Source organism: Bacteroidota bacterium (assembly GCA_013360915.1).
GTDB lineage: Bacteria > Bacteroidota > JABWAT01 > JABWAT01 > JABWAT01 > JABWAT01.
In genome coordinates, this window is sequence record JABWAT010000001.1 from 692,056 (window position 1) to 749,726 (window position 57,671).

The window sequence follows — 57,671 nt, forward strand, 5'->3', positions numbered from 1 at the left end:
CAGACCCAATTGACTCAATTCCGGTGTTTGTTTCATCAGCGTCAGCGCCAATGGTTTTTTCAGAGCCTGCCATGGTTTCAGACAAACCGCCAGCCAGGCCGGATTATCGGAACCAGGGTCGGGAAACGATTCTTTGCTGACAACCGCAATTCCGACCACTTCCATTCCGTTGTTACTGTGATAAAACAAAACCTGGTCACCCTTTCTCATATCCCGCAGGTTGTTGCGTGCCTGATAGTTCCTTACCCCATCCCATACGGTCTCTCCTTCCCTGACCAACCGATCCCACGAATAGACATCGGGTTCTGACTTCACGAGCCAATATCGCATGATACCTCCGACAGGTAAAAATAGTGTGTCCCGGTAAAAAGGCGAAGGACCACCTGATAATTCCGATTCCGGGAGGTGCACCTGATACAGTGAACCACAAATTCGGGTGCCGGTTGTATCTTTACCAAATGATCTGGATTGCCTTACTGCCCGTTTATCTGATTGCGTATCGTTTGCTGCGGTATCTGACCACACCCCTGTTCAGACGCCTGGGATTTTACAGGTATTATTCACCCATGTTGTTTACCGTCCGGTTCAATCAGCGGCTTTACGAAATCCATCTTGGTACTCCATGGGATTTCTTTCTGAAGCGCAACCGGGCCAAACCCAGCCGGATCCTCGGTTTCCTGGCGGCGGGCCTCCATCAGCTTTGCCTGGCCATTGAACGCGGAGAACTGAAGGCTGACTGCGAATTCAGAGGAATGGTCCACTACCTGAACCGGGAATCCATGTCCCGATTCGGATTCCATCTCAGGCGTCCAAACAGATTGGAATATGTCCTGTTCTCGCTGGGCTACCTGGAACTGTGCCTGCTCACGACCATCGCCCACCGGAAACTCACGCTGATCCGGCTTTCGGACCTTTGGGTGATCAACTTCTCAGCTGCTGAACTGATGGTTCACAAAGACCACTATGAACAGTTAAGCCGCAAACTCGTTCCTGACTTCTATTCAGACTCCGGGACCCCTCTGCCCCACCTTCAGAAATCGGCCTGAGGAAGGATGATTTCATTTCTCATGATTTCACGCAAGTAAATTAGAGACATTATTGACCTTTTTTCATATAAGATAAATTCCATTAACCTTTAATTAGACTTCCCGGAAGCGTTTTCATTTGTTCTGTGATTTGCCAAAATTGCGGATATAAAGAGAAAATAGTTTGTTTATTAAGTCAAAAACGGAGAACGACAATGTCTGCTGAAAACCGGAAATACGTCTACTACTTTGGTCATGGAACATCCGATGGCCGTGCCGATATGAAAAACCTTCTGGGAGGTAAAGGGGCAAACCTTTGCGAAATGACCAACATGGGACTTCCGGTTCCCGCCGGTCTGGTAATCACCACCGAAGTGTGTGTTGAATACTATCAGAACAACTGGAATTATCCTCACGGACTTGAGAAACAAGTTGAAGAGGCCTTGTCAAAAATTGAATCGGACATGGGCAAAAAGTTCGGCGACACCAAAAATCCCCTGCTGGTATCAGTCCGGTCGGGTGCACGTGTGTCGATGCCGGGAATGATGGATACCATTCTGAATCTTGGATTGAATGATGAAACGGTTAAAGGGCTGATTGCCTCGACCGGCAATGAGCGTTTCGCCTATGACTCGTACCGGCGGTTTATCATGATGTACTCCGATGTGGTTCTCGGGGTCGGCAAGAAAGGTGAATCGAACTATTTTGACGAAGTGATCGAAAAGCGCAAACATGCCAAGGGGATTACTGATGACACCCATCTGGATGCAAAGGACCTGAAGGATTTTGTAAAGGAATTCAAAGCGCTGGTTAAAAAACTTTCCGGAAAACCCTTCCCCGAAGATCCGAAAGAGCAATTATGGGGTGCCATTGCAGCCGTTTTCCGGTCATGGATGAATCCGAGAGCCATTGAATACCGCAAAATTTACCAGATTCCTGAAAGCTGGGGAACCGCCGTCAATGTCATGGCCATGGTCTATGGCAACATGGGTGATGACTCGGGAACGGGAGTCGCATTTACCAGAAATCCGGCCACCGGCGAAAATAAAATTTATGGTGAGTATCTCATCAATGCACAGGGCGAAGATGTGGTTGCCGGGATCCGCACACCCAAACCTATCGCAGAACTGGATGCAGAAGCACCTGCCATTTACAAACAACTGCTCGATACGGCCCATACCCTCGAAAAGCATTACCGTGACATGCAGGATCTCGAATTCACGGTTGAACGCGGACGGCTGTTCATGCTTCAATGCCGGAATGGAAAACGGACAGGTATGTCTGCACTGCGGATTGCGGTTGACCTTGTTGAGGAAGGGTTAATTACCAAATCGGAAGCCTTGGGACGGATTGAACCCAATCAGTTAAACCAGTTGCTGCGCCCCACCTTTGATGCTGATGAGAAAAAGGCAGCCATTAAAGCTGGAAAATTACTGGGTAAGGGACTTCCTGCCGGCCCCGGAGCAGCATCGGGCCGCGTGGTTTTCCGGTCAGAAGACGTGGAAGACATGCTCAAGAAATACAATGAACCCGTTCTGCTGGTTCGTGTTGAAACCTCACCAGAAGACATCAGAGGAATGCGACTTTCTGAAGGTATTCTGACTGCACGTGGCGGGATGACCTCACATGCGGCTCTGGTAGCCCGTCAGATGGGTAAAGTCTGTATCGTGGGATGCGAGTCGATTTCCATCGATTATCATGATTTTACCATGACCATCAACGGTCAGACCTATGATCAGGGCACGTGGATTTCCATCGATGGAAATACCGGGGAAGTTATTTCGGGCCACCTGAAAACCAAACCTTCCGACGTGGTTCGCAAGTACGTTCTGAACGAAAACGTTACCGGTTCAGCCGACCTTCATTACTATGAAAAAATCATGGAATGGGCCGACGAGGTACGTTCTATGAAAATTTACGGAAATGCCGACCAGCCCGATCAGTGTGAAACCGCCATGGCCTTTGGTGCTCAGGGTATCGGTCTCTGCCGTACTGAACACATGTTCTTCGGTGAAGACCGGATTATGCTGGTTCGGGAAATGCTGTTGTCGGATACCGAGAAAGAGCGCCGGAAATATCTGGCCGGTCTGCTGAAACTTCAGCGGCAGGATTTTGAGGGAATTTTTGAAGTGATGAAGGGATACCCGGTAATTATCCGGACACTCGACCCGCCTCTTCATGAATTTCTGCCAAAGGACAAGGACACCCTCCGCGATGTAGCCATGGCCATGAAGGTTCAACCAGCCAGACTGCGTCGCAAGGTTGAGGAACTGCACGAGGAAAACCCCATGCTGGGAACCCGTGGTTGCCGGCTGGGAATCATCTTCCCTGAAATTATTGAAATGCAGGCACAGGCCATTCTTGAGGCTGCCATCAATGTGAAAGGAAAAGGCATTCCGGTCGATGTGGAAATCATGATTCCGCTGGTTAATACCCTGACCGAAATCAATCATCAGAAGGCGGTCGTTGATCGTGTGGCCCGGAAAGTCTTTGCGGACCGTCAAATCGAGATTCCGTATAAAGTCGGAACCATGATTGAAATTCCGCGTGCGGCTCTTACTGCCGATGAAATTGCAAAAACAGCCGAGTTTTTCTCCTTCGGTACCAATGACCTTACCCAGACCACCATGGGGATTTCACGGGATGACGCAGGAAAATTCCTTCCGTTCTACATCGAAAACAACATCTTCCCCGTCGATCCGTTTGTCACCATCGATCAGGCCGGGGTTGGTAAACTTATGCAATTTGCGGTACAGGGCGGCCGGATGACCCGGCCAGATATCGAAATCGGTATCTGCGGTGAGCATGGCGGAGAACCACAGAGTATCATGTTTGGTGCTTCCATCGGACTGAACTATGTGAGCTGTTCACCCTTCCGGATTCCGATTGCACGTCTGGCTGCAGCACAGGCTGCCCTTCAGGCGAAAAAGTAAGCAGTTCTTCAACCGACCCGGCAGCCCGATCCCGGACTGCCGGGTTTTCTTTTTCCCCCCGTTTGGCAATTCAATCTGTGTTACAGAAATTTGCCGTTTTTGCAATTTCCCGACAAGGTTTAGGTTGTTTTTATGCTCAGAACTCTGTTAATCATTCCCTTTACTCTGATAGTTTCCATCGGCTCATACACCGCCGGAAGAACCCAGGAGCCGGCCACAGAAGCGGAACAATGGAGGAAGGCAGCCAACCTTTCATATTACCCCGACCTTGCCTCTGTCATCACTGCCGTCAGAAATGAAACCGGCAAGGAAAAGGATCCCTTCTCCATCAACCGGAAACTTTTCAGATTCCTGCATAAAAATTACTTTACCCGGTATGATGAAAATGCCAAGCTGGGTGCCCTTTTCAGCCACAAGACCTACAATTGTGTGACGGCTGTGTACCTGTATGCCACGGTGCTTGACTCACTGAAACTTCCCTACCGTTTGTGGATGACTCCCATTCACATTTATCTGACCTTTCCTCACCGGGACCGTGAAGTAACTGTTGAATTAACCAATCCTGAAGACGGATTTGATCTGCGATTAAATGAATCGAATGTGGTCGATATCCTCGAGAAGTCAAAGATGATCACTGCCTCGGAACGGGAATCGAAAGGAGACCGTGAAATCATCAGAGAATTTCTGGAACAATCCAAAGAAATCAGCATGGCCGATGTTCCCTCCATTCTGCTGTACAATCAATTTGTCGAATTTGCAGAAGTTGAAGATTCTGAACGGGCTTTTTATGCCCTTTCATCCTCTTACAAACAATCACGTGTAATCAAGGACATACAAAAAACGCTGGTTGCGGTCTCAGAAAACTATGGATATGAACTCGTAAGGACCGGAAACACGGATAAGCTGGATTTGTTTTTAACGGAAGTGGAAGGGATTAAAAACTTTCCCATCAAGGGTTATGATGAAATTCTGCAGATATTCTCTGCCTACAGTGACAAAAAGATCAGAAGCAACCAGTTGACATCCACTGAGAAATGGGTTCAACGGCTCAGGGAATGGTTTCCGAAGGAACCACTCTATACCAATCAACTTGACGATATCGAGTTTGAAATTGCCATTGCCCGATACAACCTGCAGTTATCGGCCAGGCGTTACAGTGCCCTGTTTAAGCTCAGCCTCGAGACCTATTCCCGCTTTCCCCAGAAACCCCAATCGAAAATCATGCTGGACAATTCGTCCATGCTTTTCCTTAACAACCTTGCCATTGACGGCAACATGGATGAGGCCATTGAATTTGCAGATTCGCTTTACAGACACAATGCGGACCATCCGCAGTTCAGAGAATCCTATCTGTACGTTCTGGCCAAAAAATATGATTGGGTTCATCGAAAAAATCCCGTAAAACTTCAGGAACTGGAAAAATTGGCTTCCAAAGCCTCCGCTGTTGATCCCAATCATCCAATGGTTAAACAAATGATAGCCAACAATTACTTTCTGGCTGCCCAACCACTCATGAAAAAGGAAAAGTATAAAGAAGCCAAAGTTAAGATTCTTGCAGGTCTGGATGCTGATCCCGGGCATATCGGGTTGCTGGATGCCCTGCGAATGGTGAATGAAGTTCTCGAACTAAAAAACCGGGCTGCCAAACGAAAATAAATCCATTCTGTCACACGATACTACAGGTCAAATGATTATGAAATACAAGTCAGGTATTTTATGGGTGAGTCTGATCCTCCTGTTGGTATTGGGAAGCAGTTGTGGTACTTCCCGCAAGGTCCCCACATGGATACCCATCCGCGATGTACCAATGAAAAACTTTGGCTACAACCAAAAGCGTGAAGTGGGTGTCTACGTTGAATCGGGTAAGGACTCGGTTCTGGACATGGTTCTTACCAATGTTATTGAACTGGAACTGATGGCCAGTGGTTACAAACCGGTTAATTTATTCAAGCTGATTCATCCCTCTGTCAAATCTTCAAGGGAAAAGGCCCGTTTATCGGTTGATTCGGTCAGAACCATTGCAAAAACAAACAACCTCGGGTGGTTTGTTCACGCCGAATCGGAATGGAGCATTCTATCAAGAAAGTTGTTCGATGGTGTAACCCGGCGTTTCTCTTATACCTACTATAGCAATGTTGCTGAATTGCATTCCCGATTAATTGGCTACAGCACCCTAACAGCAGATACGCTTTTTGCCTTTGATCAGACCACGGCCGGCAACATTTATCAAGGTGGAGATACCAATTGGAAACTTAAACAGGATCCTACCTATGCAGTTGCAGCCCTTCAGGTTGGAAAAGCGCTTGGTAATCTGCCTATGGCAAATGAAGTTGCAGATTCACCCGGAACCCGGTATCTGCCGGTGCGGCTGGTTGCCGATGTTTCCTACCGCAACCGGTTTCCTGACTGGAGAAGCCGGCTTCAATTAAGGTTGATTCTTGCCAATGACATTTTAGAGCCCCAATTCGGTATCAAATTAAAACCAGTGGAAATTTTGGAATGGAAGCATATTGCAAGTGATAGCTTTGAACTTTCCTATCACCAACTGATCAAAGATTTTAAATCGGATAAATCAATTTACACGCTTGGTTTTATCCATACACTGAACATGGAACGCAGCTGGGAGAAAATGAGTGAACTTGGAATGGGGAGTATCGGTGGGCAACACAGTGTCATCCGTGCACAGCCAAGCATGCCCTCCATTGGCCGATGGAATCCGGTTGAAGAAGCACTTACGATTGTACATGAGTTGGGACACAACTGGGGTGGTGTACACACCTTCCGGGTTGAATCAATTCAGTATCCAAGCGGTGAATTTCTCTCCTATCAGTTCGATCCGATAAATAGGGAAATTATTCGTTCCTTTTCTGACAGCGCAGCCAGTTTGAATGCCAGATCACGAATCAGAAAACTGGCTGAGTTATATAGTGCTGAAAAGAAAAAAGCGGGAAAATCCTTTTACTTTTTCGGTATGACACTCGGGGCTTCAGTATATACCTATACAGGAACGGGAGAAATTGACAGTCTGATGCTGAAAGATCCCTTTGATATCCGGGATTTCTTCAGGGAGATGGTTCCCGATACAGCGCTGCAGGCATCGGCCATGGCAGCCTATCTGAACGAAAAGAAAAATTATACATTCGCTGAATCGGTATTGGATGAAGCCATCAAACAATACCCTGACGATGCCGAATTGTATTTACTTTTATCGTTCACCTACCTTGATCTTGATCGTGAAAAGGAAGCCTGGGAAGCCTACCATAAATGGGAAAAGCTGACAGATAATGAGTAATTGCTTTTCGCTCAGAACCTGCCAACCACAACCGTTTTGTTGTAAATTTCCAGAAATGAATCGCCCGAGTTGGCCACTTCACCCAACGTGAGGGCGCCCATGAGCTGACCCGAGGGTCCGATTCGTGACAATTCCTGATCAAAGTCCGACTGAAGGTACAGCACCCGGCTGATGCAATCGATGCATAAAACCGGCCTGGAGTTCTGGCTGGCAGAGGATAGAATTCCGGCTTTCTGGCTGGCTGCTGAGGCCCCGGCAAGCAAGGTTTGCTTGTTTCCATGCAGAATCTGAATGTATTCTCCTTCGAGAATATCATCGAGAATCGAAATCGATGAACCATCGGTTGCAAAGGGATCTCTCACAATCATTTCACTGTCCAGTTTGGCAATTCCTAGCGGATAGGACTTTGCGATGTTGAAAAAATCCTCTGGTGTGATTTCCTGTCCGGAATGCGTTCTGATCACCGACTGATACTCCTCGAAAGCCGGCTTCCGGTTAATCTGGTGGACCACATTCCCGCTGGCCTTGGTCACTTTCATCGGGTCAGAAACCGGTTCCCATCCGTGAGCCACTCCGATGCTCAATCGTTGGTCTGCCAGACCGATGACCGCTGCATCACTCATCATTCCGGCCGGACTGATGATGCACTGAATAGAAGTAAACGACAGAGAACCGGCGCCCCCTCCGAAATAGGTGCATCCATTCCCGAAATAGTTATAAAGCGACTCGATCAGATCGGTTTTCTGCTTCCCCATGCTGTCATAAAAAATAAACACAGACTTTTGGGTGATGATGGTATCGGCAAAGACACCATCGAGTTGACCGAGAAGATCTCCCATGGACGTATTCATGGGTAAAACAGTCACCTGAACCGGAAAAGGCAGCCCGAGCAGCAGAACCCCGGTTTCTTTCCGGTGCCCATCCGAAATAATTTCAGGAAACACCCCGCCGAGCAGAGGTTTACCCGCCTTTTTGAAAATGGCATTCAGTTCGCGATCGGAAGGCCGGTCCTTTTCTGCCATCAGAATCAGAACCGATTGCACTTCAGGATCAGCCTCCCAACGAGCCAATTGTCCGGCAAGGCCTTCTGTCAGGTTTTTCTCAAAAAACTGGCTTTTCATTTGGGCCTCCATCGAAGAAAAAAGTGATCAGGTCCAGTGTTCACGCGTCAGGTTTACAGGTCCGGAAGCTGTCATCAGCACATTGTCTTCTATCCGGATTCCTCCATATTTTCTGAAGGAATTTACCCGGTCCCAGCGAATAAAACGGCCTTCCGGTTTCGATTTAAGATCGCTCAGCAGCGGATCAATAAAATACAGACCAGGTTCAATGGTAAAAACAAACCCGGCTTCAATGGGTCGTGTTAACCGCAGAAAAGGGTGACCTTCCGGTCGCGGGTACAAATCTCCGGTCTGATTAATGGCATGACCGGCAATGTCATGGACCTGCAAACCAAGCAAGTGACCGATTCCATGCGGGAAAAAGGTGCTGGTTACTCCGGTTTCGACCAGAGTGTCTGCCGATTCATCAGAGAACCTGAATTGGTTCAGCAACCGGCCAACTGCTGCATGTGCCCTGAACTGGGAATCGGAGTAGGATTCTCCCACTTTCAGTTGGGCGATCAGCGCCAGTTGTTCTTTATCCATGGCCGCAACCAGGTCTGCAAACTCATCCTTCCGGTAACTGTAAGTCCGGGTAATATCCGCAGCATATCCGAAAAACGAGGCGCCCGCATCCAGCAGGAAGGAATGACGGTCCGATTCGGGTTTTGGCTTCTTGTCTGTCAGCGGGTAATGCAGGGTGGCTGCATGCTCATTGATGGCCACAATATTCCCGTAAGGCAGATCCATTTCCATTTGCTGAGAAGCTTTCAGATAGGCCAGGTGACAGTCAAACTCCGATCCGCCTCTGAAAAATTCATCCCGGGCCGCCTGGTGACCGGCAATGGCCGACCGGGTGGCTTCCTTCATGCAGGCCACTTCAAATCCGGTCTTGACCGCACGCGGGTAATGCAGGCGGTTCAGCAGATGCGCTGGGTTTAACTGTTTGATTCCCATTTCCTTGAACCGGACTCCGGCCGGTCCCACATAGACGGCGGAGGACCGGTTTTCAGGCAGGTGCTTTCTGATGGCTTCGGGACCACTGATCACTTCGATTTCAAACGAATCGGACCAGAATCCAACCGGCTCCTCGGGAACCGGATACCAGAAGTCGGTCACCTGACAGTACAGTAAAAGTGCCTTTTTCCCCGGCCGGATGATGAGATAACTGTCGGGAAGCTGATGCAATGGAACCCAATAATTGAAATGAGGATTTACCCGGAATGGTTGGTGAAGATCATCCAGAAACCGTACATCGGTCGTCCCGCTGTCGATGAGCATCCAGTCATAGCCCAGACTGGTCATGGCAGATTCATACAGGGTTTTTACGCGCTGGTGATGGTCCTGATAGAGTGATTTCCAGTTGGTCATGGTCGGGTCCTTTTCAGTCCTTTGGCTTCAGATTCTATATTTTAACAATGAAAGTACGTGGGTCCGGTCATGTCTGGCCATCATGGTGACCATCCGGTACAAATCGACCGGACCTTCATCGGGGTGCCGGCTTTTCCAATCCCAGGCTTCATCTTCCGTTTGCCCCAGTTCATTGATGGTCTGATTGCGGGCCTTTTCCAGTTGCCGCGTCAGTTGTCTGATATTGCCGGTAAAGGCGGTCACCGAAGCCGGATTCACCTGATCCGATCCGGATGGAACTAGGGTTTTCAATTTTTTTATAATCGCTCCGAACCGATGTTCCCGGCACCAGTTTTCCCAGAAAATCAGATGGGAAAGGGTTTGAATTCCATTCCATTTTCCATCGGGCACCTGCAGGGATTCCAGCCAGGAGGCATTCGATACAAACCAATCACCCATCTGCCTGGAGTGTGATAAAAAGGCACCGACCACTTCAATGGGTTCACCGGAAAGTAGCGATTGCTCGTCAACTTCAGGAAACATGATCCATGGCTCCTTCCGGCGATGAAAACAAATAGAACCGACCAACTGCCACATTCTTTTTCTGAGGGAACCGGTCACACAGCCGGTAATCCCAGACCGCAGTCAGGGTTTTACCGGGCGAGACTTCAATCTCAGCCAGCCAGTACGGTTCACCTGTCAGCGAATTCACCCGTCGCTCGCAGGAGGCAATCAATCCGGAAACCACCACATCGGCCGACCAATCACTGGTCTCTCCGTTTTCCCAAGACAATCCGGATACCGATAGCAATTGCATTTTAAATGGGCTTCCGATGGTGAATTCATATTGGTCAGGAGAGTCGTACAAGGTCAATTCCTTTCCGAAGGCCGCCAGACACCACCGGGTAGTTTCGGTCTGAACCGGGGGAATCCGCTCGGCCACCAGGTGACCTGCCGGTTCTGAAGTCAGCATATCATGCCATTCATCAGGCCCGGGCGTATGCGAGGCCACCACCTCTGCCTTGACTGACCCGGACCTGAAAAACGGGGCCATGGTGATCAGGGAATCTCCATCCAGTCTGATCCACAATTCGGGTCCGCTGCCTTCTCGGATAACCCGGCAGTCACCCAGTCTGGTTCCTTCCATGCGCACCTTTTCTTCCCAACGTTTCCAGACGGTTTCATCAAAAAAACCGGGGAACCCGATGCTTGAAAAATGGGAAATTTCCTGCTTTTCATAATGGGAGATGGTCCGTTTCCGGTAAAGAATGTAGGAAACAAGGCCCCCTGCAAGCAACACAAGGATAATAAATAGAGTCAAACCCGATCCGATCTGTTGGCTGTTAAAAATTCACCGGATAAAATAGGAAAATCCGGCATCAGATGCTGAACCAAATGCCGGGATTGATCGGCTGAACGGTGGTTCCCGGTTTACCGGCGCGTCATGGATCGGCTGGCGGATTCTGGAAAACCGCCGATCGGGTGGTTTTCATGGCACTCCAGTCTTCATCCGTCACCAGTGATAATAACCGGGCTGCCAGCAGAGCCAGCACGGGAAGAAGAATCAGGTTCAGCATCCAGGGAAAATCAGACAATACATAACCGCAACCCATCACAAACAGAATGAGCAGTAACCAGGAAGGGACCCAATCCGTTTTCCAGGCCGACTTCATTTGTTTATTGACCAGCAGCAGCAATACAATCATCAGACCCGATTCGGAAAGCAAGGTTGAAAAGGCGGCACCGGTCACTCCATAAACCGGAATGAGAAGATAATTTCCGGTTACGTTGATGATCACAGAGCAGGCCGTTGCAAACAAACTGGCCAGTGTGGTTCCCTCTATCAGCAACCGGTGAAGCAGCACCAGATTAACGGCCATGGGAATCAGACCCCATAACAGAACCTGTGCCATCGGACCAGATTGCCGGAAATCCTCACCAAACAGACCGGAAAATGTTGAGTCTGCCATAAAAAACAGGATGGAGGGAATCAGGGAGGCAAACACCACCAGCAACCGTAACGACCGGTTTAACCAATCACCAAACCGTTCATCCTGACCTGCATACCAACGATTCAGAGAAGGAACGAGCGTACTGAAGGCCAGAACCGACATGGTATGACTGAAATCGTGAATACGGGCCACGGCCTGATACTGTCCAATCAGGTCGGCACTGATACCAGCCGCCTTCATCATGACCATGTCGATGCGCAGATAGATCAGGGTCAGAAAAGCCGACAACCCCAGTGGAAGCGCCATTCGGACCATGACCGCAAACTGAAAATCAGGCAGACCTTCCAACAGATGGCGGTATTTCCTGATTTTTACAAAAAACCAGCCTATACCAACCAAAAGGAGAATGGTCTGTACCAGCACACCGGCCCAGACTGCCTGTGCGAGAGAACCGGTAATGAGAAGGATGGAAATTCCGGCAGCCGCTGTTCCGGTCCGTTGGGCGATTTTCAGAACCGATTCTTCGAGTTGCCAGTCGAAGGACTGAAACAGATGAAACAAGCCATCTGCCAGACTGCCGATGGCAAGAAAACCGATAATGGCCGGTATCAGGATTTCTTCGGCAGGTGTCCAGGTCCAGAGCCGGGTTGCCAGATAACCCATGATCACAAACAGAGCAGTCAGACCAATCCGCAGGGGGACCACCACACGCAGTACCGCCGAAAGATTGGCAGGATTCCGGCTGATTTCTCTGAGTGAAGTTAGGTTCAGTCCCAAATCACTGATTACCATAAAAATGGCCAGAAAACTGAAAACCGCTGCATAGTAACCGATTTCCTGCGGACCCAATACACGGGCCATCACCAGGAAAAATCCGAACATGCTCAACCGGGCAATTCCTTCAGCAACCACGCGGGCACCGGCACGAAAAGCCAGAGAAGTCACCATCAGTCCGGATCCCCGCCCATCCAGGCATGTCCCGAATGGCAGATTTGCAATACCTTCAGATAGGTTTCTGACCATCCGCTGTCAAATTGCGGGTGAAAGCCATTGTGAAATAGCACGGAAACATCTCCCTGCCACTGACGAACGGTTTTCAGAAGGGCCTCCAGGCGGACCCTCGCACCATCGGGAGTCATGGAACGATAATCACTGGCCGTGGCATCCATAAAAATCAACGGGATATACCAGACGGAAGTGACACTCCAGGTATCGAACCGGAAACCCGGAAAGGGATGCACGGTTGCCCGCCGGAATCCCTCGTGATCATGAAATCCAAGTGTAAAATCACGCACTATTCCGGCCGATTCATGTACCGCTGGTGTCCGGTCCGGATCAAACATGAGAAAATGCTGCCGGACATAAAGTTTTGAGCCGGGAATCGCCTCCTTAAGCACATTCCAGTCTCGGTAGAACTGTTCATCATCACTGGCCGACTTCAGTGTGGGATGCAATCCGATATCCACCTTCCCCTCAGCGGATAGTTGTTCCAGCCGGTGAACGGCCGGATGACGGAAACTGATTTTACTGTCCCGGCGGGTTCCCTTCCCTGCCCGAAGAAACACCACCGGGCGAGCATTCACCCGCTCTGCCTGTGCCAGTAACCAGACGAGCGATTCCGGGTAGGGATCCGGTTGGGTGCGCCACTGCCTGATTTCGGAAAGAAGGTCCTGGGTTGCGTCTGCGGAAGGTGATGTCAGCATTCGCAGGCCTTTCCTGATAAAAAAACCCGCGGTCCACCGTTTCAGGTGGTCAATATCATGGGTCAGTCTTATCCGCCAGGAATGACGGTTATGAAAACGGAAGGAATCTGGTACCGACAAGGCATGCAACCCCTGCAGCAGGGCCGAAACGGTTTCTTCTGCTAATGGGCGTTCTGTCAGGTTCAGGCGTTCAATCAGACTTCCCCTGTGAGTAACCCTGCCCAGTGAATCTTTTGGTGAAAATCGCTCATCCCACCCCGACAAAAGCAAAAACAGCTGAGAGATGAGATCGGCTTCGTAGGTGATGACTTCATTATCAAAACGGATCAGTTGTGCAGACTGGCGGTTAACGGGAAAAAGAGCCGGAAATTCCTCTTCCCTGAGCCGGTAATTCTGAACCAATGTTGCGGGAAAAGCTCTCCCGGAAAAAAACAGGTTGGCTGCATCGGGACTGTAGGGTAAAAAAATCCTTCTGGGCAATTTCTGATAGGACGATTCCCTTTCCGGGTGGTCCCAGATCAGCACCGGGTCCTCACCAGCTGTCAGAACCGGCTGGATGTCGAACTTTTCGTGCGACAGAAGACTGTTCACATACCGGAGCACCAACTCCAGCATTGCAAGTGGTTTCCCATTCAGAGGGGTAAAAACGGCAATCATACCAACCTGGCCAGAACATCCGGCAAACCGTCGAGTGCGCCGATGGAGGCAATGGCTTTTTCGGGTTTGATCCCTGCACCGGAATAATCAAAGAAAACCGGCAACCACCCCGCCTCGGAGGCCCCGTTTACATCCGATTCCACTGAATCCCCGACATAGATAATCCGTTCAGGAGGAAACCCGCAGGCCTGTTCGGCAATCCGGAACAACCGGCGATCGGGTTTATGAAAACCGGCTTCCTCACTATAAATGACCGGGTCGAACCGGTCCTCCCACCCGAGGGTCTTTAGTTTCTCGCGTTGAATATCGGCAAAACCGTTGCTCAACAGTCCAACCCGTCCGGTCACAGGTCTGAGTGAATCGAGTAACCGGGCAGCACCGGGGACTTCATGCCAGTTCTGCTGGTAACGCAGGTAGTAGTGCCGGGTAAAGTCCGATTCGAGATGGGACAGACCGAAACGGGCAAGGGTTTCAGAAAACCGCCGGTGACGGACCTCATCCTGTGTGATCCGGTAGGCGGCATAATCCTTCCAGAGCTGAGTATTAACCCGGTGATAGTCGGCCAGAATAAGGTCGAACTGCGCATCCGAACCCATCACTGTCATCAGGGTTTCGCGGAAAGCCTGGCGTTCCGCCCGGGAATGATCAATCAGTGTGTTATCCAGATCGAGGTAAAGGAAAAAGCGGTCTGTCATTTTCCATCCAGCCGTTTTCGTTCAGTATCAATTTCGCGGTGAAGCGAATTGACAAATAAATGATCTTCCATCTCATCAGCCTTTGCATACCAGGCCAGCGCTGAGGCTTTCCTTCCTGCATCTGCCTCCATTTTTCCCAGATGAAACAGGGACTGTGCCCTGATCCATTCATGGTCTGGCGGACAGAGTTTAATAGCCAACTGATACTCTCTGACAGCCTGGTCAGTTTGTTTCTGGTGATCGGCCAGTCGTCCCAATCTGAAGTGGGTTTCGGCAATCAGGCGGGTATCCTTTCCTGCCAGTTCCATGGCAAGCCGGTACTGTTCTGCTGCTTCCTTAAAAAATCCGGCATCGAAATAATTCCGCCCCAGCCAGGCCTTTTTTTCGGCATCCGACATGGGGGTTTGTGCCCAACGTTCAGACTCTGAAACCATGTACAGATCAAAATCATTGTTTTCATTCGGTTCAATTTTCCTGTACTGGGCCAACGCCTCTTTCCTGCGGCCAGTCAGTTCATAACTGAGACCAAGCCTGAAATGGCCCAGACGGCGCAGCGAATTTCCTTTAAACTTTGCCAGAATATCCTCGAAAAGGGGAATGGCTTTGTCGAACCGGTTCATAAAGTAGTAACCTTCCGCGATCCTGAACCGGATAACGTCGGAAAAAGCAGGCATGGTATCGCGGAACCGGGTGTATTCCTTCTCCATCAGCGCAACAGCGGCCGGAACCTGCTTATCGCGCTGCAGGGCCACCGCTTTCATGAGGACAAACACTCCATTTCCCGGGTATTGTGTCAGCAAGGTATCCAGATGGGCAATGGATTTTTCAGGATTCCGGTTGGTAAACAGTTCAATCGCCGACAGAAAAAACCGGGATTCGGCAGAAGATACCGTGCCGAACCGGGCAGACCATTCCAGATCCCGGATTCCTTCAGCCATGGAACCATTCAGACCAAAAATCGAGGCCAGCCAGGTCAGACGTGAGGGAATGGCTCCCGCCACATACTTCATGGTGCCGGTTCCTTTGCGGATATCGGGATTTTTCGGATCCAGTTCAGCAGCTTCCTTGTAATGATTCATTGCAGACCGCCCGCTCCAGGCTGCCGACACATACTCTTCGCTGCGCATTCTGACGATGGCCTTCCACATTTGAAGGTCGCCCAGCAGGTAAGCACGTTCTGCGGTTTCCGGTTGCGATTCAATCAGATCCATGGCCGATTCCAAACGGGTATCAAAAACGGGAATCCGCTCATTTTGTTCGGTGATCAGGTATTGCCAGGCCGTGATCTGAACCTGATAAAAGGCATTCAGGTAGGGAACCGGTGCCTTTTTGATTAGCTGTTCTGCTTCGGTAAACCTGAAATTCAGGATGGCCGACCGGATTCCGGTGTAGGGCTCACTGCCGGTTTCGGAAAATCCGGTGTTTCCATCAGCGTAACCTGCACCAAAAAATGTGAGAAACAGAAACAGATTAAGCATTCTTTGAAGAACCGTTTTCTGTTTGATCAAGAAGGTTTTCGGTCGAGGCCACCACCGAGGCAACCACGCCATCTCCTGTCACATTCACCGTGGTCCGCATCATATCAAGAATACGGTCAATTCCGAAAATCAGGGCAATTCCTTCTGGCGGAACGTGAACCGACTGCAGGACAATGATCAGCATGATCATACCAACCCCCGGGACTGCCGCTGTTCCGATCGAGGCAAGGGTTGCTGTCAGAATGATCACCATTTGCTCGCTGAGTCCCAGATCAATTCCATATACCTGAGCAATAAACAAGGCGGCCACTCCCTGATACAGGGCCGTTCCATCCATGTTTATGGTGGCACCAAGCGGAAGAACAAAACTGGTGACTTCCTTTTTAACTCCGAGTTCCTTTTCGCACACTTCCATGTTTACCGGAAGCGCTGCGGCTGAGCTGGAGGAACTGAATGCCACCAATTGAACTTTAACAAACTTCCTGATGAAGAAAAACAGGGGAATTTTGGAAAACAGCACCAGAATCGGAAGGTAAACCAGCAAAACATGCAGGCCCAGACCGGTTGTTACGGTCACGAAATAGACGCCCAATGGTTTAAGAATATCGAACCCAAAATCGGCAATGACAGCTGCGATTAGGGCGAAGACACCAATGGGAGCCACTTTCATAATCATATCGATGACTCTGATGAGAGCATGCGTCAGTCCGTCAAAGAATCGGATGACCGGTTCTGCCAGCCGATCATCGATCCGGTTAAGAGCCAGGCCGAGAATCAGGGCAAAAAAGACCACCTGAAGCATTTCGCCCCGCTCGGTAGCCAGCGAGTAAAACGGATTCAGCGGAACAATCTCAACCAGCATGTCGGTAAAATTCAGAGAGGTCCCTTTCATTTTTTCCGATACCACCGAAGAGTACTGACTGTTCAGCCGCTCTTTCATTGATTCATCAAGACCCGATCCGGGCTGCAGAATATTTCCCACCATCAGTCCAATGGAAACCGCCAGGGCAGTGGTGGTGGTGTAGAGTAAAAACGTTTTGGTTCCGATCCGTCTCAGTTTACTCAGGTCCCTGAGGGAAGCAACCCCTACAATCAGCGATGCCAGCACCAGTGGAACGGCCACCATGGTGATCAGACGGATAAAAATCGTTCCGATGGGCTTGATCCATGGAATAACCGACCCGGACCAGCCGGCCTCATTAATGATAAAACCAACCAGAATGCCGAAGCCCATTCCGATAAAAATCTGCCAGTGCAGGGCAAGGGACCATGTTTGTTTTTTCAAAGCAAAATCTCCGGAAATGGTTCGCGCAGGTTGCAGCGGCAGGGTGCCGGGCAGTTTAACTGGAAAAACTAAAAATAACCGATTCGGGCCACTTTACGCAACCATCTCATCCATCCTGGCCCGGGCACCTTTCTTTTGCCGGCGGATGACAGTTTATTGTCGGTGGCGTATACTTGCAGATATGAACCACCCACAAACCCTTCGTGCCTGGGCCAAAATCAACCTGGGCCTGAGAATTCTTAATAAACGTCCGGATGGCTATCATAATATCGAATCCATCTTCCACTATATTGATTGGTATGATAGCCTGCAATTCACCGCTGCCTCAGGTTTTTCTTTCAGTTGTTCAGACACCCGTCTGCCGGTTGATGATCAGAATCTGGTGGTCCGGGCGGTCAGACGGGTGGAATCCATTTTGGGATTCACCTTCCCTTTTCATATCCACCTGATCAAATCCATTCCTTTTGGTGCCGGACTGGGCGGAGGTTCATCAGATGCAGCCACGGTTCTGCGTTTTGCGCAACGGCAGTGGCCCGGAAAGCTGAGTGATGATACCCTTGGACACATTGCTGCCTTTCTGGGCTCTGATGTCAATTTTTTCCTCAGTCCGGTGACTCAGATCGCCTCAGACCGGGGCATTCATCTTAAACCGCTGAATTTTACCATTCCCGGTTGGATTTTAACCGCCTTTCCGCCCACCGAGGTCCCAACCGGATGGGCCTATCAGCAGGTCAGGCCGTTTGACCGGTATGAACGTTCCCTGACTGACATCGCAAATGACCATCCACCGATCGATAACTATACCGGTTTGTTCGTGAATGATTTTGACGAACCGATTGCCAGACTGAAGCCGGAAATTGCTCAGCTCAAATCTAAATTACAGTCCACGGGCGCTCTATATGTGTCACTTTCTGGAAGCGGAAGTGCCTGTTTTGCCGTTTACAACGACAAAAGCCGGGCAGAGCTGGCGGCCGGTCTTCTGTCTGCAGAGGTCCCGGTCTCGCTGACTCCACCCGGCTTTTTACCGGATAGTCAATACTTCTGACTTTATTTCAGCCGATCCACCCATGCATCGGGAATGTCGGCTTTCAGTTCTTCAAGACCTGCCAGCGCCTTCGCCCTCGAGGTGAACTGACCTAACCGGACACGGAACACCTGTTTTCCGTTCACGTCAGCCGCCTGAACAATGCCCTCATATCCTTTAGCCTTCCATTGACCCAGTAATTTATCGGCAGCTGCCTGGGTTGGGAACGATCCGATGTTAATCGAAAAACCTCCCTTTGCCGGATCGATTGGTGATTGGAAACCCGCGTGTGTGGCTGTTGTTCCGGCAGGTTCTGCAGCGGGTTTTTTCGGAGCAGGTTTCTCAGCAGGGGCCTGAGCCGTCTTGGTGGCTGGTGCAGGTTCCTTTGGTTTTGTCTCCTTAACCGGCTGGCTTGAAGGCTTTTTCGTTTCCTGCGCAGGAGCCGGCTTGGTTGTTACGGGTTCTGCCGGTGTTTTTGCAGCTGGTTTTACAGGTTCAGTTTTTGTTGTCTGATCCTTGACATGCGCTGTATTTACAGGAGCCGTTGCCAGGTCCTGAGAGGTAACAGGAGGGGTGACCTTGGCCGGTTGAGTGGCAGTAACCGAATCACTGGCTGATTTCAGATATTCTTCTTTCTTGGCGGTATCACCACTCATGAAATACCAGATGGCGGCCACCAATATGAGAATCCCAAGTGCGATGAGCCCCCAAAGCTTTTTATGATCCATTTCGCTTCCGAGCTCGGTCGGACTCAGAACATACTCGGTTGGATCAATTTTTTTGTTGCCTTCTGCAGTTGCTGCAGGAGGAGCCTGGAAGGCCTTTGGTGCCGCAGGCTCAGGTGTTGAAACCGGTTCCGAAGCCTGGAATCCCGGAGGACGAATCGGACCTCCGGTATCGGCTGCCGGTATGGAAGCCGGTGCAGGAACTTCCTGATGCACCAGAGACGGAGCCGGGGGCTCGGGCAAAGATGCAGGCTCTGGTTCCTGAGCCATGAACGGTTCAGGTGACAGAGAAGGCTCCGGTTCTGGAATAACAGCAGAGGGCAGCGGTTCAGCAAGGTCGCTTTCCTGAACGGCTGGTTCATCCCACGTAACCGGTTCCGGTTCTGAAAGTTCAGGTACCGATTCCTCTGCAAACCCGATGGTTTCGGGTTCTTCGGCAACAGGTAGCGGTACTGGCTCTGAAACAGGTTCAGCAACCGGTTCCGCCATGGGTTCCTCTGCAGGCACTTCAGTAAACGGGCTCTCAGAATCATCAAAAGAGATTTCTTCGGAAACCTCAGCAGCACTTTCGGCTGAATCGGCTGTTACAGCATAGGTTTCCAGACTTTCATCGATGGGAACCGGCTGTATGGTTTCGTATTTATAGTTAACCAGGCGGGCAAAGTCTGAATTCACTTCAAAAGAGAGTTTGCCATATTCCGACTGTACAAACGTTCCGAGTTCACCAAAATCAACCGGTGTTCCGGCCTGTACCTTTTCCAGGATCAGGGTGATCAGGGAATCAAGAACAACGGCGATGTCATTCGGATTTTTTTTGGTGTCAACCTGGAGTTGTTCAAAAAGTTTCTGGGCGTCCATCCGTGGTTATCCTTTCATCCTGCGGGAGTGAATTCAAGTGTATCCTTGGGTGGAAACATGACCAGCTTTCCGGTCTCGGGATCCAATTCCTTCAGACTGGCCAGGTGATGGACATGAAACGTACCCAAACCAGGCAGTTCGACAGGTTCACGATTGAGAATGGCCGTTTTTATTATCGCACTGAATGCGTTCAGGATGGGTTCAATTTCGGTATCGGACAGGTTGGTCCGTATCGAAATTTCCTGAACCAGAGTTTTCTGAAACATGGGTGGTTCCTTAAAATTGATACCGGAATCCGGCTGTAATCTGAAAAGGCTCCAAACTTAAACCGGGGACTGATTTTTCGTCTTCAGCTATTATAATCCTAAATTCTGCAAATAAATTCAATGGTTTCAGCCGTAAATCATTGGTTTTTAAGGAAATTTCGGTCAGGTCACCTGTTTTTTTCCGGTTTCGGGTATCCGTGGCCCGTGCAGTGTGATATCGGGCACTCAGACCGACTCGGGTTTCACCATCCGCTGAAAGCCAGGTGCCCGCCAGCAAGAGCTGTCTCATGCCTTCCCATGGTACCGACCGGACCGGACCAATGGGAGCCAGCAGGGTAAGGCCAGGAGTGATGCGGATCTGTCCGGAATACTGATACAACCATTCCAACGTCCCCGAATAACTCTTCAAGGGAAGAACCTGAAGAGTCAGTTGATCCGACACAAATACCTGTGGTCTTTCAGATCCTGTACCAATCAGGCGCAACAGGGACCGGGGGCCCGTGATCCACTCTGCCGTGAATCGTATCTGATTTCTGATCAGGGATGAACCGGTTGAATCCGGACCGGGCAGATACCACCACCGGCTTTGATGGATCAGACGGGAGGGATCCGATACTGACTGTGACTGCCAGAACAGGGTGGTATGCCATTGCCGTCCATGCCAGCCAGCCTCGGCACGGCTGATCCAGCCAGCCTCACGGTCCTTATTCCAGACCACTCCGCCACTAAGCCCCAGATTCGTTTGTTCCCCTCTCCACTCCGGTCCGGTGAGAACGGAAAAAACAGAACCTGTTTTACCTCGCGGATGGTCAACCACCAGGTCGGCCGTGGAATTCCACCAGCCAATAGACAGATCTTTTTTCCATTCAGCCAGACTTCTGATCTGACCCGGAACCTGAAAGTTGCCTGTTGTGGATAACTGAGAAAGCCCCAACATGAGCTGAATCCGGTCCCCGGCGGAACGCGGATCTGAAAATACCGAAACCTGGGCCTCTGTCCATTCGGACTGGTTGGGTGACAATCCGGATTTCCCAGGCTTGATTTCACGGTTGGACCAGCCGGCGGTTCCTACCCAGAACCAATCGGAAGACCGGCTCATCAGTCCGGTTTGCGAGTTCCCGACTACCAGCGACCCCTGCTGCCCGTGAAAGGTTGTTTCCTTTTCTGTTTCAACGCCCGCCCCGGCATGAATATCCAGATGAATATCTCCATAAGGCATGGAAATCCCCGCCAGTGTCCTCCATCCTCCCTGAAAGGACCCGGCCACCCCTGCATAAGCCTCACCGGGTGGAGCAAAAGGAGCAAACAGGGCAGGAACCTGATCGGAAGGACCGTAGACTTCCATGGCCGGACTGAAAAAACCCTCCGGCTGAAAATTCATGGTAAATGCCTGGTGCTCGCGCAGTTTAAGCGTGGGACTGGGAATCTCGGGCGCCTTGAACAGCCGGACACTGTCAGCAGGTGACTGTGCCAGAATCGGTGTGGCTGCCACAAGCAGCAACAATACAACAAGCAGATTACCTGACAAGTTTACGTGCCTCCCTGACGGCTTCTGAACCCGGATGATCCCGGCTGTATGATTGGATGTAACGGGTCGCCGCTCTCTTCTTTTTCTCCCTTACCATGGCTTTTACCGTTTCCAGAAAAACCAGATCCACCAGAGGCTGATCGCGTGGCCAGGCTTCCAGCAGACGCTTCCCTTCCGTTTCGACGCCGGCCAGTTTCAGGGTGGCAGCCCGGCGTTTGAACAATTCACTGTCCAGTTCTCTGGTAACCGATCCCGGAAGCTGATCCCTCACCTGATCATAGAAGTGTTCGAACGTGGCTGGTTCCTTCCGGTCGAAATAATGACGCGCCAGGTCGGCCAGCAGGTTTTCTTTCTGATTCGCAATGGCCGGCCAGGAAGCCGACTCGGTCTGCCAGAATTCCCAGAAGGACCAATCCCCTTTCAGTCTGGCTGCGGCAGCCAGACGCTGATAAAAATCAAATCGTTCAGACTCATGCCTGAATGGTTCGGAAAGCAGCCATCTCAGACCGGTGGTATCCAATCCTGCCAGCGAGGCAGGATCGATCACCTGTCTGATCTGAATCAGATCGGAGGGAAAGACCATACGGTTGTCGGCTGCGTAGGACCACACAGGCCAGTTGCCAATCATGAATAACCTGAAAACCACCGGAAAACGCAGGTCAGATTGATCATTATTCAGTCCGAGTTGTTCCCATAATGTCACGTCAAATCCATACTGTGTACGCATCTGATCGAGCAGTATACGCCAGTTTTCCGCCTGGTCAGCACCAATCCAGACTTGATTATCACCCGCCGATCCGGGCGGGATTTCGTTAAAAAAGGTCATCCAGGCTGTCATCTGGGGACCAAACATCCGGAAGAGATAGCCGGCCTGAGGGGACCGGAGCACTGCACTGATTGAATCGGCAGGCCAATGGGATCGGGCTGTGGCCAGTGAATAGGCCACAGAAGGCCAGCTGGTCAGCCTGATCAGGCTGGTGGTAAACCGATTCACTGTCAATTCTCCCCTGAGCGCCGAAATCCGGGTTTCCATCGGGACCAGCCAGTTATCACCCCGCATACCGAAACGTGCCCGGTAATCCCTGATCTGCTCAGGAATAAAGGCCATCGACCGGCTTTGCCAGGAAGCCTGAATCTGCAGCAAGGCTACCAGGTCGGGGAAGTAATCTGGCGCGAAGCGTTCAAGAACCCGAAGGGAACCGAGTGCGAGGTCGGGCCGGTTTGCTTTCAGGGTAATCATGGCAGACCGGAACAGAATACGGTTTCTGACCGAATCGGATCGGGAATACCGCAGCTTTTTCTGCATCAATTCCAAGCCGTCGGTTTCCCTGCCCAGTTGAAACAGGTTTTCCACGCGGATCAGATCAATATCATCATAATAATCGGGATACCGGTCCCTCAGACGCAGAATCCGCTGTTCAACAGTATCCGGATCGTTTGTTTCTATCCGGCAAAAAAGTGAGTAAAGAAAGGCATCCTTTTCGAGGTGGTGTCCTCTGAATCGCAGAACAAAGTCGGTGAACCAGGCATCAGCGGTATAAAAATCACGATGGGCCCAGGAAGCAAAAGCCGCATTGAACAATAATTCGGGCCACCCTTTCCGTTGCAGGGAAACCGACAGGTCGGCTGCCTGCTGATAGGCCACCGATGCTTTTTCATATTCGCCCGTTTCCATGTACACCTGACCAAGCAAGGCATAGAGTGAATCGACCGGCAGGTTCAGAGAAGGTTCCTGCGTTACCAGAGCCAGATCCTTGCCGAAGGCAGGCCAGTTTCCCTGTTTCATCGACGCCCATAAGCGGTTGCTCAGGTTGTATCTCGACACATCGGGCAGATACCGGATGAGCGGTAACCTGGCCGAACTGATCTGACCAATCTGACCTGCCGATTTCCAGACTTCAACTTCCAGAACACGGCGGTATGGGTACAACCACGATTTTGTTCCGATCTCGGATGCTTTTCTCAATGCCTGTGGTTTCTGATTATCCATCCAAAGGCACCATGCAAGCCGGTAACGGATGTAGTCAATCTGCCAGTTCTGAGGATAGGCGTTTTCAAACTGACCAAAGGCAATAATTGCCTCTTTCCAGTTCTCCATTCGGGCATAGGATTCCGCAATCAGTAAGCGGGATTTTTCCAGGTATCCGGGTTCACTGATCACCGGAAGAATCAGTTGCAGCAGATCCACGGTCTTTTCATACTGTCCGGTCTGGAAATAGCAATCGGCAGTGGCAGCAAGGGAATAGGTGTAATACTCCGATTGCGGATACTTTTCTGAAAAGGCCGTAAAGTTTTTTCCAGCTTCTACCCAATTACCCAACCGGGTCAGTAGCCAGGCGTGAAGGAGTTCACCATGTATTTGTTCCGGAAAAGCGGTGGCACTTTTCAGACTGATCGTCAGACATTCCAGTGCTTTAGCCGGATCGTCATAATCTGCATACAATCTGGCCAGCCAATAAAAACTTCTGGACCGGATGGGTTCATTTGCCAGGGTGGTCAGTTCGGTGAGTAACGGTTCTGCTTCCTTTAACCGGTTTTGCTGCAAACGCAGGCCGGCCAGTGTCCATAGCCATTCAGACCGGTCGGGATGAACCGGATAGGTTTGCAGTTGAATACGCAGTGCTTCTTCCGATTCCACCCACCTTCCGTTGGATTGGAGCACCGGCAGGGGTACACCGGAAGGTTGAGAAAAAACCGGGGACCAGCACGCGATGATCAGGCCGATCATCTGCAGGAACCGGCCCGTTTTCACCATGGTCGGATAAACAGGTTATAAGCCAGGATAGCCAGAACTGAAACAATGGACACGCTCAGAAGATTCACATGGTCGTTGTTCAGCCAATGAATCCCCCGGGTCACCCGTGATGGGGCATTGCAGTGTTGATCTGCTTCGGTTTCTGATCCGCAAATGGTGCAGGAAAAGACAGCCTGATACCGGGATCCCAGAATGCTGTCGACGAGTGTGCCTGAAAAACCAGTGATCAGAATCAGAAAAAACAGCATCACCGGTGTTTCAAAGTAAAAATCGGTTTGCCAGAAAATCAGTCCGGCAATAACAGCCGATCCTGCTGCTCCTCCGGCAAGTCCGGCCAGGGTCACGCCGCCGCTCTGACCGGCGGGCACCGGCTGACGGGTCAGAATATCCAGAGGCCGGTTCCGGGAAAACCATCGGCCGGTTTCGGTGCTCCAGGTATCGGCCGTTGCTGCTGCAATGGCTGCCAGATACACCACATAAATCCAGGGCCACAGGTTATAATTGGCAAGGAAAAACAGAAGAAGCGGTATACCGCCGTTGGCCCAGACCTGAAACTGATCACGGGCACCCGATTTGACCGAAGGATCATTCTGATCTTCCTGTCTGAACCGGTGCGAGGCCAGGCTGAGAAGACTTGATAAAAGGAAAAAGACCAGCATGGGCAATACCCATCCCCATCCGCCAATTCCAAGCAGGAAAAATCCCATCAGAATCATGGCCACTGCGCCATCGGCCGTCAGGAACCGGAGCAGAACGGACAGCACACCGGCCACCACCATCAGTCCGAGGACCATCCACAGCCAGATCACCAGTTGCGGTTCCTGCATCAGGGTATCCAGCAGAAACGCCGTTCCGAGCGGAACAAAAATATTATCCAGACCCTGAGACAGTATCATTTCTGCCAGAGAGGCAATAAAGGCGACGAGAAGCGCGATCGGAAACAAATCAAAATAGGTCAATCCGGGAAACAATCCGGCAAAGCCGCAAAGCAGTAAAGCCAGATATCCCATGACCATCATGGTGATCATGCCTTCCAGGGTCTTGTTCCGGTTCAGAGTAAACCAGGATCTGATTTTTCCCATGGACTGACCTACCAGGGTAGCCAGTGGATCCGAGGCAGTAAATGCAAGAATCGCTGCCTGAAACACAGCCGGATTGGAATTGAAGTAAAACCAGATCAGGAACCCCGAAATGACAGGCAGATAGACCGGACCAAGTCCGCGTCGTCCATCAAACCAATCAGATCGCCGGAACCATTTCAGTCCGGCCAGATTGATCAGAGCAATAACCAGACAAAGTATCACCACCGGAATGCGGTGGGTAAAAAAGATGGGAACAAAAAAGACGAAGACACCGGCCAGGAAGTAGTTAAAAGCTCCGGCAAATACCGGATTGAACCGGAAGAACCGGTTTAGCAGTATTTCCAATCCGGTCAGAATCAGATAGACAGCCAGGGCTATACCAGCCCACAGCCAGTCAGAGGTCAGAATCACAGAGTTGTCAGAAAGAATAAGTGAGTGTCAGAGCCGGCACCCGGGTATCGGGTGTAACCGGAACCGACCTCAAAGATAGCCCATAAACACGGTTATGTAAACGGGACTGAATGGCGGCGTTCACCGCAGATACCGCATGATTGGCCAGGGTAAGAATAATAAATCCGTTGGCAAGGTTGTGAAGGTCATTGGCTTTCCCGCGCAAATCGGCATAGCGCTGGAAGGAAGGGGTGGTGCTTCCCAGGTTTCTGAACAGGCTGATATCCTGAGGTGCATTCCAGTTTCCCGGCGTCTGATTGCCAAAATCCCACCAGCCGGGAGTAAACTGATCGTATTTTCCAATCAGTTCGTAATATTGTTGTGAACCATAGGACGGAAGGCTGTGAGAAAAACTGGCACCGGCACCGTGTTCAAATTTCATCTTTTCTTCAAGCCGGTTAAGCTCTCCCCACCATTCACGGTTTCCGGGCAACTGATTGTCATTGGGATTTAATCTGCTCTTTAATGAAGCCGCCTGCGTGCGAGCCAGTTCATCCTGTGCAGAGGATACTTCGGCCACATAGATCAGATAGTCAGCATACTTTCTGGCACTCCAGCCTGTCGATGGATCATCGGCAATTTTCTGGTAGGCCTTTGTTTCAGAAACAGCTTCAGACTCATAGTACCAGGCTGCAACCACAAAAACCACCTCGGCAGCAAAAAATCCGATGGCCGACTTATACGCCTCGGCATACCATTCACCCGAACCGGGAACCACTGCAGACATCAGCGCAGCCTTCCAGGGTTTCTTTGTTTCATCATAAAGAAAATCGGGTACTTGTAACCGGGTCTCCAGGGCCGGTTCAGAGTCAAGCAAAAGGTCCCCGTTCAGAGCGACCTGATCCGACCGGAGAGGTTGCGCCGTCAGGCTGGAAACCAAACTCATTAAAAGCAGAAATAAAACTGGAAATTTCATCGTTTTTCGAGTCCAAGATCAAAATTGAATAGCATCCCAAAATAGTATAACCACTCACGACCAAACCGGACGGAGTCCCGTCCATCAACGGTCCGGAAACCATCTTTTAACTGAATATTGATTGGTTGAAAGCCATAGGCCCCGCTCAGGAATAACCGGATGGGCATCAGGTAAAATGCGGATGATTCCAGCCGGAGTTCCCAGCCGGCATCGGTCAGAATTCCGGCCCGGCCAGGGTAATCCCCGGTCCAGGCTTGCCCGGCATTGGAAAAAACACCTGCAAACAGACGGTCGAAATACCAGAATCCGACATATTTATCGATGGATGGAACCAACGGAAACCGCCAGGCCACCTGCGCCTGATAAAACTGATAGCCACCGATCGAATAGAACGGATAGCCCCGCATGCCGGTCAGTCCGCCGCCGTAGTTATAGAAGAACCCTTCGTCACCCCGGGCCCATGTGGCTGCTCCACGGATCCACAGATTCAGAGTCTGGGATTTAAAGGGAAGTTCCAGATACTCCTTGTAGCCGAAAGTAAGCCGTTTCAGCGGATACCGGTCATAAACCGGCAGCAACACCCCGCCTTCCACCCGGAAATCATCGAGCAGATCATTTTGCTCGATGGCCGCGGTGATGCTGAATTCCCTTCCAACCGGATTGATCTCCCGTTCTCTGGTTGGTTTAATAAAACTGGCCTGCCAATTCAGACTCACCGACTTACCCTTGAAATAATACTGAGAGGATCCCGGAATGCGGGCGCCAACCGGCTGCCAGAAAAAGCCATCGATTTTGCTGCTGTAATAAGACAACCCATATTTCAGGGTAACCGATTGAACCGGGGAAATTTGGAATTGCCCGTAGAAATCAATCAGGCTCAGGTTATAAATGGCATCGGTTATGGCACTATCCAATCCTTCCCGGATGGTAACGGCATCATCCGCCACCCGCGACAGATTGTATATATCGACACCCCACCGGATTGGAGTGAGGTTTTTCAGAAACGGATCCGATACCGACAGCCCTAAATATAAATCCCGGTCCAATTCAGTATAAGATGCCTTTCCGGTTCCGGGAGCAACCAATGCTGCGCCGGTCAGTTGGATCCAGTCCAGCCGGTCAGCCGAGAAAAAGTAGGTTCCGATCTTCGTATCTCTGGAAAGGTTTTCTCCGATTCCCTTCAGGTCGGACCTGCTGAACAGATCGCTGTATTCTCCTGCTGGCTGTGCATAAGAGTCCAGCCTGAGTACCGGATAAAAGGCAAAAGGGGCCTTATCGATCGCAGGCCGGTAATCCTTCTGTGCGGAAACCGCAGGTTTTGATCCCTCAACCAGATTTATTTCTGCAGGAAAAACCGGTTTTACGGCTGATTCGGGATGGTTGCTGAACGGAAACTCCCGGTGAGGCACCGCTTTGGGGTACCCGGGTCTGAAACGATGCACTTTATATCCCGTGCCGGTAAACAGACTGGCAGCCCAGGTGGAATCGTTCAACGGAAGTCCCTGAAAAACACCTCCCATCACCTGAGTCCTCTGAACGCGGTTTCCGGTGCTGAGGGTGTGCTCGTATAAGTTAAATATTCCGGTCTGATCACTGGTCAGCAACAAACGGTCCTGATCCAGCCAGCGGGGTTCACGGTCATCACCGCCTGGCCGGTTTACAAACGTCATTGTCCGATTCACAGGATTCAATACATAGACTTCTCTGCCATGAAGCCTGGTGATATCACCAGTCAGCAATCCGTTTTGCTGGTTGTAATCAAGCGTGTGAAAATCATAATCATCGGCGTTTTCAATCAGGGTGATCAGCGAGTCATTGGAAAGGCACTCCCCGGTAAGTAGATCGGGCAACTCAACGCGGATGATCGATTTTTTCGCATGGGCATTCCGGATCGCATAGACCACACCATTGCCATCATACACCGGAGAAAACAACCGGGCACCTGTGGTCAGACGGATTACCTCTTTCTTCCCTGCATCGTACCAATACAAGTCGGACCATTTGGATTGAAAACGGTCGGGCGGTGAGATCATCGTAAACAGAATACCCCGGTTTCCCTTATGTGTCACCCAGCGCATGCGGCTGTTGGCCTTTACCGCAGGTATTTCTTCCTGAACCACGCCAGCCTGATCGGTCACCAGCGCAGAAACGGTGCTGAGATAGTCGGTGCCGCGGTTGCTCCTGATCAGCCACAAACCGGTTTCCGGGTCCAGATCATCTGCCCAATTGGAAAATCCGTCACCAACCACCGGCTGACCATGATCGATTTCATCCTTTATCGGCTGAATCTGGCGTTCATAATGCCTTCTTAAATCGGAAACCCATTCTGCGTACAATTCCTCGCCGGGTTTACCATACGCTTTTTCCATGGCAGAACCGATGGACCAGGCGGTCATAGACTCGAGTTCCTCATTCAGCTTTTTCATGGCTCCCGAACCGTACCGGGTGGCAAGCCAGGAGGTCAGATGAAACCCCTGGTTGTAAACCGTTTCCCCATCCAGACTGGTTTTATTAAAGCTCATCATTCCGGACCATGTCAGCAGGGTGCTGTCAATTGTTCGTGCCCGCAGAATCATATCGCGGTGTGAGTCCCAGAAATCATAATACATCCCGGGTACGTTGAACTGGGCTGTTCCCTCAGCCAACCAGGCAGGAACCATGATGTTCAGTATCGGGACCGATACCAACTGATTCGGATAACCGTATAAAATGTCGGGGCGTCTGACATTTTCATATCCAAAAATCTGAAGATACCAGGCTGGAAATTTCTTCGACCATTTCATGCTGGCCTGTATCTGCACAATGTGGGTCAGTTCATGAGAAATCACATCTTCCAGCCAACGATGATTTCCCCGGAAAGGAAAATCGAGTGAAGTGGCCCATATTTCGATTTTGTCATCGTAGAAATAGGCAGCCCCGTTCGAATAATCATCCGTATCACGAAGAATCACCGTCTGCCTGGACGGATAGTAACCATACAATTTACAAATGGCCAGATAAACCGAATCATAAACGGCTGCCATTTGCCGGGCTTTGGCACTCAACGGTTCATGATATAAAATGGTGGCATGAGCAGACTCGAACTGCTTCCATTCAAGATGCCGGTAAGTCAGCGGAAAGTATCCCTGTGTCTTCGCCACAACCGGGACAAGGAACAAAAGACTGAGAAGAAACAATTTTTTCATCAGCGGCTCAGAACCACTTTAATGATCCGGGTGTGCGACTTTCCGCCACCGCTGGCATGAAACCGGGCCAGGTACAATCCCGGTTGTGAATCGGCACAATTCCAGACCACTTCAGATTCCACAAAGGCCGATGATTCAAAGGATAATTTCTTCACAAGGTCACCCGTCAGATCGGTTATCGTGACCGTTCCCGATCCCGTAAACGGTAGCTGGTAACGGAATCTGACTTCTGAACCGGTCGACGGATTGGGCCAGGCGTAGGATTCTGCCTGTTCACTGTTAGTGGTTGCCTGCTGGGCCCTGTTGAAGGAAATCACGCCTGCCTGTTGGCTGCGTGGATCACCCGAAGCAACCACACGGCCGGTCCAGCGCTGAAATTCCACACTTTGTTCTCCGATCAGACGAACAGGAAACACTTCATTTCCGGCTGAGGATGTCGTTTTCGGATCCAGATACGTGTATCTGAACTGTCCCGGTGAATTAAACGGAATCCTGACCACCGACCCACCGGCACGAACCAGCAGGAAGGGATCATTTACACTGTCTGCAACCAGGACCTGGTCAATGGAATCCCGAAGTACCACCGGGAACCCGGGGAGCAGTATTTCATTGTACCAGACTGATAGGGCAGTTCCTTCATGCGAAACTGAATACCAGCCATCCGGGGCAGAAAACAGCAGATCAGGATCGGTTGTCTGAATCTGACCCACTAGCAAAAAGTCTCCGTCGGTCAGGCTGCTGATTCCTCCGGAAAAAAGCCTTCCCCCGGTATCCTGCCCAATAAGCAAGGTCCGGTCCCCGCTGATCCGGATGGATGTAAACCGGGTATTCACAGGAGTCCGACCGGTGGAAAGTGGCATCCAGCTTTCTCCGTTAGCTCCCTTCCAGAAAAGGACGGGGATCCAGGTACTTCCTGATTGCAGCCAGAAACTCCGGCGAACTGCCGACGGTTCCGAAGCAAGATTCATGGTGGAAGTGACTGCTGGTTGCCCGGTTCGCTGATCGATACGAACGCCCAGGTACTCCGTCCCTGACCGGTAAATCAGACCCCAGCCGGCACCTGCCTCATCAATTTCCGGCTCTGATTTGAAAGCAGGTGATACCAGCGTGGAAAGATCGATGGAACTGGAAACCAGACCGCCGGCAGTTAACTGCCATTGTTTAAAAAGCCGGTCCCCTGTACTGAACATTACCAGCAGGGTATCGGTTTTAATAGCTGTTTTGAACAGGGCTGGTGAGCCGGTCAACCGTTCCTGACTGACCAATGACCGGTTCCTGAAAACAAAGACTGAGTCTGCAGAGCGGAATGCAAAAAGGGAATCCGCTCCTGAAACCATCCATAAAGACTGTACCGGTGAAAACGAAAAGGACCGGGTGAAGCGGGATCCGGTTGGTATCATTCCGGCCGGATCTTCCCATGCGGTCTGAACCTGGAAATTCCGACCTTCCCTCCTGAACCCGGATAGGGTCAGTCCCGTTGGGTCTCTGAAATCCCAATCCGATGAAGGGGTCGAGCGTTCAGACCACTCACCGGTGAAAAGAGGTGCGATATTGGTTTCATACCAGTAGTCGAAAACAGTGCCGGTTTCAGAACCTGAACCTGCCGAAAAATCACCAAAGGAGGCCCCGATATCCGCACTGCCATCCGCTTCGATCAGAGTTAAAACGGGCTTTGATCCGGTGTTTAACTCCGACTCCTTTCCCGAAGCAAGCAATTCCCTGAGCCGGGAATCATCGAGCCTCCAGATAAGCAAACCACCATCGATGGTATCATTAACCCCATTCCTGAGCGTGTATCCCGAAGGAATTACCCATTCAGGATTGTCTATGTCGGTAAGAACCCCTTTCAGATCGGTTTGGTTGTACGGATAAAACCGGCTTGCATCGAATGTATAGGTCTTTTGATTCACCGTTCCCTGATCGGTGGTGGTTACTGTCACCTGCCGCTGTGAACCCGCTGAATACCGAAGTCGCCGTTCCACCAGAAAATACCGTCCGTTTCCGGCATGAATAAAAACCGGCTGGGGTTCACTATCCGAAAAGTTGAGTTGGGCAGGCAGATTCCAGACATCAAAAACCCGGGGGGTCACCCAACCCAGCTGATACAGCTCCCAGGCCGATGGTGGGGTGGGTAAAAAGCCATTGTAATTAAAAAAGCCGTATCCATCCATCAGACCAAACCGACCTGCACGGCTGCGGCCGGTTTTGGAATCATACAGGTCGGGCAATCCGAGAAAATTTCCGGTATTGGCGACCATCAATCCGTTAATTCCAAAATTGATGAGAACCGTTTGTCCGAAAGAAGTCACTGTTCGTGAGAGGGTTTCCGGAAGTACACTGAGGTTATCAAGCGGTAAGCCTGATTTAATCTCAGGAACCGTTCCGTAAACGCGGTCAAACCACTTTTTCCCCAGGAAAATCGAAGAGAGATCAGCCGGCGTGGGATCCCCGCCCAGAATCTGGATCCAGTTGATATCACGACCGAGTCCGGCATGAAACAGAATGAAATGGGTTGGAATGGAACTGACTGGCAATGCAGCAACGGAGGGATGTGCAGCGGCAGCCCTCGAAAAATCCCTTATCAGCCTGGCATACCCGGTATCAGCCGGTTGTCCGACCGACGAATAAGTTGCCATGGGATTGGGTAATCGGATGGTTCCTGAAACCAGAAGCGGCTGGATGGAAAGCCGGTTTTGAGAGACCCGTTCCCACCAGTTTTTCAGGAAAACCAGATGATTGGCAAAGAAACTGGAATCATGCGGCCAGGAGCCCAGAAAGCCGCTATCTCTGGCTGCCAGATTAAAGGTACCGTCACCAAAGGTTAACGGATTGCTGTCCGGCTGAAATTCCACCATAAAGGCCACCACCCTGATCGCGTTGGGAGTGTCCGTCTGAATCCGGGTGGGTAATTGGGCAGAAAGTTGGGAGAACCCAGCCGCTGTTGCCAGCAGCAGGGTCAATAATAGTCGGGTCACGTTGCTGAGTCTCTCCGGTTCCTGATCAGAGCCTGTCTACATTCAAGCCAAGTGAAACCCGTACCGTCCCTTCGAGCGGATGTGCTTCTTCAAACGCCGAAATATAACTGAAATCAAAATTGAGGAAAGAATAAACCAATCCCACCCCATAGGTCATGAATTTGCGGTTACCATATTTTTCATCTTCGTGAAAATAACCCATGCGCAGAAATACAAACTTATCATAAACAAATTCACCACCAATGGTGTAATTCGCCTTCTTCAATTCTTCACCAACACCATCCTTGTACCAGGCCTTGTAAACCGCCTGATAAACCGGGTAACTGGTTACCGAATCTTTCTTGGCCACCATCAGTTTCGAAAATTCAGCAAAGGTTTCAAGTGAATAATACTCATCATCAAACCACCGGTAGGCAACTCCTGCCCTGAAATTGGTAGGAAGCGGATCGGCCTGATCTTCATCGATATAGGTCATTTTAGGCCCGATGTTACTCAGAGAAACTCCCAGTCTTACTTTGTTGGAAAAATCCATTCCGATGGCATCGATCATCAGATTCTTTGGATGCCACTCAGTTGCCAGATCGACTCCAAATCCCGAAGCAATCCCCTCTCCGCGCTCACCTGCTGTAGGGACAGGCGACAGGCGCGAATAAATAAACCGAGCCCCGGTTCCGAAACTCCAATCCTCATTAATCGGAAAGCCATAGGAAATACCAACGGCACCTTCCCAGGAGAAAAATCGTCCCAGTTCCTGATTGGTCTCGCTGGTCCGTACGTTTTCACCGAGATTCAGATAAGTCACGTGCATTCCGAGGGTTCCGAGGTCTTCCCCGAGCGGATAGGTGACCGCCAGATAATCGTAAAACAAATCACCGGTCAGCTGCGGAAGCCAGTTGGCATGGGTGATGGCAACCATGATTTCTTCCACCCGGTATAAGGCAGCCGGATTCCAGAAAATGGTGTTCGGATCCCGACCCGACATGGCCACTCCCCCTTCACCAAATCCACTTGAACGGCTGTCTGGTGCAATCTGCAGGAAAGGAACGGCCGTAACTCCGGCCTGTCCGAAGGATTGAAAACTGAAAGCCGTCATCAGGCTGAAAAACACAGCCACTTTTTTCAACATGGGTATCTCCGTTTATTTATTTTTTAAAATTTTCAGAACCGATTGCCGTGAAACCCCACCGGTCAGATCGGTTACCTGCAGACGTACCATATAAAGGCCGTTCGCCACTTCATCGGTGTCTGAATCCCGACCATCCCATACGAGAAACGCCGATGCAGAGGAACCTGCAAAGGTCTGATCCAGTGTACGGACAAGCAATCCGTTCAGGGTATAAATTTTTGCTGTCATGCGCAGGGACACATCGCTCAGGTTGTGTGGCACATAAAACCTGACTTCGCTGCTGAACGGATTCGGATACGGCATAACCTCTCCCAGTTCAAGACTGGTCTGCCCGGTTATGGTAAACCTGGTGGATGACCGGGAAAAGTTATTGAAAGAATCCCACACCGTTACTTCGATGGAATGCGGCCCGGCGGGCAGACTTTCCAGCGGGAAACGAATAGAACCCGAGGTGTAATCATCTTCTGCAGACCGGTAATAGGGCCCCAGATCAATCGGATTTCCCTGATCTCCATTTAAAACACCCGTCAGCTGATGCCCGATTCCCAATCCGGTCATGTTAATTCCCGATTCATCAGTGACATCCGCAATCAGAAACCCGGTCGGGGCCACTGGCTGACCTGGTTGGTAGGTCGGATCGTTCACGTACAACCGGATGGTTGGACCGGTGGAGTCAGCTATTCCGTGACCGGTACCAGATATGAAGTACAAGGCTGGTGATTTGAGAACTCCGGTCTGATTCCCGCTGTACAGATACCCGCTTATCCGGCCCGGCAGCAGATTATTGGGCAACACGTCTCTTGGAACCATAAACGTGACCGAAAAATCACCTCCGGTAATCGTTGAGGTTCCTCTGAACAAATCAGGACCATCAATCTGATAGGATTTTATTGCACCCGGAATCGCCTGCCAGTCTGTGATATTGACACGCACCGGTTCACTTTTTATCCGGACATCCAGTTTACCGGTAAACCCGGAATCTCTGGTTCCATCCACCGCAGCCACATATCCATTCAGAGTGAACTGGTTTCCGGTTTCCACCACCATCGGATCAATTTCCCGGAGAACACTGCCATTTTTCGTAATCAGTCCATTACGTTCCGGCAAAATCAGTTGCATGGCCGGGTCGGCCAGAAGACTGAACTTTTTCACGTTTGGTGAAAAGATATATGGCGAGGAAGAGGAACTGCGTTGTGCGAAGATGTTTTTTGTTTCTGTGTAGATCTCTCCCAGACTCGGATTTCTGCCATCCGGTTTCCGTTTGTACATGGTTCTGAACAAATGGTAGTTCAGAGCCAGATTGTTCGATCCGCCGATAACCTTGTTGGTAAAGACCACCCGGGTGGTCGTGAACAATCCCACCGCACCAGATGGGGTCCAGGTCACCAGCTGCTCGGCTGCGCTCTGCAGGTCAGGATCATCAAATTTTCCAAAATCGCAAGTGGCAGTGATTACAAACGGCAACCGGTTCTGGTTCGTCAGCTGAGGTAAAAATTCCGCAATTTCCAGAACACGTTCATGGGTCCAGACCCTGGTATTCCCGTGACCCGAATAATTCACCACCGCCGACCCTGAATTGAACAGACGGACCAATGCAGAAGCCGCTTCCGGTTTACGACGCCCCTGACTGGTAACAATGGTCGGAAAGTTCACAATGTACAGTTTGTTTCGCGTCAGGTAACCAGGAATCTGGGCCGCTACTGTTTCTGCATTTGAAACATGCAGGTCCTCATCATCCGTCGAGGTGGTGAGGCCATCATCGGCAACCAGACTGACCAGAGAACGCCAGTCACCCGGTTCTGATTCTGTATCGTATCGGATCAGTTTAGAAACAATGATGTCGGCTTCTTTAACCGTCCGGACGGGCAAACGGCCGATTCCGATCTTGTGCAGTCCGTCTGATAAAAGGTAGGAATACTCATCATCGGTGGCATAACTCTCTTCCTCACTGAACGACTCCGGACTCTGGAAGGTCGGTAGATGATTGTAAGTGGTCTCCTTTTTCATCCGGTTTTTGAAGTCAAAGGAGGTATCTCCAAACAGCAACACGTTTTTCAGACCGCCGCCAGAGGCTGTGTAACAATCGGCCAGAAACTGCCTGATCGCATACAGGTTTGGCTTTCCGCCCGAGTAATAAGAATAGATGTCCCCGGCAAGAACCACCGCTCCGTTCCATCCCTGCGACTTCCGGTGATTCAGCAAACGGGTGGCTTCGGCCTTGAAAGCCGGAATGGTAATGATAAGATAATCGGGATTCTGGTCGATGATTGGCGAAAGAGAGATGGGAGAAAACACCTCTGTTTTATCGATTGCCCTGAAACCCTCTCTGGTGTTGAATGCCCAGAAGCGGTTTGGAGCCGAAGGAGTCACCAGCCAGTTAAAACTGAATTCACCCCCATTAACCACCGCCGGACTGACCCGGACCGGATTGAGGGGATCATCGATTGAAAGGACTTCAATATTTGAATTGGGAAATCCGGACAGAGAAACCGTCCAGGTTTCCTGATTAGCGGGTCTCAGGTAAAAATCGGTCTGAACCTTGTTCTGGCTTAATGACTTCTGATAGTCAATGGTCAGCCAGTCAACCCATGCCGAGGCCGACCCTGTGGCGGTAAATTGATAGTCCAGCATCACCCGGTCATCCTGTAACAAGGCCGGAATGGTGGCAGGGGAGGTTTTCGAAGTGGCGATAACCCCGTAACCGGTAAATGAGATAACCGATCCGGTGGTCAGATTGGTAATCACCGGTCTTCCCGACTCCATTACTGTGATTTTCCCGTCCTGTTCTTTCTTATACTGTGAAACAACCGAGGTTTGAAAATTCAGCGTGGTGCCCGTCTTGTATTCGGGCAGACGAAGGGTGTAGGCCTGTGTTGAGTTCGACACCAGCCGGCTTCCCATCCAGATCTGCCCCGTGTTGAGAAGGTTTTCAGAATCCGGATTGATAAAAACGGTTTTCCAACCTTCCCTTACTTCACGCGCCGGTTGAGTGCCGGGTACAGTACCCGTTTGCATCCGGCGACCGGGTGTGGTTCCGATGGTGATAAACACCTGGTGAAGACTGGTTAACTGATCATCATAAAAGGTCATCCGTCCCTGTGAGGTATTCCATACGGTTCCGGAAGCGGAGGTGGTGTAAAAGAAGTACTCCGAGCTTTCCTGAAAACCTTCAGGCTCGGTTCCTCGTAGCAGCAAGGGAATTTCTTCAAGTCCTTGCTTTTCGGGCTGATAACCAGACACGGTGAACACTTTCAGGTTTCTCAGGTCGGAATCGGTTGGAAATCCCCATTTTTTCAGGTCACTGCCGGTAATCCGGTACACCCCTTCTTCGGTTATTCTGGCCGTGACCCACCGCCCCGACTCCAGAACCGGGTTATAACTGACGTTCTGCTGACGCTTCAGTAAGCCCGATGTCTGCAAGTCCTGCCGGATTCCGGTCTGGCAGGATGTGGCCAGATAAAAATCTTTTCCGTCGAAAAATCCGATAGCACCGGGGTCAGTGATCCCGGGACCTCCGCCCAGGCGGCTGATGGCCAGATTGCGTGAATCTGATTCACCGCCAATCCGGATCCAGCCGGACTGAGTGCCAGGTTGAATCTGGTGGGATTCATGGATATATAAAAGATCACCCGAAGGGGTCTGGTGAAGGAAAGGGGAGGCAACAACCGCCACGAACTTTTGCCCGGCACGGATTGTCTTAAAAAGGGAGTCAGGGCTGAAATAAAGACTGGTTTGTGCACTACCCAGCGCAGGGATCAATAGCAGCAGCCAGATCAGGTGATTCATAATCGTTCTCAGGCAATAAATAATGACTAGGATAACGTTTTCAGATGCCCGCTAACAACAAACCGATATGGAATCTCTCCTGATTGATTGAAACGAAAGTAGGGTCCGGCGGGGAAAATTACAACGGTTCAGCCCGGAGGCCATAAAAATTTGCGCTTTCCCATCAGGTGGGCGTGCAGATGAAACACCGACTGTCCGCCATCTTCGTTTGTATTGATGGCCACCCTGTACCCCGGACCCGCAATCTGGAGCTCTTCGGCCAGGCTGGCGGCCTTCCTTAACAGCTTTCCAAGAAGGACGGTATCGGCATCGGTCGATTCATTCAATGAACGGATGTGCACCTTGGGAATGATCAGAACATGGACCGGTGCTTTCGGTCCGATATCATGAAAAGCCAGTAATTCATCATCCTCGTAAACCTTTTTGGCAGGTATCTCACCCGCCACGATCCGGCAGAACAGACAATCCACAGTCATCACCTGTTTTTCACAAATCTTAATCATAGTGACTTTATTTGTAAAAAGAAATAGGTTTCCGTACCTTTGCGAATATTTTTTTCGTTCCGGTAAACCACAGTATTCTAGACAGACGGATGTTCAATGGCTAAGCCTGTAAGTGTTCTTTATGTTTCCACAGAGGTGAGCCCGTTTGCCAAAACGGGAAGTCTCGCCGATGTTGCAAATGCCCTTCCCATGTCCTTATTCAACATCGGGACCGAGATTCGGGTGGTCATGCCCAAGTATGGATTTATCAGCGAACGCAGAAGCCGCCTGCATGAAGTGATCCGTCTGAAGGACATCAGCGTGACCCTGAACGGGACCGAGCGGAAGATCAACGTGCGGGTCGGAGTCCTTCCTGATACCCGGGTACAGGTCTACTTCATTGACAATGAAGAATTCTTCAAACGAGATTCTCTGTACACCAACCCGAAAACCCAATCGGATTACGAAGACAACCACGTCCGTTTTGCCTTTTTTGCAAAGAGCATCTTCGAAATGCTCAAACGTCTGGGCTGGCAACCCACCATCATTCACTGCAATGACTGGCACACCGGCCTGATCCCCTACTATCTGAAACAGTATTACCGTCAGGATGAGTTCTTCTCATCCATGAAAACCTTGTTTACGGTTCATACCACTGCCTACCAGGGTATTTTTGCTTCACAGGGTGCATCAGAGATTGATATTGCTCCCGACCACCAGAACGAAGATGTCATTCTTCAGAATGGAAGCCTGAATTTTCTGAAATGCGGCATTACCCAGGCCGATTTCGTTTCAACCATCAGTGAACGGTATGCACGGGATACAGCCGAAACCCCCGAGGTTTCCAATGGTCTTCATCCCTACTTTAAAAAACTGAGCAACCACTATACCGGCATTTCCAACGGTCTGGATTACAAAGTATGGGATCCTGAGAAGGACAAGCTGATCCCTGCCAATTACTCTGCTGATCACCTGTCGGGAAAACTGGAATGCAAAAAGGCCATCGTTGAGAAATTGGGACTTCCCTTTAACGAGTCCACTCCGGTGGTCGGAATCGTCACCAGAATGGTCGATAACAAGAGCATTGATCTGATGATCGACGTAATTCCCGACCTTCTGGCTAAGGACATTCAACTGGTTTTCATGGGACAGGGGGAAGAAAAGTACCAAAAGGTACTCGAATCCCTGAAAAACCGCTATCCCGGACGCATGGGCGTGACGTTTACTCATGACCATCAGGTGTCTCACATGATTTTTGCAGGCGCCGATATCTATCTCATGCCTTCCAAATTCGAGAACAGTGCAGCCAGTCATTTATCATCCCTGCGCTACGGAACCATTCCTGTGGTATTTCCGACCGGTAATCTCGATGATTGCATTGTGGATCTGAAACAATCTTCGGTCAAAACGGCTACCGGTTTCAAAATGGCTGCCCTGACCCGGGAAAGCCTCATTGAAACGGTTTCTCTTGCACTCGAAACCTATGGCAACCGTGATAAATGGAACCACCTGGTCCGTAATGCCATGGCAGCCGATTTCTCCTGGGAAAAAACGGCAGCCGACTATCTGGCATTGTATAAAAAATTGTTGAAGGAAAAGTGAAACCGGCCATTTTTCTGGACCGGGATGGCACCTTGATTGAAGAAGTGAATTTCCTTCACAAACCCGAGCAGGTCAGACTGACACCGGGTGTGGTTGAATCGATTCGTAAGGCCAATCAACTTTCTGTACCGGTTATTGTTGTATCGAATCAATCGGGAGTGGCCCGGGGACTCTTTTCCGAAGCGGATGTTCACAAAGTCCATCAGCATATCGATTCCCTGCTCGGAAAGGAAGGCGCACGCATCGATTCGTGGTTTTTCTGCCCCCACTATCCCCTCAAAGACGGATCTGCCTATGACCGCTCCTGCCGTTGCAGAAAACCAGGCACCGGCATGTTCGAAGAAGCCGCTGGCCGCTTTCCCATTCATTTCGGAACGAGTCTGATGGTCGGTGACAAAGAAATGGATATTCTGGCGGGAAGATCCATGGGAATGCGTTGTGCCCTGGTTGAAACTGGTTACGGACGTTCCCTGTCCACCCGAATTGAACTAACTCCCTCCGACTACGTCTTTGTCAATGCCGGACAGGCAATAAGATGGTTTACCGACAAATTAGAGGCTTATGAAAATTAGCATTTTCCCCATTCTCTCCCTGGCGACCCTGGTATTTACGGCCTGTTCAGATGACAACCCAACTCTGGGTTCCGATCTGATTTCTGCCGACGAACAGGTGAAACTGGAATCCATTTCGACCGACACGCTCAGCGGATTCAGGTTCTCTGTTTCCTATGAAGACTACAATCCGGTAACCGCCAATGCATCATATCTGACCATTGGCGAAACCAATAATCCACGCGCCGGAAATCTGACCACTCAGGCTGCCATCCGGCTGATTCAGGGAAGTCAGAACGGTTTTGTCCCCGATTCACTTGTTTCCGTACTGGAGGCAAAACTGTTCCTCACCCCCTCTGCTATCAATCTGGGAGACACGACCCGTCCGTTTACACTCCGGATCCAGGAATTACAGAACCTGCCGGTTTTTTCATCCATGAAACTGAAAGACCAGCTTTCTGCAGGCCCGGTGGTGGCCGATACCACATTTGCCGGTATTCTCCGCTCCCGGTTTTCGGTCACGGTCTCTAACCGTTCCTGGGTGGAGAACATGCTGAAACTATTCGGGAACACCTCAGACACCCTTTTACTGAATCAATATTCCAAGGGATTACTGCTGAGCAGCCCGGCTTCAAACGGCCGTTCCATTGGCTTATTCGGGTTTGCAAGCAACCTGTCCTTTTTTGGTTACCTCGATGACCCAGAAGTCCGAGTCCGCACTGTTATCCGTACCGGCAACCAGCAAACCGACACGGTCACAGTCACCTTTACGCTGGGATCGGCCAATCAATTATCATCCTTTACCCCGGGTCCGGTTTTCTCTGATCCCAATTCACTTGGAATTTATGCCCTGTCTGGTAAACGTGCCAAGCTGACTTTCGATACCTCGGTTATTCCCACAAAGTCCACGGTCTTTTCCGGCAAACTTGTCTTTTCTGATATCACAACCGATACCACTCAATACCGGTCTTCGATTCTGGTGTCTCTCACAAGTATTAATCCGACCGATCAGTCAGCCACCAGTCCTCTCAATTCCACCAGACTTGCTTCCAACCGGAAACTGTCCTTCAACATTGCCACCATCATGCAATACTGGAGCCTGCGCGGCGCTGGTCCCGGGTTGTATCTGATTCCCGGTTCAGAAGCCTCTGCAACCGATTACATGGAGTTTTCACTTGACCCTGCTGTGACATCCTCCCGTCCCGTACTTTCACTCGTTTTCTCACGGCGGTAATATGAACGTAATGAAAACCCTCTTCATCTTCGCCTGTTTGTTATTGGTTCCATCCCTGTATGCCTCAGGCCCCCTGAGCGGAAAATCCGGACTGGGAACACTCAGTCATCCGGTGTTGAATAATCTTTCCGGATTGGCCGGAGCAGGATTGGCAGTCCGTGATCCTGAATTGTTTCATCCGCTGAATCCTTCACAATGGGTATTCAGCAGAAAGACTCATATCATCTCCTCTTTCAACTGGGAGGGGTTTTCTCAGTCAGGAACCTCAGGAGAAGCCTTTTACAGCGGATTCGGATACCAGGGAACCATGCTCGTGTTTCCGGTCAAAGCCGACTGGTCTGTCGGATTTTCGCTGCTTCCTTATTCACGCTCCGATTATGAAATCAATCAGACACTGAATGCACCCGATGGGTCCGTCATCAGCACCTATTATGGTTCTGGCGGACTTTCCGCACTTCGGGCAGGAGCCGGCTACCGGTTATCTGCGACCTGGTCGGTCGGTGCCTCGGCTGACTACTATTTTGGTGTCATCAGCAAAAACCGCACAGTGGCGTATTCGACCGGAACGAATTCCTACCTGTCCGATGCATACAAAGTGTACGGCTATGGTATCACTCTGTCTGCCACAACTTTTCTGCGCCCGGAGTGGATTGGTGAAAAGGAACAACTGACCGGTGCCATCAGCATTCAGATTCCCTTTGGTCTGAGTGGTACCCGCACTCAATATGAATATTCCGATCTGATTGGTGACACCACCCAAACTGTTACCGATATCACCGGAGCTCTTCCATTTACTCTGCTGGTTGGAATGGCCTATTCCAGAGATGACCGGTTAACCATCGCTGGCGATCTTGTTTTCAGTTCTTCCTCCTCCATTGACATTCCTGCCAACGAGGCCAACCCCTCAAAGGATGTTTTGACATTAAGAACAGGGTTTTCCTATATTCCTGACAACAGCCCGGGAGCCAGATTCACCAACCGGATCCGCTACAAAGCCGGATTTTCGGGTGGATTAAGCCATGTGGTCTACTCTGGTATCCAACAGGATGAATGGGGGATTTCATCCGGTTTTGGGCTCCCCCTGCCCGGCCTTGGAAGTGTATTGGATGTGGGTGGCGACATTATCTGGAGAGGATATCTCGCAGGGACTCACTATAAAGACCAGGTGTACCGCCTGAATGTCGGTATCAACCTGACAGAACTTTGGTTTCAAAAACGTATGATCGATTAATCGAAAGGATTCGGCCATGAAACAATTTACAATGGCAACCCTTGCTCTGATGGTTTTTACTGTCTCTGCATATTCGCAGGAAACACCCCCTCCCGCTGCTGAGAACCCTGCCGCCCAGCAACAAATTAACCGGAACTGGAGTCTTTTTTCAGAATATCATAAGAACAAAGACTACATCTCCTCCATCAAATACGGAATGTGGTTGGCCAAAAATGCACCCGAGGCCAAAAGAACCCTGTGGCAACGTCTTCAGGAATCCTTTGTGAATGTTTACCTCGACTCCACACTGGCCCCTGAAGCAAGAGCGCCCTATCTCGATTCATCCATGATCGTTCTGGATCTTGGCCGTTTCTATACCCCCGATAAAGCACAGAGTTTCTGGCTTAGAAAGGGCTTCAACTTCGAAACCTATTACAAAAATGCGGATAGCGCCATAGCCAACTATCAGTCTGGTATTGCCATGAATCCGGCCGAAGTGGATGTTGCGTATGCAGTCATGTGCGGCCGTCTTATGATCCAGAAGGAAATGGTTCAGGAGACCATTGACCTTTACTCTTCCCTGATTGATGCCTATGAAGCTGCAGGAAAGCCTGAGCCAGCACAAACCCTCCGCTATGAACTGAGTGCCATTGCCAATCCTGAGCAATTGATTGAGGTTTATAAAAAGGCCCTTGAAGGTGAAAAGGATCCCGAAAAACGCAAAAAATTGTTCCTCTCCCTTTATAAGCTGTATGCCGATTCCATGAAGGAAGATGAAAAAGCAATTGAGTACATCAACCAGCTGATTGCTGTTGACCCTTCCGCAACCAATTACCGTCTGCAGGGAAAAACCCTTTACAGTCTTGGTAAATACAACGAGGCCATCGGTTCCTATCAGAAAGCTCTGAAAGCGGAAGAAACCAAGGAAGACCTCCTGAACATTGCTCAGGCTTACGTAAACCTTGAAAAAGGGTCGCAGGCACGTGACTATGCACGCCGGGCTCTAAAAATTGATAAAAATCTCGGACGTGCCTACATCCTGATTGGTCAAGCCTATGAAGCGGCTGTTGCTGATTGTGTTGGAAAAAAGGGTGGCTGGACGAAAATTGAGTTTTCTGACAAGGTGGTTTATCTGGCCATTGAAGAAGCCTATCTGAATGCAGCCCGGGTAGATGAATCGGTAGCAGGAGAGGCTAAAAACCGGATCCAAGCCAATAAACGCAGCAATCTTTACCCGACCAAGGAAGACTATTTCCTTCGCCAGCAAAAAGCGGGCGACGTCATCAACATCAATTCAGGTTGCTATGCATGGATTGGTGAAACGGTCACCGTTCCAAAATTATGATCGGAATTGCCTCGGATCATGCCGGGGTTGACCTGAAATCTTTCCTGATAGCCGACCTTTCCCGGACCGGGCAACCGATCCGGGATTTTGGTCCATCAGGAACCGAGTCGGTTGATTATCCCGATTTTGCGCAATCACTCTGCCGTGAATTGCAATCTGGCCAAGTTTCACGCGGTATTCTGATTTGCGGAAGCGGCATCGGAATGAGTATTGCCGCCAACCGGTTCAGAGGAGTCCGCGCTGCGCTGGTATGGAATCGTGAAACTGCTGCTCTTTCACGTCAGCATAACAATTCAAATATTCTGGTTCTTCCCGCCCGCTTTCTGGATAAACCAACAGCACTCGACATTGTTAATATCTGGTTGTCCACCGATTTCGAAGGTGGACGTCATACCCGCCGGGTCGAAAAAATCGAACTTCCCGGTTAAAAATTTCCCTTCCATTCCCATTCAAACAGAGGACCCATGAGCACACTGATGAGTTTTGATCCGGAATTATATAAGGCCATACAGGGCGAAATCACCCGTCAGACCGAAAAAATCGAACTGATTGCCTCAGAGAATTTTGTTTCCAGACAGGTGCTGGAAGTGGCCGGAAGCGAGCTCACCAATAAGTATGCAGAGGGTTATCCTGGTAAACGGTACTATGGAGGCTGTGAGTGGGTAGATGTGGCCGAAGATCTGGCCCGTGAGCGTTTAAAAAAGCTGTTTGGTGCAGCCTATGTGAATGTTCAGCCCCATTCGGGAAGCCAGGCCAACATGGCCGTGTATTTTTCACTGCTTCAGCCAGGCGATACCGTGTTGGGCCTCGACCTGAATCATGGCGGCCATCTCACACACGGATCCGCCGTGAATTTTTCCGGACAGCTCTATAAAGTCGTCTCCTACGGTGTAGAAGAAACCACTGGCCGGATCAATATGGAGTCGGTGCGGGATCAGGCAATCAAACATCGCCCCAAAATGATCATTGTTGGGGCCAGCGCCTACTCCCGCGATTATGATTATGAGACCTTCAGGAAAATTGCCGACGAAGTGGGCGCCTTCCTCTGGGCCGATATTGCTCACCCCGCTGGTCTTATTGCAACCGGACGTCTTAAAAATCCGCTTCCCCATTGTCACATCGTGACCAGTACCACGCATAAGACTCTGAGAGGTCCACGTGGCGGAATCATCATGATGGGCTCCGATTTCGAGAATCCGTTTGGAATCACCATGCCCAAGAGTGGTCGTCTTAAAATGATGAGCGAAATTCTTGATTCGAAAGTAATGCCCGGAATTCAGGGCGGACCTCTGATGCATATCATTGCTGCAAAGGCAGCTGCCTTCCACGAGGCCCTTCAACCCGGATTCAAAACCTATACAGGTGCCCTTCAGGCCAATGCCGCAACATTGGCTGGTGCCATGGTTGAGAAGGGATATAAAATCATCTCGGGCGGAACCGATAACCACCTGATGCTGATCGATCTGCGGAATAAAAATATCACCGGCAAGGATGCCGAAATAGCCTTGGGAAAAGCAGGAATCACCGTTAACAAAAACATGGTTCCCTTCGATACTCAATCACCGTTTATTACCAGTGGTATCCGGCTTGGTACTCCTGCCATGACCTCCCGCGGTTTTCGTCAGGATCATTTTAAGCAGGTGGCTAACTGGATTGATCGGGCCATTCTTTCCTGGCAGGAAGATGCCACCCTTTCAAAAATCAAGGGTGAAGTGGCCGACCTCTGCCGCACTTTCCCGATTCATCCGGAGATCGGTTAATCCCGGATGAGCCAGCCACAGGATCAGGAACAGGAATCGGGAGAACAGACCGGTTCCTTCCTCACTCATCTCGAGGCCCTGAGATGGACTCTTGTACGATCCTTTATTGCCCTTCTGGTAACCTCTGGGGTCTGTTTCTATTTTTCCGATTTTATTGTCAATGACATACTGCTAAGGCCACTGCATCAGCTTTCAACCCCTGTAATGCTGCAGAACCTGAAGCCTTTCGGGCAGATTATGCTTTACCTTCAGGTGTCATTTTTCTCTGGCCTTGTGCTGGGTATCCCCTATGTGCTCTATGAAATCTGGCGGTTTGTGTATCCTGCCCTGCGCCAGAAGGAAATTAAGTACATCCGGTCAATTGTTGCCTTCTCCAGTTTTTGTTTCCTGGCAGGGGTCGCTTTTGCATACTTCCTGATCATTCCCTACTCTGTCCAGTTTTTCATGTCCTTTGGTTCTCCCTCCATTGTAAACAATCTGGCAGCCGATGAGTACATGTCCTTTATTGTTCAGATTATGTTGGCCAGCGGATTGTTGTTCGAACTCCCGATGGTTTCCTATTTCCTCAGTCATCTGGGTCTGCTCACTCCCAACTTTATGAAACATTACCGGCGGTATGCCTACTTCATCGTGGTGGTACTGGCAGGAATATTCACCCCCCCAGATGTAATCTCACAGATTTTCCTGGTTGTGCCAATGATGATTCTTTACGAAATTTCGATTGTGATATCTGCTGCCATACAAAAACGGAAGCAGGCTGGTTTGCGGAGTACAACCTGATATGAGTTCTGTTTCGGAAATATTACGACCTATCGAACCCGAACTGCAGGAATTTCATACCCGGTTCAGTTCCTATCTTGAGAGCAAATCTTCCCTGCTCGAAGAAATTATCCGGTACATCCTTCAGCAAAAGGGTAAGCGGATTCGTCCTGCACTGGTTCTCCTATCGGCAAAATTGACCGGAGGCGTGAATGACCGGTCTTACCGCGGTGCCATCCTGGTCGAGCTCCTTCATACTGCCACTCTTGTTCATGATGATGTGGTGGATGATGCCGATATGCGGCGCGCAGTCCCCAGTATCAACGCCCTATGGAAAAACAAAGTCGCCGTTCTGATCGGGGACTACCTGCTTTCCCGCGGATTGCTTCTTTCCCTTGACAACGGTGACTATGACCAGTTAACCATTCTAAGCCGGGCCGTCAGGGACATGTCTGAAGGTGAATTGGTTCAGATTGAAAAAAGCCGGATGCTGAACACAACCGAAGAAGTCTATTTTAAAATCATTCAGGGAAAAACCGGAAGCCTGATTTCCAGCGGATGTGAAATCGGGGCCCTCAGTAACACCACCTCACCCGAGATTCTGGAAAGACTGCGAACCATTGGAAGTTACCTGGGTATTGCGTTTCAGATACGCGATGACCTGCTCGATTTTACCGAAGGGGGAACCGGTAAGCCGGCCGGACTCGATCTGAAAGAAAAGAAAATGACCCTGCCACTCATTTATGCCCTGGCAAGTTCCCCTGCCGATGAGCAGAACCGGATCCGGCGAAAAATCCGGCTGGCAAAAAAGGTGGCCGATTTTGAAGAAATCCGTCAGTTTATCATCGATAAGAACGGAATCGGGTATGCACATGAGGTTGCAGGCAGGTATGCACAGCAGGCGACCGATGAACTGATGAAATTTCCGGACAGCGAGGCACGTTCTGCCTTCACAAACCTGATCCGGTTCATTGTAAACCGGTCCTACTGAAAACGATCAGAACGAGTGACCGATGCCGATATAAAACGACATCTGGTCAAAAAAGCCACCGGGATCATTCAGACGGTAGGTGGAAGGTAACCACCGCTGACCGGCAGGTGCCGATGGATTCCAGGCTTTCCAGGCAAAATCGAGTCTGGCGGGCCCGATAGGCAGAAAATACCGGATTCCCACACCGTAATTCACTGCAATTTCCCGGTAGAGGTTCTTAAAAGTGAACGAACCCGGTTTTCCTTCCCGATTCCACAGGTTACCGTAATCCACAAACAAGGCATATCCCCAGTCTGAATTCCACTTTTTACGATATTCGACCGATCCCTCGAGTTTGATATCAAAATACCCCCGGGAGGTGCTGTCGGCTGCTGATCTTGGTAGACTTCCCGGTCCAAGTTCGGTGGGAAGCCAGCCCCTCAGACTGGTGATTCCTCCACCAAAGAACCGGTTGATTTCGGGGGTATCTTTCGAAATACCATAAGGTGTGATATAACCCAATACGAGCTTAAACGCATAGTTATCTGTGGTGGTGACTGGGATGTACCAACGCAGATCGGTCTGTAACTTCAGGTACTGATAATAGTTGACACCAAAAATCCGGCCGGTCTGACCATCTTCCGATGTCTGCACATCCGACTTATCAACCGTGGTACTCAAAAGTCTGGGAATCAAGCCGGATTCTTCAAGAGAGATTTCCTGGCTGCCGCCATAATTTCTTTCGATGATGTTTGTATTCAGCCATTGGGTGGTCCAGCGGAACACGCTGTTCACGTAAGGTTCCCGCAAACGCCGGTCATCGGTCAGGGTGGTGAAATAAGACTTACCTGCCTTTACCCAGTTCACTTCAAGGATATCGATGTAGGAGCGGGTGTATTCCGCATGCCGCCACTGAACGCGAAGACCGGTGGTGATGATGGTCAGGTCATAGGGTTCGCGTTTGTTGGTTGCACGCTGCAGGGCCGTTTTCGACGCTTGCTGCCATCTTGCAGAAATCTGAGAGCGATTGGAGGTTCCCATGAAATAGGGAAAATTAAGATCGATACCGCCATTCACACTCCACTCACTGTATTCAGTTTTATTCCCGGTGAGTGAGGCTGGAATCTGAACACTCCCCCCCACACTGATGCGAAGGTTTTCGGCAGCATTGAATATATTTTTATTGGTATAGATCAGATCCGAACCGAAAGAACCGTCGCTTTTATCATCTAACCGAATCTGCGGGCGGATTTCATGTTTGGGGGCCATTTGCATGGTGTAGGCTGTATACACCTCATACTGGTCGTTTACCCGATCATAGGCCAGGCTATCAATCGAAACATTCACCGAGTTAAAAACACCCAATTCATTCAGATTACGCAGGGTGTTAACCCGCCGTCCCGGAGAAAACAACTCGCCCGATTCCAGATCAATATGCCGGGTAATAATATCAGGTTTAAGCTCTCTGCTGCTGGTTGTCCTGATTCTGATTCCATTGACCGACAGGGTATCACGCAACCGTTCACCAGAATCGATGCTGTTGGTATAGATGGTCATGGATTGGCCAGCCACCACACTTTTAGAACTGGGCCTGACGACGAGCGTAAGGGAAATGTCAGGAAAGCCTGTGGTATCGGCCACCACTGTAATCGAGTCGGATTGTGTGAATGCGTAACCTTTTTCCTGAAGGGAAGAAAGAATCCGGGCGCGTTCATCACGGATTTTAAAAACGGACCAGGGTTCGCCTTCCTTAACAATCTGGTTGTTGTAGACCACCCTGGCAATTTGTGCCTCATCCTTCTGCGGGAGGTCGTACCGGATGGTTTCAAGTTTGCCCTGCGGCCCCTCGTTTATCCGGAATGTCACCTTTACACCATCGGGAGAACGCACGGTCGCCGTATCCACACGGATCCGGAAGAAACCCAGATACCTGTAGTACTGCTCAAGATAGGAGCGGTCGTCGGCCAGATTGATATCTGAGAAATAAATGGGCGCTTCACCAAAATTGTTCCTGAAATAGTTCCCGACATAATTCAGTGAAGAAAAACGGGTTTCAGGAAAAATAAAGCCGAAGGTTCGGTAAAGCCATAATCCGGGTTTTACCGATTTATTAATCAGCCAGTAATTCTGTCTGGTCTGGATGTTTCCTGCAAGGAAATCTTCATCGATGCTTTTAACTCCTTCGAAATCAACTCTCAGAATGAGTTGTTTGCCAGTCGAATCGGGCACCTGGGCCAACAGGGATTCCTGTATAATCCAGACGACCAGAAGGAGTGTGAAGAAGGATTTTAACAAAATGGTTGGAGCCGGACCCATCACCGCCAGGAAATGGGTCCGTGCATGAGAAAGGACTTAATATTCGTCTTCGTCGGAATAATAGAATTCACTGCTGGTAGGAAAGTCCGGCCAGATTTCCTCCATGTTTTCATAAACTTCCTCATCGTCTTCCAGGGCCTGAAGGTTCTCAATAACCTCATATGGGGCACCGGTCCGATAGGCGAAATCGATTAGTTCAGCTTTGGTGCATGGCCAGGGGGCATCGTTCAGATGGGCAGCCAGTTCCATTGTCCAATACATGGGTACCTCGTTTAATGACAGGGGCGTGAAATTGCGCGAAAATACAAAAGAGGAACTGCAAACACAATACCATCAGAAAGGGAAATCAGTCGAGGCTGGGGCGATCTTTATCGGCCTGATGAATAGCGATGGCGTATTCGATCGGGTCGAGATCATTGAGGAAGAATAAAGAGGGATCCTGAGGTTTCCGGTTCCAATGGACTTCATAGTGCAGGTGCGGTGAAGTGGACACACCGGTGTTGCCCGAGTAAGCAATGACATCGCCACGTTTAACCTTCTGGCCTTTCTTCACTGCCACGGTTGAAAGGTGGGCGTAATAAGTCTTGAGTCCGAATCCGTGGTCGAGAATCACCAGCCGGCCGTATCCGGTTCTTGGGTTGCCTCCCACAAAATCCACGGTTGCTCCTCCGGTGGCATAAACCGGGGTTCCCCTCGGAAGTGAAATATCGATTCCCTGATGAGGCCGCTGAATTTTATAGATCGGATGAATCCTGGACCCAAAACCAGAGGTCAGTCTTCCGCGTGCTGGTTTCAATGCAGGGAAGTTGTCAAAATACTGACTGTTTAATTTGTATTGCTGGTAGATCAGATCGTAAGATTCTTTCTGTATCTGCAGTTGCCTGTCAATCTGATCCAGAGCCAGACGGGTGGAATTGAGCATCTTATCAATATCCACATCGCCGGTTACCATCTGATTCTCAGAAGTACCACCCACTCCGGCCTTTCTGGAATCCTGGTCCAGACTAGGTAAATCGACCAGCACCCGCAATTGCTCATCTTTGCTGGCCAGATTGGATACCACCGAATTAAAAGAGGCAATTTTTTCGGCAAACTTTCCGATCTGCTGCCGGAGCGATTCATTCTCAACCTTAAGGCTGCGTGAATACTCGCTTTCCAGAACATCGCCGAACAGATAGAGGGTTGCAGTGCTCAGAATGGAGGAGGTAAACAGAATCAACCCGAACCAAAAGAGGTAGTGAGAGAAAGTCCTGCGGACTTCCACCAACTGCAGGGTGTGCGGATCGAGTATGTATTTACCTGTTTTTTTGAACATTTTTTATGTCTTGGCGGAACGGTCAGACTGCTAAATCTATGTGCCAAATCCCTGATAATCAATTCATTGACAAGATGGTGTGATCAAACGCATAAGAACAGCATATGGTTCCTTATTCGAAATCATGTTCAAAGTATTCGGTGGTCCGGTCGGGCTCTTCTCCTGCCTTTACTCTGGTTTTCCTTTCGATGGCAGATTGAAGTTTATCGGCAAAAACCTGGGCAGAATCATAGCCATAATGTTTCAGCAGGTGATTCAGGGCTACTGTTTCGAGGATAACCGTTACATTCTTCCCGGCAAAAATGGCCAGTTCAATTTTTGGTATTTTCACCCCGAGAATCTCGGCATAGACGGTATCGAGCCCGGTGCGGGTGTATTCCTCATCCGGATTCCAGTCAAGCAATTCAACAACAATCTCAACCCGTTTCTGGAACCGGATGGCACGAACCCCGAAAATGGACCGTATGTCGATGATTCCAACTCCCCTGATTTCCATAAAATGCTGGACCATGTTGTTGGAACTGCCCATCAGGATGCCTTCTCCTTTACGGGTAATCATGACCACGTCATCAGAAACCAGCCGGTGGCCTCTCTCGATCAGGTCCAGACCAATCTCTGACTTGCCGATCCCGCTGCGCCCGGTAATAAGAATTCCGATCCCGTACACATCAAGGAATACCCCGTGTACCGATTGCTGCGGACTAAACTGATCATCCAGAAAGTCGGTGACAAGGTAAATCAGTTTGGAGGATTCATAAGTTGTTGTGAACAGGGGAATCCCCTTCTCGGTCGCCAGTTCGGTTAACTCGGGATAGTCGGTGTTTTTATTGGAATCCGTCATGATGATACAGGGAATCTCGTAGGCAAGCAGGGTGCTGAACGCCTGACGCCGCTGCTCGGGGTTCAGTTTATTCAGAAACCGGCATTCAGTATTACCGAGCACCTGGACCCGGTGATAGGTAAACAGGTCGGTAAAGCCAGCCAGGGCCAGTCCGGGTCTGTGGATTTCGCGTTCCCTGATCGTCTTGGCTGATGCATCAACTTCATTCACCTGCTCGAGGGGAACCCGGAGCCGGTGAACCAACCGATCGGCCAAAAACCTGACTGTGATTTCCTGACGACGGATAAGAGGTCCCAGTTTCATAAAAAAACAGGCACCAGTGGTGCCTGCTCCATGTAAAAGTGAATATTTCAGTCCGGGCGGCTCAGTGGGCCCGGTGGGTTTCTTTGTATTTCTTCAGTTGCTTGATAATATCATCGATGGCTGCATCTACCGCCACCTCAAAATGCTCGGATGTTTCCTTTGATTTCATAATCTGATTAAAAACCGTCACTTTGATTTCAACGATTTTTGTCCGGTTGCCATTGTGTTTTTCATTCTGTTCATAATCGAGAGTTACCCGGCAGTCAATGATTCCATCATAGTACTTTTCCAGTTTTGCCGTTGCATCCATGATGTAATTTTTCAGGTCTTCGCGTGCGTTGAAATGTCTGGCAGTCAGAAACGTATTCATAGAGTCTCCTTATCATGGGTTGCTGTAGGATGTGCTTGTTTATAAACAGATTTCAGTCTTTCCACACTGACGTGAGTGTAAATCTGAGTCGTTGACAGGGATTCATGTCCCAGAAAATCCTTAACCGCTCTCAGATCGGCACCATGGTCAATCATATGGGTGGCAAACGTGTGCCTCAGCAGGTGAGGACTTTTCTTTTTCACCTCGGTGACCGGTAACAGATACTTTTTAACCAAACGCTGAATGAATCCCGGATTAACAGGTTGTTCCTTATCAGTCACAAACATCCGGTCCGTTCCGGACCCGATGGACTGACGGCTGACCATCCATTCAGACAACAGATGTGCACAGGAGGTTCCCACCGGAACAATCCGGTTTTTTGATCCTTTTCCCCACACACGAATTGTCTGGTGGGCAGGCTCATAATCCGATATTTTCAGATTGGTCAGTTCACTTAACCGGATACCAGTGGAGTAAAACAGTTCGAGAACAAGCCGGTCCCGAAGCCCCATCCAGTGGGTGACATCTGGTTGGGCCATCAGCCGGGTGATGGTCTCTTCCGAAAGAAATTCGGGCAGATTGCGACTGGTTTTGGGAAAAGAAAGGGACACAGCCGGGTTTACCGAAACGGATCCGGACCGACGGGCATACCTGAAAAAGGCCCGCAGGGATGCAACCTTGCGTGAGATACTTTTTCTGGAAAGGCCCGATGAAAACAATGAAGCCAGATACCCTCTCAGGTCTGAGAGAGTCACTTCATGTATGTGGAGAGAGTGATTTTCAGTTTCGAGCCAGCTGATAAACTGGTCCAAGTCGGTCTGATATGCAATCAGTGTGTGGCCGGAATAATTCCGTTCAACCTGCAGATAGCGAAGGAATTTCGGAAGGAAGTTTCTCATCCAGCCGTTCTTGTTTAGCTTCAATATAGCTCAAACGATCAGATGAATCAAGACCCACCGGAACCTCAGGCAGGTGCAGGTTCAGACGATTGACACTGGGGACACAAAATCTGATCACCTGTTTTTGAACGTTTCAGCAGGCGGTAGCCATGTCCACAGGATGGGCAGGCTCCCGGAACCGGTTTGTCCCACAGAGCAAAATCGCATGCCGGGTAATTATCGCATCCGTAAAAGATTTTTCCTTTCCGGCTTTTCTTTTCCCTGACCGTTCCCTTCCCGCAGGATGGACATGGCATCAGTGAGTCAGCCGGGGCTTCTATCCGTTCGGTGTATTTACAAACCGGGTAGGTGGAGCAAGCAATAAACAACCCGAACCGGCCCTTCCTTTTGACCAGCGGATTCTGACAGGTCGGACAGGCGCGTCCAATGTACTCAGGTTCTTCTTTTGGCGTTTCGGCAGCGGTTGGTTCTGTGAGAGACCGGGTGTTTTTACATGCCGGAAAATTGGAGCAGGCCAGAAACTTCCCATTTTTACCCCATCGGATAATCATGGGAGAGCCGCATTTATCGCAAATCACATCGGATGACTCAGTCATTTGTTGTCTGATCGAGGTCACCTCTTTTTTCAGACCTTCCAACTGCTTTTGTAAAGGCAGATAAAATCCGTCCAGAACAGCCTTGTACTGTTTCTTACCTTCGGCGATTTCATCCAGAAACTCTTCCATCCGGGCTGTAAAATCGTAACTGAACAGATCTGGAAAACTTGTAACCAGAATATCATAAACATTCATACCGATTTCGGTGGCCTGAAACTTCCGCTCTTTCAGTTCGGCGTACTTTCGGTCAATCAGGGTTGAGATGATACTCGAATAGGTTGAAGGGCGTCCGATGGCCTTGCTTTCCAGTTCACTCACCAGACTCGCCTCGGTATATCGGGCGGGTGGTTTTGTAAAGTTTTGTTTGGGAGTCAGACCCGTCAACTGGGTCCGCTGACCGGATGTCAGACCGGCTGGCAGGGACCCGTTTTCTGTATTCTGGTCATCCGGTTCAGAATCTTTCTCGGTTGCCACATCTCCGTACACGGCCAGAAATCCGGAAAACCGGGTAACACGGCCGGTTGCACGAAACTGAAAGGGTCCGCCGGTAATATCCACCGTGGTCTGATCAAACCGGGCAGATTCCATCTGGCTGGCCACAAACCGGTTCCAGATGAGTTCATACAGTTTGAACTGATCGGCTGTAAGCGATTTTTTAACCGATTTCGGGTCAAGATTCAGGCTGGTGGGCCGGATGGCTTCGTGGGCATCCTGTGCACTTTTCTTTGTCTTATACTGACGTGGACTTTTCGGCAGATATTCCACCCCATAGGCAGTGGCAATATGGGAACGGACAGCCTGGATGGCCTGCTCGCTGACCCGGACCGAATCGGTACGCATATAGGTGATCAGACCGACAACCTCACCAGAATCCAGTTCAACACCTTCATACAATTGCTGAGCCACCGACATGGTCTTTTTCGTCGAGAACCGCAGACGGTTCGAGGCATCCTGCTGAAGGGTGCTGGTAATAAACGGTGCACCCGGATTCCGGCGAACTTCGCGGGTTTCCACAGACCCGATCTGGTAGCTCTGAGCAAGAATGGCATCATTCAGGCGGGAAGCTGCCGCTTCATCCGGAATGTCTGGTGCCTGCTGGTCAATTTTAAACAATTTGGCTGGAAAGGCAGGCGAAGTCTGGGTTTTAAACAATCCGGTGAAGGACCAATATTCTTTCGTCTCAAAAGCCGAAATTTCCTTTTCCCGTTCGCACAGAAGGCGCAAGGCGGCGGTCTGCACTCTTCCTGCACTTAACCCACGATAAATGGCCTTCCAGAGAAACGGACTGACCTGATAGCCAACGATACGGTCCATCACCCGGCGGGCCTGCTGAGCCTCTACCAGTTTGTCATCGATCCGGATGGGATTGCTGATACTTTCAATAACGGCATCACGGGTGATTTCATGGAAAAGTACCCGGTGAATGGACGAGTCCGGTTTTCCAACTTCCTTTGCCAGGTGCCAGGCGATGGCCTCACCTTCCCGGTCAGGGTCAGTGGCCAGAAAGACCTGGTCGGCTTTTTTAGCAGCATCTTTTATTTTTTTAATGACATCCGCTTTGCCCTTGATGGTCTCATACTCGGGCGTGTATCCGGAATCCACATTGATTCCGAGTTTCCGTTCAGGAAGGTTTTTAATATGACCAGCCGAGGACTCGATGATATAGTCCTTGCCCAGGTATTTGCTGATAGTTTTTGCTTTTGTCGGAGATTCGACAATAACCAGAGATTTTGGCATAAAAGATTGAGTTAGTACCCGGGTAACAATAAATGGGAGAAATTAATTCGGACTGTCTTCGTTTCCGATCATCCGGATGGACCTTCCCCCGGGCCCAAGCCGCTCGTACAAAACCGAACTGACCAGGTTCTTCAGGTCCTCCAGAGACCAGATCATTTCATTTTCAGCCATCAGACGCTCCATCAGGATTTCGGTTTCCTCGGCTGAAATCAGACCTGAACTGGATAAACTGATCATAAATCCCTGAAATTCAAGCGGGATCATGGACCGTTCGGCCTCACTGAAGATCCGGAATCCGGATGTTCCGGCAGGATCGGTGATGGGGTTGGTGTTAATCATCAATCAGGAACCTTCGTCAGGTAAAATTCTTCCTTTTTCCGCATGATTTCCTGCTGGGAAATTGTTTGATCATCGTATCCGCAGAGATGCAGGGCTCCGTGAATCACCAGGCGACTGATTTCCTGTGCCACCGGAACCTTGTATTCCCTTGCCTGAACCCGTGCCTGATCAAGACTGATATAAATTTCTCCAACCACCGGTTTGCCGGGTTCGTGCAGACCGAAGGAAATCACATCGGTTTCATAATCATGCTGCAGATAGGTACGGTTCATGGCCAGCAGGGACTCATCGGTGGTCAGAATGATATTCACCGACTCCCAGGATACTTTTTCATGCAGCGAAACATCACCGGCCTGCCTGATAAGCAACCGTTTTTTAATCGCCGGTGGTTTGGGGTGGTCAATGAATAGTCGGATGGTTGCCAAACCGGTTACTTTCCGGAATCGGGCGGATTCTGAAGAATGTGTTCGGTGAGGGAAAGTGCAATGCTGCTCATCATGACTTCGGGTGCCATCTGGGTAAAGTCACCGGAAAGCACATCACGATTAACATTGCAGAACAGCGAACATCCCCCCTGCTTCTCAATAATCAGTCCGGAAACTTTCTGTCCGTCTTCTGCAACAAACGTTACTTCTTCACACATTTCACTCACAACGAATCCCGTACAGAAATGAAGCTGAAGGTGTGAATTGATGGTGTAGACCGAGACCAGGGTTCCGGTTTCGGATCCGATCGGGATACCTGAGTAAACTTCCACTGTCAGTTTCCGGGTCGGATCGGCATGATTGACCTCGAAACGGACGTTATCACCCATCACAACCGGTTCCACACCGAGGACAGCTGTTATCTGTTTCAGATCTTCAGAAGAGAAAGTAAAAGGTTTCATACTGGATTTC

At 50.2% G+C, this 57,671-nt stretch carries 45 protein-coding genes (1 of these 45 running past the window's edge); 14 read left to right on the forward strand and 31 right to left on the reverse strand.

Features of this window, described 5'->3' with window-relative positions; genetic code table 11:
* Positions 1 to 330: the 5' portion of an EVE domain-containing protein gene (locus HUU10_03010; protein ID NUQ80557.1), read on the reverse strand. It extends 81 nt beyond the left edge of the window; only the first 330 of its 411 coding nucleotides appear in the window; its start codon is at positions 328 to 330; its stop codon lies beyond the left edge, outside the window.
* A gap of 128 nt (positions 331 to 458) precedes the next feature.
* Between HUU10_03010 and HUU10_03015 the strand changes: the two genes are divergently transcribed.
* From HUU10_03015 to HUU10_03030, 4 genes are all read left to right on the forward strand, one after another.
* On the forward strand, positions 459 to 1,046 hold the full coding sequence (locus tag HUU10_03015; protein NUQ80558.1) for a hypothetical protein: 588 nt from the start codon (positions 459 to 461) through the stop codon (positions 1,044 to 1,046).
* Between the two features lie 194 nt (positions 1,047 to 1,240).
* On the forward strand, positions 1,241 to 3,958 hold the full coding sequence (locus HUU10_03020; protein ID NUQ80559.1) for a pyruvate, phosphate dikinase: 2,718 nt from the start codon (positions 1,241 to 1,243) through the stop codon (positions 3,956 to 3,958).
* Between the two features lie 132 nt (positions 3,959 to 4,090).
* Entirely contained in the window at positions 4,091 to 5,614 is a 1,524-nt protein-coding gene (locus HUU10_03025; GenBank protein ID NUQ80560.1) for a hypothetical protein, read from the forward strand.
* 37 nt (positions 5,615 to 5,651) lie between these two features.
* A complete protein-coding gene (locus HUU10_03030; protein NUQ80561.1) occupies positions 5,652 to 7,250 on the forward strand; it encodes a hypothetical protein in 1,599 nt (532 codons plus the stop codon).
* An 11-nt stretch (positions 7,251 to 7,261) separates the two neighbouring features.
* Here HUU10_03030 and HUU10_03035 read toward each other — a convergent pair whose 3' ends face one another.
* The 9 genes from HUU10_03035 to HUU10_03075 form a co-directional block, all read right to left on the reverse strand.
* Entirely contained in the window at positions 7,262 to 8,371 is a 1,110-nt protein-coding gene (locus tag HUU10_03035; protein NUQ80562.1) for an FIST C-terminal domain-containing protein, read from the reverse strand.
* Positions 8,372 to 8,398: 27 nt separating this feature from the next.
* Positions 8,399 to 9,721, reverse strand: a complete 1,323-nt coding sequence (gene pepQ, locus HUU10_03040) for a Xaa-Pro dipeptidase (protein ID NUQ80563.1) — start codon at positions 9,719 to 9,721, stop codon at positions 8,399 to 8,401.
* 27 nt (positions 9,722 to 9,748) lie between these two features.
* Complete coding sequence (locus tag HUU10_03045; GenBank protein NUQ80564.1) at positions 9,749 to 10,243, reverse strand: DinB family protein; 495 nt, start codon at positions 10,241 to 10,243, stop codon at positions 9,749 to 9,751.
* Positions 10,233 to 11,021 carry a hypothetical protein gene (locus tag HUU10_03050; protein NUQ80565.1) on the reverse strand — a complete coding sequence of 263 codons (789 nt, stop codon included), beginning with the start codon at positions 11,019 to 11,021 and terminating at the stop codon, positions 10,233 to 10,235. The genes HUU10_03045 and HUU10_03050 overlap by 11 nt, the downstream gene beginning before the upstream one ends.
* A 121-nt stretch (positions 11,022 to 11,142) precedes the next feature.
* Positions 11,143 to 12,600, reverse strand: a complete 1,458-nt coding sequence (locus HUU10_03055; protein ID NUQ80566.1) for a flippase — start codon at positions 12,598 to 12,600, stop codon at positions 11,143 to 11,145.
* Entirely contained in the window at positions 12,600 to 14,012 is a 1,413-nt protein-coding gene (locus HUU10_03060) for a hypothetical protein (protein NUQ80567.1), read from the reverse strand. The genes HUU10_03055 and HUU10_03060 overlap by 1 nt, the downstream gene beginning before the upstream one ends.
* A complete protein-coding gene (locus HUU10_03065) occupies positions 14,009 to 14,707 on the reverse strand; it encodes an HAD family hydrolase (GenBank protein ID NUQ80568.1) in 699 nt (232 codons plus the stop codon). Before HUU10_03065 ends, HUU10_03060 begins: the two co-directional genes overlap by 4 nt.
* Positions 14,704 to 16,185 carry a DUF3808 domain-containing protein gene (locus HUU10_03070; GenBank protein NUQ80569.1) on the reverse strand — a complete coding sequence of 494 codons (1,482 nt, stop codon included), beginning with the start codon at positions 16,183 to 16,185 and terminating at the stop codon, positions 14,704 to 14,706. Before HUU10_03070 ends, HUU10_03065 begins: the two co-directional genes overlap by 4 nt.
* Complete coding sequence (locus HUU10_03075; GenBank protein ID NUQ80570.1) at positions 16,178 to 17,419, reverse strand: dicarboxylate/amino acid:cation symporter; 1,242 nt, start codon at positions 17,417 to 17,419, stop codon at positions 16,178 to 16,180. Before HUU10_03075 ends, HUU10_03070 begins: the two co-directional genes overlap by 8 nt.
* A 232-nt stretch (positions 17,420 to 17,651) precedes the next feature.
* Between HUU10_03075 and ispE the strand changes: the two genes are divergently transcribed.
* Positions 17,652 to 18,515: a 4-(cytidine 5'-diphospho)-2-C-methyl-D-erythritol kinase gene (ispE, locus tag HUU10_03080; GenBank protein NUQ80571.1), complete on the forward strand. Its 864-nt coding sequence runs from the start codon at positions 17,652 to 17,654 to the stop codon at positions 18,513 to 18,515.
* 2 nt (positions 18,516 to 18,517) lie between these two features.
* Here ispE and HUU10_03085 read toward each other — a convergent pair whose 3' ends face one another.
* The 11 genes from HUU10_03085 to HUU10_03135 form a co-directional block, all read right to left on the reverse strand.
* A complete protein-coding gene (locus tag HUU10_03085; protein ID NUQ80572.1) occupies positions 18,518 to 20,077 on the reverse strand; it encodes an SPOR domain-containing protein in 1,560 nt (519 codons plus the stop codon).
* Between the two features lie 14 nt (positions 20,078 to 20,091).
* A complete protein-coding gene (locus tag HUU10_03090; protein NUQ80573.1) occupies positions 20,092 to 20,343 on the reverse strand; it encodes an HU family DNA-binding protein in 252 nt (83 codons plus the stop codon).
* Positions 20,344 to 20,353: 10 nt separating this feature from the next.
* Positions 20,354 to 21,871, reverse strand: coding sequence for a hypothetical protein (locus HUU10_03095; protein NUQ80574.1), 1,518 nt, complete (start codon positions 21,869 to 21,871; stop codon positions 20,354 to 20,356).
* On the reverse strand, positions 21,861 to 24,626 hold the full coding sequence (locus tag HUU10_03100; GenBank protein ID NUQ80575.1) for a tetratricopeptide repeat protein: 2,766 nt from the start codon (positions 24,624 to 24,626) through the stop codon (positions 21,861 to 21,863). Before HUU10_03100 ends, HUU10_03095 begins: the two co-directional genes overlap by 11 nt.
* On the reverse strand, positions 24,620 to 26,119 hold the full coding sequence (locus HUU10_03105) for a DUF92 domain-containing protein (GenBank protein NUQ80576.1): 1,500 nt from the start codon (positions 26,117 to 26,119) through the stop codon (positions 24,620 to 24,622). The genes HUU10_03100 and HUU10_03105 overlap by 7 nt, the downstream gene beginning before the upstream one ends.
* A gap of 7 nt (positions 26,120 to 26,126) precedes the next feature.
* Entirely contained in the window at positions 26,127 to 27,044 is a 918-nt protein-coding gene (locus tag HUU10_03110; GenBank protein ID NUQ80577.1) for a hypothetical protein, read from the reverse strand.
* A gap of 26 nt (positions 27,045 to 27,070) precedes the next feature.
* Positions 27,071 to 30,259: a hypothetical protein gene (locus tag HUU10_03115; protein ID NUQ80578.1), complete on the reverse strand. Its 3,189-nt coding sequence runs from the start codon at positions 30,257 to 30,259 to the stop codon at positions 27,071 to 27,073.
* Positions 30,259 to 33,234, reverse strand: a complete 2,976-nt coding sequence (locus HUU10_03120; GenBank protein NUQ80579.1) for a hypothetical protein — start codon at positions 33,232 to 33,234, stop codon at positions 30,259 to 30,261. The genes HUU10_03115 and HUU10_03120 overlap by 1 nt, the downstream gene beginning before the upstream one ends.
* 25 nt (positions 33,235 to 33,259) lie before the next feature.
* Entirely contained in the window at positions 33,260 to 34,360 is a 1,101-nt protein-coding gene (locus HUU10_03125) for a PorV/PorQ family protein (GenBank protein NUQ80580.1), read from the reverse strand.
* Positions 34,361 to 34,372: 12 nt separating this feature from the next.
* The gene (porU, locus tag HUU10_03130; GenBank protein NUQ80581.1) at positions 34,373 to 38,146 is read right to left on the reverse strand and encodes a type IX secretion system sortase PorU; all 3,774 of its coding nucleotides are present in this window, start codon (positions 38,144 to 38,146) and stop codon (positions 34,373 to 34,375) included.
* Between the two features lie 128 nt (positions 38,147 to 38,274).
* A complete protein-coding gene (locus HUU10_03135) occupies positions 38,275 to 38,616 on the reverse strand; it encodes a histidine triad nucleotide-binding protein (GenBank protein ID NUQ80582.1) in 342 nt (113 codons plus the stop codon).
* 129 nt (positions 38,617 to 38,745) lie between these two features.
* On the opposite strand from HUU10_03135, the gene HUU10_03140 reads away from it, so the two are divergent.
* The 9 genes from HUU10_03140 to HUU10_03180 are packed head-to-tail and all read left to right on the forward strand — an operon-like array spanning position 38,746 to position 48,080.
* On the forward strand, positions 38,746 to 40,230 hold the full coding sequence (locus tag HUU10_03140; GenBank protein NUQ80583.1) for a glycogen synthase: 1,485 nt from the start codon (positions 38,746 to 38,748) through the stop codon (positions 40,228 to 40,230).
* Positions 40,227 to 40,802: an HAD family hydrolase gene (locus HUU10_03145; protein NUQ80584.1), complete on the forward strand. Its 576-nt coding sequence runs from the start codon at positions 40,227 to 40,229 to the stop codon at positions 40,800 to 40,802. Before HUU10_03140 ends, HUU10_03145 begins: the two co-directional genes overlap by 4 nt.
* Positions 40,792 to 42,015, forward strand: a complete 1,224-nt coding sequence (locus HUU10_03150; GenBank protein NUQ80585.1) for a hypothetical protein — start codon at positions 40,792 to 40,794, stop codon at positions 42,013 to 42,015. Before HUU10_03145 ends, HUU10_03150 begins: the two co-directional genes overlap by 11 nt.
* A 1-nt stretch (position 42,016) precedes the next feature.
* Positions 42,017 to 43,246, forward strand: a complete 1,230-nt coding sequence (locus HUU10_03155; GenBank protein NUQ80586.1) for a hypothetical protein — start codon at positions 42,017 to 42,019, stop codon at positions 43,244 to 43,246.
* Between the two features lie 16 nt (positions 43,247 to 43,262).
* Positions 43,263 to 44,570, forward strand: a complete 1,308-nt coding sequence (locus HUU10_03160) for a hypothetical protein (protein ID NUQ80587.1) — start codon at positions 43,263 to 43,265, stop codon at positions 44,568 to 44,570.
* Positions 44,567 to 44,998, forward strand: a complete 432-nt coding sequence (gene rpiB / locus HUU10_03165) for a ribose 5-phosphate isomerase B (protein ID NUQ80588.1) — start codon at positions 44,567 to 44,569, stop codon at positions 44,996 to 44,998. Before HUU10_03160 ends, rpiB begins: the two co-directional genes overlap by 4 nt.
* A gap of 36 nt (positions 44,999 to 45,034) precedes the next feature.
* The gene (locus HUU10_03170; GenBank protein ID NUQ80589.1) at positions 45,035 to 46,330 is read left to right on the forward strand and encodes a serine hydroxymethyltransferase; all 1,296 of its coding nucleotides are present in this window, start codon (positions 45,035 to 45,037) and stop codon (positions 46,328 to 46,330) included.
* Positions 46,331 to 46,336: 6 nt separating this feature from the next.
* On the forward strand, positions 46,337 to 47,110 hold the full coding sequence (gene tatC / locus HUU10_03175) for a twin-arginine translocase subunit TatC (GenBank protein ID NUQ80590.1): 774 nt from the start codon (positions 46,337 to 46,339) through the stop codon (positions 47,108 to 47,110).
* A 1-nt stretch (position 47,111) separates the two neighbouring features.
* A complete protein-coding gene (locus HUU10_03180) occupies positions 47,112 to 48,080 on the forward strand; it encodes a polyprenyl synthetase family protein (protein NUQ80591.1) in 969 nt (322 codons plus the stop codon).
* 6 nt (positions 48,081 to 48,086) lie between these two features.
* Here HUU10_03180 and HUU10_03185 read toward each other — a convergent pair whose 3' ends face one another.
* The 10 genes from HUU10_03185 to HUU10_03230 all read right to left on the reverse strand — a co-directional run bounded on the left by HUU10_03185 (position 48,087) and on the right by HUU10_03230 (position 57,661).
* Positions 48,087 to 50,378: a BamA/TamA family outer membrane protein gene (locus tag HUU10_03185; protein ID NUQ80592.1), complete on the reverse strand. Its 2,292-nt coding sequence runs from the start codon at positions 50,376 to 50,378 to the stop codon at positions 48,087 to 48,089.
* A 33-nt stretch (positions 50,379 to 50,411) separates the two neighbouring features.
* Positions 50,412 to 50,636, reverse strand: a complete 225-nt coding sequence (locus HUU10_03190) for a DUF2795 domain-containing protein (protein NUQ80593.1) — start codon at positions 50,634 to 50,636, stop codon at positions 50,412 to 50,414.
* A gap of 85 nt (positions 50,637 to 50,721) precedes the next feature.
* A complete protein-coding gene (locus HUU10_03195; GenBank protein NUQ80594.1) occupies positions 50,722 to 51,690 on the reverse strand; it encodes a M23 family metallopeptidase in 969 nt (322 codons plus the stop codon).
* Positions 51,691 to 51,802: 112 nt separating this feature from the next.
* Positions 51,803 to 52,834 (reverse strand): HPr kinase/phosphorylase, encoded by a 1,032-nt coding sequence (locus HUU10_03200; protein NUQ80595.1) that lies wholly within the window; start codon positions 52,832 to 52,834, stop codon positions 51,803 to 51,805.
* Between the two features lie 61 nt (positions 52,835 to 52,895).
* On the reverse strand, positions 52,896 to 53,204 hold the full coding sequence (gene raiA, locus HUU10_03205) for a ribosome-associated translation inhibitor RaiA (protein NUQ80596.1): 309 nt from the start codon (positions 53,202 to 53,204) through the stop codon (positions 52,896 to 52,898).
* On the reverse strand, positions 53,201 to 54,103 hold the full coding sequence (locus tag HUU10_03210) for a tyrosine recombinase (protein NUQ80597.1): 903 nt from the start codon (positions 54,101 to 54,103) through the stop codon (positions 53,201 to 53,203). Before HUU10_03210 ends, raiA begins: the two co-directional genes overlap by 4 nt.
* A 65-nt stretch (positions 54,104 to 54,168) precedes the next feature.
* Complete coding sequence (gene topA, locus HUU10_03215) at positions 54,169 to 56,436, reverse strand: type I DNA topoisomerase (protein ID NUQ80598.1); 2,268 nt, start codon at positions 56,434 to 56,436, stop codon at positions 54,169 to 54,171.
* A 42-nt stretch (positions 56,437 to 56,478) separates the two neighbouring features.
* Positions 56,479 to 56,775, reverse strand: a complete 297-nt coding sequence (locus HUU10_03220; GenBank protein NUQ80599.1) for a DUF494 family protein — start codon at positions 56,773 to 56,775, stop codon at positions 56,479 to 56,481.
* On the reverse strand, positions 56,775 to 57,200 hold the full coding sequence (ybeY, locus tag HUU10_03225) for an rRNA maturation RNase YbeY (GenBank protein ID NUQ80600.1): 426 nt from the start codon (positions 57,198 to 57,200) through the stop codon (positions 56,775 to 56,777). The genes HUU10_03220 and ybeY overlap by 1 nt, the downstream gene beginning before the upstream one ends.
* Before the next feature lie 5 nt (positions 57,201 to 57,205).
* Positions 57,206 to 57,661, reverse strand: a complete 456-nt coding sequence (locus HUU10_03230; GenBank protein NUQ80601.1) for a hypothetical protein — start codon at positions 57,659 to 57,661, stop codon at positions 57,206 to 57,208.
* Positions 57,662 to 57,671: the final 10 nt, after the last annotated feature.

Excerpts from the sequence above, each read along its gene's own strand:
- HUU10_03015 (NUQ80558.1), top strand. The coding sequence starts at position 459 with ATGATCTGGATTGCCTTACTGCCCGTTTATCTGATTGCGTATCGTTTG.
- HUU10_03020 (NUQ80559.1), top strand. The coding sequence starts at position 1,241 with ATGTCTGCTGAAAACCGGAAATACGTCTACTACTTTGGTCATGGAACA.
- HUU10_03025 (NUQ80560.1), top strand. The coding sequence starts at position 4,091 with ATGCTCAGAACTCTGTTAATCATTCCCTTTACTCTGATAGTTTCCATC.
- HUU10_03030 (NUQ80561.1), top strand. The coding sequence starts at position 5,652 with ATGAAATACAAGTCAGGTATTTTATGGGTGAGTCTGATCCTCCTGTTG.
- HUU10_03035 (NUQ80562.1), bottom strand. The coding sequence starts at position 8,371 with ATGAAAAGCCAGTTTTTTGAGAAAAACCTGACAGAAGGCCTTGCCGGA.
- pepQ (NUQ80563.1), bottom strand. The coding sequence starts at position 9,721 with ATGACCAACTGGAAATCACTCTATCAGGACCATCACCAGCGCGTAAAA.
- HUU10_03045 (NUQ80564.1), bottom strand. The coding sequence starts at position 10,243 with ATGTTTCCTGAAGTTGACGAGCAATCGCTACTTTCCGGTGAACCCATT.
- HUU10_03055 (NUQ80566.1), bottom strand. The coding sequence starts at position 12,600 with ATGGTGACTTCTCTGGCTTTTCGTGCCGGTGCCCGCGTGGTTGCTGAA.
- HUU10_03060 (NUQ80567.1), bottom strand. The coding sequence starts at position 14,012 with ATGATTGCCGTTTTTACCCCTCTGAATGGGAAACCACTTGCAATGCTG.
- HUU10_03065 (NUQ80568.1), bottom strand. The coding sequence starts at position 14,707 with ATGACAGACCGCTTTTTCCTTTACCTCGATCTGGATAACACACTGATT.
- HUU10_03070 (NUQ80569.1), bottom strand. The coding sequence starts at position 16,185 with ATGCTTAATCTGTTTCTGTTTCTCACATTTTTTGGTGCAGGTTACGCT.
- HUU10_03075 (NUQ80570.1), bottom strand. The coding sequence starts at position 17,419 with ATGGGCTTCGGCATTCTGGTTGGTTTTATCATTAATGAGGCCGGCTGG.
- ispE (NUQ80571.1), top strand. The coding sequence starts at position 17,652 with ATGAACCACCCACAAACCCTTCGTGCCTGGGCCAAAATCAACCTGGGC.
- HUU10_03085 (NUQ80572.1), bottom strand. The coding sequence starts at position 20,077 with ATGGACGCCCAGAAACTTTTTGAACAACTCCAGGTTGACACCAAAAAA.
- HUU10_03090 (NUQ80573.1), bottom strand. The coding sequence starts at position 20,343 with ATGTTTCAGAAAACTCTGGTTCAGGAAATTTCGATACGGACCAACCTG.
- HUU10_03100 (NUQ80575.1), bottom strand. The coding sequence starts at position 24,626 with ATGGTGAAAACGGGCCGGTTCCTGCAGATGATCGGCCTGATCATCGCG.
- HUU10_03110 (NUQ80577.1), bottom strand. The coding sequence starts at position 27,044 with ATGAGTTTGGTTTCCAGCCTGACGGCGCAACCTCTCCGGTCGGATCAG.
- HUU10_03115 (NUQ80578.1), bottom strand. The coding sequence starts at position 30,259 with ATGAAAAAATTGTTTCTTCTCAGTCTTTTGTTCCTTGTCCCGGTTGTG.
- HUU10_03125 (NUQ80580.1), bottom strand. The coding sequence starts at position 34,360 with ATGTTGAAAAAAGTGGCTGTGTTTTTCAGCCTGATGACGGCTTTCAGT.
- porU (NUQ80581.1), bottom strand. The coding sequence starts at position 38,146 with ATGAATCACCTGATCTGGCTGCTGCTATTGATCCCTGCGCTGGGTAGT.
- HUU10_03140 (NUQ80583.1), top strand. The coding sequence starts at position 38,746 with ATGGCTAAGCCTGTAAGTGTTCTTTATGTTTCCACAGAGGTGAGCCCG.
- HUU10_03150 (NUQ80585.1), top strand. The coding sequence starts at position 40,792 with ATGAAAATTAGCATTTTCCCCATTCTCTCCCTGGCGACCCTGGTATTT.
- HUU10_03155 (NUQ80586.1), top strand. The coding sequence starts at position 42,017 with ATGAACGTAATGAAAACCCTCTTCATCTTCGCCTGTTTGTTATTGGTT.
- HUU10_03160 (NUQ80587.1), top strand. The coding sequence starts at position 43,263 with ATGAAACAATTTACAATGGCAACCCTTGCTCTGATGGTTTTTACTGTC.
- rpiB (NUQ80588.1), top strand. The coding sequence starts at position 44,567 with ATGATCGGAATTGCCTCGGATCATGCCGGGGTTGACCTGAAATCTTTC.
- HUU10_03170 (NUQ80589.1), top strand. The coding sequence starts at position 45,035 with ATGAGCACACTGATGAGTTTTGATCCGGAATTATATAAGGCCATACAG.
- tatC (NUQ80590.1), top strand. The coding sequence starts at position 46,337 with ATGAGCCAGCCACAGGATCAGGAACAGGAATCGGGAGAACAGACCGGT.
- HUU10_03180 (NUQ80591.1), top strand. The coding sequence starts at position 47,112 with ATGAGTTCTGTTTCGGAAATATTACGACCTATCGAACCCGAACTGCAG.
- HUU10_03190 (NUQ80593.1), bottom strand. The coding sequence starts at position 50,636 with ATGTATTGGACAATGGAACTGGCTGCCCATCTGAACGATGCCCCCTGG.
- HUU10_03195 (NUQ80594.1), bottom strand. The coding sequence starts at position 51,690 with ATGTTCAAAAAAACAGGTAAATACATACTCGATCCGCACACCCTGCAG.
- HUU10_03200 (NUQ80595.1), bottom strand. The coding sequence starts at position 52,834 with ATGAAACTGGGACCTCTTATCCGTCGTCAGGAAATCACAGTCAGGTTT.
- raiA (NUQ80596.1), bottom strand. The coding sequence starts at position 53,204 with ATGAATACGTTTCTGACTGCCAGACATTTCAACGCACGCGAAGACCTG.
- HUU10_03210 (NUQ80597.1), bottom strand. The coding sequence starts at position 54,103 with ATGAGAAACTTCCTTCCGAAATTCCTTCGCTATCTGCAGGTTGAACGG.
- topA (NUQ80598.1), bottom strand. The coding sequence starts at position 56,436 with ATGCCAAAATCTCTGGTTATTGTCGAATCTCCGACAAAAGCAAAAACT.
- HUU10_03220 (NUQ80599.1), bottom strand. The coding sequence starts at position 56,775 with ATGATTAACACCAACCCCATCACCGATCCTGCCGGAACATCCGGATTC.
- HUU10_03230 (NUQ80601.1), bottom strand. The coding sequence starts at position 57,661 with ATGAAACCTTTTACTTTCTCTTCTGAAGATCTGAAACAGATAACAGCT.